The organism is Halobacillus litoralis (assembly GCF_020524025.1).
Lineage (GTDB): Bacteria > Bacillota > Bacilli > Bacillales > Halobacillaceae > Halobacillus > Halobacillus litoralis_D.
Genome location: NZ_JAIVKN010000004.1, coordinates 344304 through 401702 on the forward strand (window position 1 = coordinate 344304; position 57399 = coordinate 401702).

Annotated in this window: 60 protein-coding genes, 1 tRNA gene and 1 other annotated feature (1 of these 62 cut by a window edge); of the genes, 32 read left to right on the top strand and 29 right to left on the bottom strand. The window is 40.4% G+C overall.

The window, feature by feature from the left end; all coding sequences use genetic code 11:
- Window positions 1–19 precede the first annotated feature (19 nt).
- The 7 genes from LC036_RS15860 to LC036_RS15890 all read left to right on the top strand — a co-directional run bounded on the left by LC036_RS15860 (window position 20) and on the right by LC036_RS15890 (window position 7372).
- A complete protein-coding gene (locus tag LC036_RS15860; protein WP_226584952.1) occupies window positions 20–169 on the top strand; it encodes an SE1561 family protein in 150 nt (49 codons plus the stop codon).
- 111 nt (window positions 170–280) lie between these two features.
- Window positions 281–1588, top strand: coding sequence for a Na+/H+ antiporter family protein (locus tag LC036_RS15865; protein WP_226584954.1), 1308 nt, complete (start codon window positions 281–283; stop codon window positions 1586–1588).
- Window positions 1589–1672: 84 nt separating this feature from the next.
- On the top strand, window positions 1673–2452 hold the full coding sequence (pdaA, locus tag LC036_RS15870) for a delta-lactam-biosynthetic de-N-acetylase (RefSeq protein ID WP_226584956.1): 780 nt from the start codon (window positions 1673–1675) through the stop codon (window positions 2450–2452).
- A 209-nt stretch (window positions 2453–2661) separates the two neighbouring features.
- Window positions 2662–3531 carry a DNA-3-methyladenine glycosylase family protein gene (locus LC036_RS15875; RefSeq protein ID WP_226584958.1) on the top strand — a complete coding sequence of 290 codons (870 nt, stop codon included), beginning with the start codon at window positions 2662–2664 and terminating at the stop codon, window positions 3529–3531.
- 211 nt (window positions 3532–3742) lie between these two features.
- Complete coding sequence (locus LC036_RS15880; protein WP_226584960.1) at window positions 3743–5560, top strand: PAS domain-containing sensor histidine kinase; 1818 nt, start codon at window positions 3743–3745, stop codon at window positions 5558–5560.
- A 233-nt stretch (window positions 5561–5793) separates the two neighbouring features.
- Complete coding sequence (locus LC036_RS15885; RefSeq protein WP_226584962.1) at window positions 5794–6642, top strand: YitT family protein; 849 nt, start codon at window positions 5794–5796, stop codon at window positions 6640–6642.
- Between the two features lie 28 nt (window positions 6643–6670).
- Window positions 6671–7372: a GntR family transcriptional regulator gene (locus LC036_RS15890; RefSeq protein ID WP_226584964.1), complete on the top strand. Its 702-nt coding sequence runs from the start codon at window positions 6671–6673 to the stop codon at window positions 7370–7372.
- Here the strand turns inward: LC036_RS15890 and LC036_RS15895 are convergent.
- Window positions 7369–7593 carry a hypothetical protein gene (locus tag LC036_RS15895; RefSeq protein ID WP_226584966.1) on the bottom strand — a complete coding sequence of 75 codons (225 nt, stop codon included), beginning with the start codon at window positions 7591–7593 and terminating at the stop codon, window positions 7369–7371. The genes LC036_RS15890 and LC036_RS15895 overlap by 4 nt on opposite strands.
- A gap of 173 nt (window positions 7594–7766) precedes the next feature.
- Between LC036_RS15895 and mbcS the strand changes: the two genes are divergently transcribed.
- The 3 genes from mbcS to LC036_RS15910 all read left to right on the top strand — a co-directional run bounded on the left by mbcS (window position 7767) and on the right by LC036_RS15910 (window position 10675).
- Window positions 7767–9341: an acyl-CoA synthetase MbcS gene (gene mbcS / locus LC036_RS15900; protein WP_226584968.1), complete on the top strand. Its 1575-nt coding sequence runs from the start codon at window positions 7767–7769 to the stop codon at window positions 9339–9341.
- Between the two features lie 208 nt (window positions 9342–9549).
- Window positions 9550–9975 (top strand): GNAT family N-acetyltransferase, encoded by a 426-nt coding sequence (locus LC036_RS15905; protein ID WP_226584970.1) that lies wholly within the window; start codon window positions 9550–9552, stop codon window positions 9973–9975.
- 40 nt (window positions 9976–10015) lie between these two features.
- Entirely contained in the window at window positions 10016–10675 is a 660-nt protein-coding gene (locus LC036_RS15910) for a reverse transcriptase-like protein (RefSeq protein WP_226584972.1), read from the top strand.
- 186 nt (window positions 10676–10861) lie between these two features.
- On the opposite strand, the gene LC036_RS15915 is transcribed toward LC036_RS15910, so the two are convergent.
- Both LC036_RS15915 and purU read right to left on the bottom strand, forming a co-directional pair.
- Window positions 10862–11356, bottom strand: a complete 495-nt coding sequence (locus LC036_RS15915; protein ID WP_226584981.1) for a L,D-transpeptidase family protein — start codon at window positions 11354–11356, stop codon at window positions 10862–10864.
- Window positions 11357–11461: 105 nt separating this feature from the next.
- Window positions 11462–12358: a formyltetrahydrofolate deformylase gene (gene purU, locus LC036_RS15920; RefSeq protein WP_226584983.1), complete on the bottom strand. Its 897-nt coding sequence runs from the start codon at window positions 12356–12358 to the stop codon at window positions 11462–11464.
- A 326-nt stretch (window positions 12359–12684) separates the two neighbouring features.
- Between purU and LC036_RS15925 the strand changes: the two genes are divergently transcribed.
- Complete coding sequence (locus LC036_RS15925) at window positions 12685–12939, top strand: hypothetical protein (RefSeq protein ID WP_226584985.1); 255 nt, start codon at window positions 12685–12687, stop codon at window positions 12937–12939.
- Window position 12940: 1 nt separating this feature from the next.
- Here the strand turns inward: LC036_RS15925 and LC036_RS15930 are convergent, their stop codons facing one another.
- A complete protein-coding gene (locus LC036_RS15930; protein WP_226584987.1) occupies window positions 12941–13216 on the bottom strand; it encodes a hypothetical protein in 276 nt (91 codons plus the stop codon).
- A gap of 261 nt (window positions 13217–13477) precedes the next feature.
- Between LC036_RS15930 and LC036_RS15935 the strand changes: the two genes are divergently transcribed.
- On the top strand, window positions 13478–15103 hold the full coding sequence (locus LC036_RS15935) for a BCCT family transporter (RefSeq protein ID WP_226584989.1): 1626 nt from the start codon (window positions 13478–13480) through the stop codon (window positions 15101–15103).
- Window positions 15104–15166: 63 nt separating this feature from the next.
- On the opposite strand, the gene LC036_RS15940 is transcribed toward LC036_RS15935, so the two are convergent.
- Both LC036_RS15940 and LC036_RS15945 read right to left on the bottom strand, forming a co-directional pair.
- A complete protein-coding gene (locus tag LC036_RS15940; RefSeq protein ID WP_226584991.1) occupies window positions 15167–15859 on the bottom strand; it encodes a DUF5694 domain-containing protein in 693 nt (230 codons plus the stop codon).
- A gap of 76 nt (window positions 15860–15935) precedes the next feature.
- Window positions 15936–16847 (bottom strand): TIGR03571 family LLM class oxidoreductase, encoded by a 912-nt coding sequence (locus LC036_RS15945; protein WP_226585233.1) that lies wholly within the window; start codon window positions 16845–16847, stop codon window positions 15936–15938.
- 500 nt (window positions 16848–17347) lie between these two features.
- Between LC036_RS15945 and LC036_RS15950 the strand changes: the two genes are divergently transcribed.
- Together LC036_RS15950 and LC036_RS15955 are read left to right on the top strand one after the other, a co-directional pair.
- Window positions 17348–19123: a M3 family oligoendopeptidase gene (locus LC036_RS15950; protein ID WP_226584993.1), complete on the top strand. Its 1776-nt coding sequence runs from the start codon at window positions 17348–17350 to the stop codon at window positions 19121–19123.
- A 15-nt stretch (window positions 19124–19138) separates the two neighbouring features.
- A complete protein-coding gene (locus LC036_RS15955; protein WP_226584995.1) occupies window positions 19139–19444 on the top strand; it encodes a 4a-hydroxytetrahydrobiopterin dehydratase in 306 nt (101 codons plus the stop codon).
- 48 nt (window positions 19445–19492) lie between these two features.
- Here LC036_RS15955 and LC036_RS15960 read toward each other — a convergent pair whose 3' ends face one another.
- Window positions 19493–20419 carry an RluA family pseudouridine synthase gene (locus tag LC036_RS15960; RefSeq protein WP_226584997.1) on the bottom strand — a complete coding sequence of 309 codons (927 nt, stop codon included), beginning with the start codon at window positions 20417–20419 and terminating at the stop codon, window positions 19493–19495.
- A gap of 315 nt (window positions 20420–20734) precedes the next feature.
- Between LC036_RS15960 and typA the strand changes: the two genes are divergently transcribed.
- Window positions 20735–22576, top strand: a complete 1842-nt coding sequence (gene typA / locus LC036_RS15965; RefSeq protein ID WP_226584999.1) for a translational GTPase TypA — start codon at window positions 20735–20737, stop codon at window positions 22574–22576.
- A gap of 39 nt (window positions 22577–22615) precedes the next feature.
- Here typA and LC036_RS15970 read toward each other — a convergent pair whose 3' ends face one another.
- Window positions 22616–23359 (bottom strand): FixH family protein, encoded by a 744-nt coding sequence (locus tag LC036_RS15970; protein WP_226585001.1) that lies wholly within the window; start codon window positions 23357–23359, stop codon window positions 22616–22618.
- Window positions 23360–23503: 144 nt separating this feature from the next.
- On the bottom strand, window positions 23504–24190 hold the full coding sequence (gene bshB2 / locus LC036_RS15975) for a bacillithiol biosynthesis deacetylase BshB2 (protein ID WP_226585003.1): 687 nt from the start codon (window positions 24188–24190) through the stop codon (window positions 23504–23506).
- A gap of 728 nt (window positions 24191–24918) precedes the next feature.
- Here bshB2 and LC036_RS15980 point away from each other — a divergent pair.
- Window positions 24919–26829, top strand: coding sequence for an endonuclease MutS2 (locus tag LC036_RS15980; protein ID WP_226585005.1), 1911 nt, complete (start codon window positions 24919–24921; stop codon window positions 26827–26829).
- Between the two features lie 77 nt (window positions 26830–26906).
- Complete coding sequence (gene msrA, locus LC036_RS15985; RefSeq protein ID WP_226585013.1) at window positions 26907–27593, top strand: peptide-methionine (S)-S-oxide reductase MsrA; 687 nt, start codon at window positions 26907–26909, stop codon at window positions 27591–27593.
- Between the two features lie 93 nt (window positions 27594–27686).
- On the opposite strand, the gene LC036_RS18530 is transcribed toward msrA, so the two are convergent.
- The 4 genes from LC036_RS18530 to LC036_RS16000 all read right to left on the bottom strand — a co-directional run bounded on the left by LC036_RS18530 (window position 27687) and on the right by LC036_RS16000 (window position 29174).
- Entirely contained in the window at window positions 27687–27812 is a 126-nt protein-coding gene (locus LC036_RS18530; RefSeq protein ID WP_264188410.1) for a hypothetical protein, read from the bottom strand.
- A gap of 107 nt (window positions 27813–27919) precedes the next feature.
- Window positions 27920–28234 carry a DMT family transporter gene (locus tag LC036_RS15990; RefSeq protein WP_226585016.1) on the bottom strand — a complete coding sequence of 105 codons (315 nt, stop codon included), beginning with the start codon at window positions 28232–28234 and terminating at the stop codon, window positions 27920–27922.
- Between the two features lies 1 nt (window position 28235).
- The gene (locus LC036_RS15995) at window positions 28236–28580 is read right to left on the bottom strand and encodes a DMT family transporter (protein ID WP_226585018.1); all 345 of its coding nucleotides are present in this window, start codon (window positions 28578–28580) and stop codon (window positions 28236–28238) included.
- A gap of 3 nt (window positions 28581–28583) precedes the next feature.
- Window positions 28584–29174 (bottom strand): TetR/AcrR family transcriptional regulator, encoded by a 591-nt coding sequence (locus LC036_RS16000; RefSeq protein WP_226585020.1) that lies wholly within the window; start codon window positions 29172–29174, stop codon window positions 28584–28586.
- 185 nt (window positions 29175–29359) lie between these two features.
- Here LC036_RS16000 and LC036_RS16005 point away from each other — a divergent pair, with 185 nt between their 5' ends.
- Entirely contained in the window at window positions 29360–29566 is a 207-nt protein-coding gene (locus tag LC036_RS16005; RefSeq protein WP_226585022.1) for a DUF3006 domain-containing protein, read from the top strand.
- 247 nt (window positions 29567–29813) lie between these two features.
- Window positions 29814–30557: a PAS domain-containing protein gene (locus LC036_RS16010; protein ID WP_226585024.1), complete on the top strand. Its 744-nt coding sequence runs from the start codon at window positions 29814–29816 to the stop codon at window positions 30555–30557.
- Between the two features lie 59 nt (window positions 30558–30616).
- On the opposite strand, the gene LC036_RS16015 is transcribed toward LC036_RS16010, so the two are convergent.
- Window positions 30617–31732 (bottom strand): NADH:flavin oxidoreductase, encoded by a 1116-nt coding sequence (locus LC036_RS16015; RefSeq protein WP_226585026.1) that lies wholly within the window; start codon window positions 31730–31732, stop codon window positions 30617–30619.
- 121 nt (window positions 31733–31853) lie between these two features.
- Here LC036_RS16015 and LC036_RS16020 point away from each other — a divergent pair, with 121 nt between their 5' ends.
- The gene (locus LC036_RS16020) at window positions 31854–34007 is read left to right on the top strand and encodes an ATP-dependent helicase (protein ID WP_226585028.1); all 2154 of its coding nucleotides are present in this window, start codon (window positions 31854–31856) and stop codon (window positions 34005–34007) included.
- Window positions 34008–34056: 49 nt separating this feature from the next.
- Here LC036_RS16020 and LC036_RS16025 read toward each other — a convergent pair whose 3' ends face one another.
- Window positions 34057–34527 (bottom strand): hypothetical protein, encoded by a 471-nt coding sequence (locus LC036_RS16025; RefSeq protein ID WP_226585030.1) that lies wholly within the window; start codon window positions 34525–34527, stop codon window positions 34057–34059.
- A 202-nt stretch (window positions 34528–34729) separates the two neighbouring features.
- Between LC036_RS16025 and LC036_RS16030 the strand changes: the two genes are divergently transcribed.
- Window positions 34730–35131: a GNAT family N-acetyltransferase gene (locus LC036_RS16030; RefSeq protein ID WP_226585032.1), complete on the top strand. Its 402-nt coding sequence runs from the start codon at window positions 34730–34732 to the stop codon at window positions 35129–35131.
- Window positions 35132–35156: 25 nt separating this feature from the next.
- Here LC036_RS16030 and LC036_RS16035 read toward each other — a convergent pair whose 3' ends face one another.
- The 9 genes from LC036_RS16035 to sigY form a co-directional block, all read right to left on the bottom strand.
- Window positions 35157–35687, bottom strand: coding sequence for a DUF6241 domain-containing protein (locus tag LC036_RS16035; protein ID WP_226585034.1), 531 nt, complete (start codon window positions 35685–35687; stop codon window positions 35157–35159).
- A gap of 91 nt (window positions 35688–35778) precedes the next feature.
- Window positions 35779–36549 (bottom strand): SDR family NAD(P)-dependent oxidoreductase, encoded by a 771-nt coding sequence (locus tag LC036_RS16040; RefSeq protein ID WP_226585036.1) that lies wholly within the window; start codon window positions 36547–36549, stop codon window positions 35779–35781.
- A gap of 116 nt (window positions 36550–36665) precedes the next feature.
- On the bottom strand, window positions 36666–37439 hold the full coding sequence (locus LC036_RS16045) for an ABC transporter permease (protein ID WP_226585038.1): 774 nt from the start codon (window positions 37437–37439) through the stop codon (window positions 36666–36668).
- A complete protein-coding gene (locus tag LC036_RS16050; protein ID WP_226585235.1) occupies window positions 37417–38337 on the bottom strand; it encodes an ATP-binding cassette domain-containing protein in 921 nt (306 codons plus the stop codon). Before LC036_RS16050 ends, LC036_RS16045 begins: the two co-directional genes overlap by 23 nt.
- Window positions 38334–38555: a PLD nuclease N-terminal domain-containing protein gene (locus tag LC036_RS16055; RefSeq protein ID WP_226585040.1), complete on the bottom strand. Its 222-nt coding sequence runs from the start codon at window positions 38553–38555 to the stop codon at window positions 38334–38336. The genes LC036_RS16050 and LC036_RS16055 overlap by 4 nt, the downstream gene beginning before the upstream one ends.
- 14 nt (window positions 38556–38569) lie before the next feature.
- Window positions 38570–38890 (bottom strand): YbjQ family protein, encoded by a 321-nt coding sequence (locus tag LC036_RS16060; protein WP_226585042.1) that lies wholly within the window; start codon window positions 38888–38890, stop codon window positions 38570–38572.
- Entirely contained in the window at window positions 38871–39158 is a 288-nt protein-coding gene (locus LC036_RS16065; protein ID WP_226585044.1) for a hypothetical protein, read from the bottom strand. Before LC036_RS16065 ends, LC036_RS16060 begins: the two co-directional genes overlap by 20 nt.
- A 121-nt stretch (window positions 39159–39279) precedes the next feature.
- A complete protein-coding gene (locus LC036_RS16070) occupies window positions 39280–39597 on the bottom strand; it encodes a YxlC family protein (protein WP_226585046.1) in 318 nt (105 codons plus the stop codon).
- Window positions 39590–40111 (bottom strand): RNA polymerase sigma factor SigY, encoded by a 522-nt coding sequence (gene sigY / locus LC036_RS16075; protein WP_226585048.1) that lies wholly within the window; start codon window positions 40109–40111, stop codon window positions 39590–39592. Before sigY ends, LC036_RS16070 begins: the two co-directional genes overlap by 8 nt.
- A gap of 368 nt (window positions 40112–40479) precedes the next feature.
- Here sigY and trpE point away from each other — a divergent pair, with 368 nt between their 5' ends.
- The 8 genes from trpE to LC036_RS16115 all read left to right on the top strand — a co-directional run bounded on the left by trpE (window position 40480) and on the right by LC036_RS16115 (window position 48780).
- Window positions 40480–41985, top strand: a complete 1506-nt coding sequence (gene trpE / locus LC036_RS16080) for an anthranilate synthase component I (RefSeq protein ID WP_226585049.1) — start codon at window positions 40480–40482, stop codon at window positions 41983–41985.
- Entirely contained in the window at window positions 41982–43004 is a 1023-nt protein-coding gene (gene trpD / locus LC036_RS16085) for an anthranilate phosphoribosyltransferase (RefSeq protein ID WP_226585051.1), read from the top strand. The genes trpE and trpD overlap by 4 nt, the downstream gene beginning before the upstream one ends.
- Window positions 42997–43758 (top strand): indole-3-glycerol phosphate synthase TrpC, encoded by a 762-nt coding sequence (trpC, locus tag LC036_RS16090; protein ID WP_226585053.1) that lies wholly within the window; start codon window positions 42997–42999, stop codon window positions 43756–43758. Before trpD ends, trpC begins: the two co-directional genes overlap by 8 nt.
- The gene (locus LC036_RS16095) at window positions 43758–44414 is read left to right on the top strand and encodes a phosphoribosylanthranilate isomerase (protein ID WP_226585055.1); all 657 of its coding nucleotides are present in this window, start codon (window positions 43758–43760) and stop codon (window positions 44412–44414) included. Before trpC ends, LC036_RS16095 begins: the two co-directional genes overlap by 1 nt.
- Window positions 44395–45588, top strand: a complete 1194-nt coding sequence (gene trpB / locus LC036_RS16100) for a tryptophan synthase subunit beta (protein WP_226585057.1) — start codon at window positions 44395–44397, stop codon at window positions 45586–45588. Before LC036_RS16095 ends, trpB begins: the two co-directional genes overlap by 20 nt.
- A gap of 1 nt (window position 45589) precedes the next feature.
- A complete protein-coding gene (gene trpA, locus LC036_RS16105) occupies window positions 45590–46390 on the top strand; it encodes a tryptophan synthase subunit alpha (RefSeq protein ID WP_226585059.1) in 801 nt (266 codons plus the stop codon).
- A 32-nt stretch (window positions 46391–46422) separates the two neighbouring features.
- The gene (locus LC036_RS16110) at window positions 46423–47004 is read left to right on the top strand and encodes an anthranilate synthase component II (protein WP_226585061.1); all 582 of its coding nucleotides are present in this window, start codon (window positions 46423–46425) and stop codon (window positions 47002–47004) included.
- Window positions 47005–47364: 360 nt separating this feature from the next.
- Window positions 47365–48780, top strand: a complete 1416-nt coding sequence (locus tag LC036_RS16115) for a sodium:solute symporter family protein (RefSeq protein WP_226585063.1) — start codon at window positions 47365–47367, stop codon at window positions 48778–48780.
- A gap of 49 nt (window positions 48781–48829) precedes the next feature.
- Here the strand turns inward: LC036_RS16115 and LC036_RS16120 are convergent, their stop codons facing one another.
- Together LC036_RS16120 and LC036_RS16125 are read right to left on the bottom strand one after the other, a co-directional pair.
- Entirely contained in the window at window positions 48830–50848 is a 2019-nt protein-coding gene (locus LC036_RS16120; RefSeq protein ID WP_226585064.1) for a methyl-accepting chemotaxis protein, read from the bottom strand.
- Between the two features lie 141 nt (window positions 50849–50989).
- Window positions 50990–51062, bottom strand: a tRNA-Ala gene (locus LC036_RS16125).
- Between the two features lie 238 nt (window positions 51063–51300).
- Here LC036_RS16125 and LC036_RS16130 point away from each other — a divergent pair.
- Window positions 51301–52560 (top strand): OFA family MFS transporter, encoded by a 1260-nt coding sequence (locus LC036_RS16130; protein ID WP_264188412.1) that lies wholly within the window; start codon window positions 51301–51303, stop codon window positions 52558–52560.
- 189 nt (window positions 52561–52749) lie between these two features.
- Here LC036_RS16130 and queE read toward each other — a convergent pair whose 3' ends face one another.
- The 3 genes from queE to queC are packed head-to-tail and all read right to left on the bottom strand — an operon-like array spanning window position 52750 to window position 54603.
- Window positions 52750–53481 (bottom strand): 7-carboxy-7-deazaguanine synthase QueE, encoded by a 732-nt coding sequence (gene queE, locus LC036_RS16135; RefSeq protein WP_413229965.1) that lies wholly within the window; start codon window positions 53479–53481, stop codon window positions 52750–52752.
- Window positions 53471–53938, bottom strand: a complete 468-nt coding sequence (gene queD, locus LC036_RS16140) for a 6-carboxytetrahydropterin synthase QueD (RefSeq protein WP_226585068.1) — start codon at window positions 53936–53938, stop codon at window positions 53471–53473. Before queD ends, queE begins: the two co-directional genes overlap by 11 nt.
- Window positions 53938–54603 carry a 7-cyano-7-deazaguanine synthase QueC gene (queC, locus tag LC036_RS16145; protein ID WP_226585070.1) on the bottom strand — a complete coding sequence of 222 codons (666 nt, stop codon included), beginning with the start codon at window positions 54601–54603 and terminating at the stop codon, window positions 53938–53940. The genes queD and queC overlap by 1 nt, the downstream gene beginning before the upstream one ends.
- A gap of 297 nt (window positions 54604–54900) precedes the next feature.
- On the opposite strand from queC, the gene LC036_RS16150 reads away from it, so the two are divergent.
- Entirely contained in the window at window positions 54901–56553 is a 1653-nt protein-coding gene (locus LC036_RS16150) for an L-lactate permease (protein WP_226585072.1), read from the top strand.
- Window positions 56554–56792: 239 nt separating this feature from the next.
- Window positions 56793–57013: a binding site (T-box leader), on the top strand.
- Window positions 57014–57065: 52 nt separating this feature from the next.
- Window positions 57066–57399: the start of an argininosuccinate synthase gene (locus LC036_RS16155; protein ID WP_226585074.1), read on the top strand. The gene runs 902 nt beyond the window's last position; 334 of the gene's 1236 nt are visible here — the first part of the coding sequence; it begins with the start codon at window positions 57066–57068; its stop codon lies beyond the right edge, outside the window.

A 57399-nucleotide genomic window follows, 5' to 3' on the forward strand; every position in this document is an offset into this window, starting at 1 on the left:
CAAAGGAGTTTGATGAATCATGTCACAACAGGAAAAGATTCAGGATTTAAAAACGCGTTTGGCGGATGTCATGGGGCGTATAGAACGTCTTGATCCTGAAGAAACATCTGTAGAAGATATTGATCGACTGATTTCGATGTTAGAAGAAATGGAAAAAAACATGGACTAAGCATTAATTTCTGAATTGACTCTCTTTTAAGGAGGGGGTTGATTTTTTTACATTCGTGCTTTATCATGATAAATCGCTAATGCATGAAATTATTTGAGAGGAGAATGACCTATGGCATGGGCCGTTGTCGTATCTGTCCTTGTAATGGCTGTTTTAAGTTTATTACGAGTAAATGTTATTATTGCCATTCTTGCTGCCGGCTTGACTGCAGGTTTAATGAACGGAGAAACCTTGAAAGATTCATTAGATCTGCTTATTGCTGGTATGGGAGACCAGGCAAGTGTAGCTTTAAGTTATATATTATTGGGAGCTTTTGCTGTTGCAATCAGCTATTCTGGAATTACATCGCTTCTAGTTGGATATTTATTAAGAGTACTAAAAGATAAACGAACGCTTATCGTCTTTGTAATAGCTTTTGTTGCGAGTTTATCCCAAAATGTAATCCCTGTGCACATTGCATTTATACCAATTTTAATTCCACCTTTATTAAATCTTTTTGACCAAATGAAATTAGACCGAAGAGCAGTGGCTGCAGCCTTGACCTTTGGGCTTAAAGCACCTTATGTTATGATTCCGGTCGGTTTCGGCTATATTTTTCATCAGACGATTCAATCATCAATGGAAACAAACGGCATTGATTTAACTATTGGTACAATTGCGCAGTCTCTTTTAATACCTGGTTCAGGAATGATAGTAGGTTTAATAATTGCGGTATTGGTTACCTATCGAAAGCCTAGAGACTTGATGCAGACACAAACGGGAGAACAAACTCCTGATCTTGATTCGGTTCTGGACAGGCGCTTTAATACCAAGCATTTCCTTACGCTTGTAGCTATTGTTGTAACCTTAGTCATTCAAGCTGTTTGGGCAAATCTTATCCTTGCAGCCCTCGCTGGTCTTATCCTGATGTTTGTCTTCAGAATTGTTCCTTACGTAAAAGGAGACAAAGTGGTTAATGATGGAATAGGAATGATGGGCTTTATTGCATTTGTCTTATTAGTGGCAGCTGGTTATGCCAATGTTCTTACAGAAACAGAGTCTGTTTCTGCACTTGTCGAAATAAGCTCCGATTATCTAGGTGATAATCAGGCTCTCATTGCCTTTATTCTATTACTTGTAGGATTGGTGGTAACGATGGGAATTGGCTCTTCTTTTGCTACGATTCCTATAATAGCGGCTCTATTTGTTCCGATTTGTGTGGCAGCTGGTTTCTCACCAATGGCTACGGCTACCTTAATCGGTACAGCAGGAGCTTTAGGAGATGCAGGCTCTCCAGCTTCAGACAGTACACTTGGGCCAACATCAGGTTTGAATGCAGATGGAAAGCACAATCACATCTGGGACACTTGTGTTCCAACTTTCTTACACTTCAACATCCCATTGTTTATCTTTGGGTGGGCCGCATCATTATTATTATAAAGGTCATGTGGGTAATTTTCCCACATGCCTTTTTTTATATTCATGAAACCTTCACACATACTAAGAAAAAAGTGAGTGGTATGTATGTGCAGGAAGGTCTTTTTAGTAGTAGTAACGTTCTCGTTATGGCTCTCACCGATATTGGCGTCCGCAGAAGGATGGGGGTATAAGAAGAATTCTGATGGGTCCGCACCAGATGTGGGGCGCTATGCCCCTATGCTGGAGAAATACGATGGGTTTTATTTGGATTCTTCCGGTGATCCTGTCGTGTACTTAACCTTCGATAATGGATATGAACAAGGCTACACAGGTAAAGTTCTTGACGTTTTGAAAGAGAAAGAGGTCCCTGCGACATTTTTTGTAACGGGTCACTACATCGAAAGCGCCCCGGAACTATTAAAAAGGATGGCAGATGAAGGGCACTTGATTGGGAATCATTCGTGGAGTCACCCCGATTTTACGAAGATATCAAAAGAAAAGATGCAGAGGGAACTGTCCATGGTAGAGGAATCGGTTAAGAAATTAACAGATCAGGATGTGATGACATTTGTAAGACCCCCGCGCGGTACTTTTAACGACCAAACCCTTAAATGGGCTGGAGAATTTGGGTACACACATGCTTTTTGGTCACTGGCCTTTGTTGATTGGCAGACCGATCGTCAAAAAGGATGGCAGTACGCGTACGATCGTGTGATGGAGCAAATCCATCCGGGAGCTGTCATCCTCCTCCATACGGTTTCGAAAGACAATGCAGAAGCTTTATCTCAACTGATTGATGAATTGAGAAAAAGGGGATATCGGTTCGGAAGTCTTAATGATCTTATGATGAAAAAACTTGTCCCTTCACCTGTATGGGGATTATAGACAATAACAAACCCACCGTTCCTATAGGAACGGTGGGTTTGTTTTCAGCTAAACTATAATAGGTGTAGGGAATGAAGAGGTTGTAGCTTATTGTTGATTTATGTTTAAATGGTTTCTCTTTTGGAAAAAGACAATTAAATTAGGTAGGTCTCCTTTACCAATATGAACAACGACTACAAAATCATCAAGAATTAGGGAGGAAAAAACACTTGTGGACAGAACAGTTTAAAACAGCTACTTTTTATGATTTTGACTATACACTACTTCGGTGGCAGTTTGATCCATTAACTCGGTTAGATCGAAAAGAGCGATGGGTGGATGTTCCTGTGAAATTAGGATCGAACCACCACATCGTGCGCGTTCAGGGACATGGCACGACAGAGTCTCCTCTCTTTTCTGTATCTAGTGACAGCCAGGAAGACAAAGAAGCATTAGTGGCACACATCAGCGATTTATTCCAATGGGATGCTGATTTGGAGAGTGTACATCACCATTTTTTAGGTACAAGTCTGGAGTCAATATTTACAGCTCACCCGGGAACACCAATTGTAAAAGATTTTCACCTTTACGATTGTTTGATGAAAGTAATTATCCATCAGCAATTAAACATGAAATTTGCCTATACATTAAGCACGCGGTTTGTAGAAAAGCTGGGAACAAAGAAAGATGGAGTATGGTTCTATCCATCTCCCGAGGAAGTTGCAGATACTTCATACGATGTCTTAAGGGAACTGCAGTTCAGCCAAAGAAAAGCTGAATATGTTATTGATACCTCACGTTTAATTGCGGAAGGATCATTAAACTTAAAAGAAATCTCATCTGAGTCTAACGATAATATCATGAAAAGGTTAGTAAAGGTCAGGGGAATAGGGCCATGGACGGCGGAGAACTGGATGATGTTTGGTGTGGGCAGGGAGAATCTTTTCCCGGTAGCGGATATTGGAATTCAGAATGCACTTAAAGCACATTTCGAATTAGAGAAAAAGCCAACCGTAGAACAAATGAAAGCCTGGAGCACGGAATGGGAACCTTATTTGAGTTATGCATCCTTAAATCTATGGCGTAGTATTGAGGGGTGAAAAGACAAGAACTGTCATAGTCTTGTCTTCAATCCCGTATTATGGTAAAGATTGAAAAATAAGTGTTAAATCGTTAGAAAATATATAAAATTCATTTCGCTTACGTTATAATGATATCAATACTGGAAAATACTGAACGGATAAAAGGAAAGAGGTCTTAATATTGGTAATAAGAGAGAGGTACTCTGACCAAGTTCATAGCGGCGAGATTTTGGATGTTCTGAGTTTGAATGGTACACCGGCATGTCTGCTTGATTTAAAAATGCAAACGGTTACACTTAATCAAGAAATGCAAGGAGCTCTTCAATTGAAAGAAACCGATATGTCTTTCTCGCAGTGGGTCCGCAGCTTCCGTCATACTGGACAACATCGTCTACAGCAGGCTTTGCATCAGGTTCTAACAGAAGGCCTGAGAGAGTTTGTTGTTCAATTAACCGATAGGGACAACTTTCAGCAGTATAAATGCACAATGGTACACCTGACCAATGGGCAAATTGCTTTCTCTTTAAAAGGAATCAAACAGGAGAGCTTTTCTTTTGAACCTTTACTTCCCTCACAGGAGGATCATCTTCAAGAACTTCCTTCTGAAACACCTAACCGAATCATGGGGAAGTTCAATCTCCTGCATCTGTCTGATTATACGTCTTCTCAAATAAAGCACAGGATGACGCATATTGTAGATAAATTTCCACACGGGCTTGCTGTCATTAATCACAATTGGGAAGTCACCTATGCCAACCCAAAAATGGAAGAGTTGACGAAGGTCCCTTTTTTCAAGAACTATTATAAAAAATTGTGGGAAATTTTTTCGATAGAAGAACACTATGATTTTTTTCAACATTATTTAAGAGCCATGGAGACCCAGGAAACAGTAGAATTTGAGGGCAGTATTAAAGAAACGAACTTGGAAGTTAAAGTGACGGTTCATCCGACAGAGCTTGGTATAACCGTATTCCTCCAGGATATCACCCAATATAATAAGCATCTCCAGGCATTAAAAGATTCAGAAGAACGCTTTGCCCTGCTGGCCAATAACATGACAGATGTTTTCTGGATAAGTCAGCCGGATTATGAAGAAGTTCATTACATCAGTCCTGCATTCCAATCGCTTTTTGGAATTTCCAGACATGAGGTATTTTCTGATCCTAGAATCATTCTTCATTCCATTCATGAGAACGATAGGGATAGTTTTACTGATGCTCTGGACCGTATGAAACAGGAAGAGTGTGAAGTTGACTACCGTATTATTAACCCGGAAGGCACTTACAAGTGGATTAGAACTAAAGGCTTTCCTGTAGATTACCATGGAAAATCCTATATTTTAGGCATTCATGAAGATGTTACAGAATATAAGGAAATGCTTGAACTGAGAGAAAAATCGCAGCAGTTATCAACAATTACACAAATGTCCGCTGGTATTGCTCATGAAATTAAAAATCCTTTAACAGCAATCAAAGGCTTTCTTCAAATTGGTGCGGCTAATCCTGAGTTGAGGGACAACTACCAGGAAATCATTTTAGATGAAGTGAATAGAATTGAAGCCATTGTGCAGGATTTTATGATGCTTTCCAAACCTAAATCTTCTATTCAATTAGAAGAAGTAGACCCTGAGCAGCTTGTTTCGTATGTATTAAGACTGTTAGAACCTGAAGCGAATGAAAAGAAAATCTTGTTGTTGTTTGAGTGTGAAACGGATATGGAAAAGTTTGAAACAGAACCAAAACGTTTAAATCAAATTCTAATAAACCTCGTTAAAAATGCTATCGATGCGGTAGACGTAGGTGGCGAAGTCGGGGTCAATATTAGTATGTCTACTACTCATCTAACGCTTTCCGTTACAGATAATGGCCCAGGACTCAGCGAACAGGAATTAAATAAAATCGGAGAGCCCTTTTTTACTACAAAAGAAAAAGGGACGGGGCTTGGAGTTATGGTGACGAAGAAAATTGTTTCTGATTTAAACGGGGTCATCGATTACGAGAGTCAAATAGGTAAAGGAACGACAGTTTTTGTTCATTTGCCAAGATAAGAGTCGATATAGAACATCACTATAATTATATGGTGATGTTTTTTTATGTTTTTCCTGGCCTTCTCTTCGGGATTAATTTCAGAATCTTTGATCTTCAAACGTTTACAAAAAAAGATTCTATTTTTTACATAGAAAGTTGTTTACAAACGTCTGTATGGGCTCTATAATCCCGATTGTACTACAATTTCGTTCGACATTATTTTTATCTTTTCAACATAAAAGGAGGCTTTCTGATGCTTAGAAAAGTATGGTCATTTCTCTTAATGAATTTAGGTGTACTAGGAGTCGCCATAAACGTACATTTCTTTCTATCTCCCAACGACCTTGCTACCGGTGGAGTAAGTGGTCTATCCATCGTTTTAAATAAAGTGTTTCCCGATCTGTCCCTTGGAATGATTATGATTATTTTAAACGTACTATTATTTATAGTTGGGTTTATTTTCTTAGGTTTTCAATTTGGTTTAAAAACCATATACGCAAGTTTTGCTTTATCATTTATGGTGTGGGGACTTGAGTCGTTTTTCCCTATGCAGGAAGCTTTGAGTAATGACCTATTGATTCAGCTTATTATCGGACAAATCATTGCTGCTTCTGGTATGGCCTTAGTATTTCATCAGGGAGCCTCCACCGGCGGTACTGACATCCTGGCTATGATTCTTAATAAGTTTTTCTCTATCGAGGTTGGGAAAGGGGTTCTTTTCTCGGATATTGCCATTGCAACATCATCGATCTTCCTATTTGGTCCAACCGTTGGTATGTATGCATTCTTTGGCGTCATCTTAAATGGTCTGGTTATTGATTATATGCTCCAGCAGTTTGAGGATAATAAGGAAATTGTTATCATCAGCCGGGAAAGCGAGCTTGTAAGAGGTTTTATCATTAATCAGCTTGGGCGCGGAGCAACCATCCATCAGGCAAAAGGTGCCTTCAATCAAGAAGATAAAGAAGTAATCACAACAATCCTTAATCGCAAAGACTATACACGTTTAAAGAAGTATATGACATCTGTAGATGAGCAGGCATTTATTACCGTTCATTCCATGAATGAAATTCTTGGAGAAAACTTTAAGCGGCTCGCATAAAAGGTGGGATATCATCCAGAATCGGACGGTGAACCAAACGATTAAGGAAAAACAGTCGCGTTCAGATGATGTGTATCATTACTTGAAGAAAAGGATTTTATTTAAAGAAATTGCGCCGGGTAGCCAATTGGTTGAGAATAACATTGGTCAGGAATTGGACGTATCAAGAACTCCAATTAGGAATGCTATTAAGAAGTTAGAAACCGAAGGACTCGTGAAGGTTTATTCAAATAGAGGGGCGTTTGTCGTACAACCGACAATTGAGGAAATACAGCAGGCATTTGATATGAGACGTCATTTGGAAAAAATGACGCTCTGGCGTGTGTATAATCAAATGACCGAGCAGGATTTGGCTCAACTTGAAGAATGGTTGGAGCGTGAAAAAAGATCCTATGCAAAAAAAGACATTTTGGAGTACCTGGATGTAAATAAAAGTTTCCATATGACGTTAGCCTTGAAAACAGATAATCCTTTTCTTATTGATTTTACCGAACGGATTCTAAACCAAATGAATGTCTACCTTATGCTGTATGATGTATTTCTCGATGAAAATCTTGACGAAGATAAGCGTATAAAAGAACACGAACTAATAATAAACGCCTTAAGAAAAAAAGACATTAACCAGCTGCTATCACTGATGAATCAGCACATGGAAGGAAGTCTGGAGAGTTTATGCTTGAATGAAAGTGATAGAAAAACTAAACATATACCAATCAAAAAGAGCCTTTAAGTGGACCGATGTTTCTTAACGGCTCTTTTTTTATGTTGGCGATATTCTTCAGCTAGTACGGTAAGATTTATAATGATTACACTCAGCATAGAGGCAGTGAAATAATTATAATTATCGGTGAGAAAAGACAATGCAAAGAAAGACAGAAGCATGGAAGCAGATATGATTAGGACACAAGCATTAGGTTGAACCTTCTGCTTTTTTACAGGGCGGGCTTCCATTCAATATCACTCCTAACATATAGTTACTGTTAGTATATGAGAAGTGATAATTATCTGTCAATTCAAACATTTATCCGTGATTAAGATCCCTGAATAAAATTGAAATGTTCAGAAAAGTTGGTATAATATAAATAGCAAACTGAACAGTCGCTCAACAATTGAGGAGGGGAAATATGAAAAGAGAAGAATTAATTGCTCCAATGCAGTATAACGTAGTTTCAGAAGTTGAAAAGTATGCGAAGGATCCCAATCGTAAAGCATTGTTATGGCTGAATGAAGAAGGGGAGAAGAATGAAGTTACATATAGTGAATTAGTAAAAAAAGCGAATAAAATTGGAAACGCTTTCTTGGATGCCGGTCTGCAGCGAGGGGATAAAATTCTTGTTATGATTCCGCGTCTAATTGAAGCTTATCAAGTATACCTGGCAGCTCTAAAAGCTGGACTTGTCGTTATTCCAAGTTCAGAAATGCTTCGTACAAAAGACTTGCAATACCGTATCTCACATGGAGAAGTTCGTGGTGTGGTCAGCTATCACCCTTATACAGATCAATTCCAGGGTATTCAAGAGTTTAATCAAGTCCTGCCTTTTTCAGTGGGTGGAGGAAAAGAGGGATGGAGGGACCTGGACTCATTAATGGAAGATTATAGTGATCAGATGGCTTTGGCGGATACTTCTAAAGACGACATGGCCTTTTTATCTTACACATCAGGGACAACAGGAAATCCTAAGGGTGTTGTTCATACTCATGGATGGGGGTATGCCCATTTGAAAACCGCAGCAGACAAATGGCTGGCCATTCAGGATGGAGATACTGTATGGGCAACCGCAGGTCCGGGATGGCAGAAGTGGATCTGGAGTCCTTTTTTATCTGTCCTTTGTACAGGAGCGAAAGGGCTTATTTACCAAGGGAAATTTGATCCTAAGAAATACCTTGGAATAATGGACGATTATAATGTGAACGTCCTTTGCTGTACACCTACTGAATACCGATTGATGGCTAAAGTAGACAATTTAAGTGACTACAAGCTTAAGGGACTGCATAGTGCAGTTTCTGCAGGAGAGCCACTAAATCGGGAAGTTATTGAAACGTTCAGGAATTACTTTAATGTTACTGTCAGAGATGGGTATGGACAGACGGAAAATACACTATTGGTTGGTATTATGAAGGATATGGAGGTACGTCCCGGATCTATGGGAAGACCGACACCGGGAAATCGTGTAGAGATCATTAATGAAATGGGCGAACCGGTTAAAGATGGGGAAGTAGGTGACATCGCTGTACACCTTGATACACCTGCATTGTTTAAAGAGTATTATAAGGATACGGAGCGTACAAAGATGTCCCAGCGCGGAGATTACTATATAACCGGGGATCAAGCGAAAAAAGATGAGGATGGCTATTTTTGGTTTGAAGGGCGGAGTGATGATATTATCATAAGTTCCGGCTATACCATCGGTCCCTTTGAAGTAGAAGATGCGTTGGTTAAACATCCTGCTGTTCGTGAATGTGCAGTCGTAGCAAGCCCTGATGAAGTTCGGGGGAATGTAGTGAAGGCTTATATTGTTCTTCAGGATGGTTATGAAGGAAGTGAATCCTTAACTAAAAAATTACAGGAGCATGTAAAAAATCTGACTGCACCGTATAAGTATCCTAGAAAAATAGAGTTTATCAAGGAGCTTCCGAAAACCACTTCCGGGAAAATCAGACGAGTCGAACTACGACAAAAGGAACAAATCGTAAAATAAGGAAGAAGACCTGAAGATATATCCTCTTCAGGTCTTTTTTATTCTTGAACCTGGAAAACGTAATTGTTGATTCCAAGTCAGTCTCCTTATCTCAATTGCATAGTTTTCAGGGGTTTTGGGAAATTAGGTGGGTCCCAATGATAAGAGTAAAATAGGTATGAAATTGAGGGGCTTTGTGTTAATTTCATAAAAAAAAGGAAGGATAAGCATGATACGAACGATTGGTTATGAAGACGCGGCTGCTATAGTACCATTGATGGAGGAATTAGGCTACCCAACCACAAAAGAGCAGATGAAATTTCGTTTAGAAGGAATCCTTAATCGATCAGAATATCAAACTTTTGTATGGGAACACGACGATTATTTAAAAGGAATGATTGGAATGACACTAAGTTACGCCTATCACTCCGATGATCTTCATGTCAGAGTTATTGCGTTTGTTGTAAAAGAAGAATATCAAGGAGAAGGTATAGGTCGAAGCTTAATGGATGCTGCTGAAAAGTGGGGAAGAGATAAGCGGGCAAAGATGATTATGTTGAACAGTGGAAATCGCGACGAAAGGCAGACTGCGCATCAAATTTATCGTCACTATGGATTTCAAGGGAAAGCTACGGGTTTTTACAAATCATTGTAACAAGGTAAAAAAACGCTAAGAGCGAAAGGTTGAGGTGCGGTTGAAAATCTATATTGAATTTACATATAAGACACCAAAAAAGACAGAAGCCTTCTTTAAGTCTGAAGAAATGACAGTTGGGCAGGCTTTGTTGATTGCGCAGGATTTAGAAAAGACAGGCAGGGCAGTCCATATGACATTCGTAGACAACTATGATACGACCTGGAAGCTTAAAGACCTGAAAAAATATCTCGAGGACATGGAAACAGAACCTCATAATATTCGTGTGTATTTTGACGGAGGTTTTGATATAGAAAACCGAAAGTCTGGCTTAGGTTGTGTCATTTATTATGACCAGAACGGAAAATCCATGCGCTTACGTAAAAACACCCTCGTTGATGAACTTGAAACAAACAATGAAGCAGAGTATGCAGCCTTGCATCTGGCTATTAAAGAACTCCATCTATTAGGCGTCGGTCACCTTCCTGTGACATTTATTGGAGATTCTCAAGTTGTTATTAATCAATTAAATGATGAGTGGCCCACAATGGAAGAATCACTTTTGAAATGGGCGGACAGAGTAGAAAATGGACTGACTGATATGGGAATTACACCAACATTTTCCCTTGTATCAAGAAAGAACAACAGAGAAGCGGACCGCCTCGCTTCCCAAGCTTTAAATGGTGTTGAAGTGACAAGTACAAAAGAAGTGGGAGAGTAGGGAGATGTTCTTTATTCTTTCCCTTGGCTCAGTTCAAGGTGATTGTAAACCTAAAAAAGGGTGTAAGTTAGACCGCTTGCTTGAATGAGGGAGAAAGGAGACTGTGGAATTCTCTCATTGCTTCACGACAATTGCCGGGAGTTTTTTATAGATACGCCGGGTTTAAAAATAATAACGTCTGTCTATCTATAAGTGAATAGAAACTGGAGTGCCTATCGGGATGGTTTTGGCGAGAGCTTCTACATCTCTGTTGTACATCCGTATACAGCCCTTGGAAACTGCTTTGCCTATTGAACCAGGATTATTTGTTCCATGTATGCCGTAATGTTCTTTAGACAAACTCATCCACATTGTTCCAAACGGTCCACCGGGATTAGGCGCTTTATTTATTATGATAAAGTTTCCTGTGGGAGTTGTGTATAACATTCGACCTACAGCGATGGGGTATTGTTTTTGAATTTGTCCATTTTTGTATAATCTTAACCTCCGTTCATTGATTGAAACATCTATTTTATAAGCCATTGTCTCTGTGGGTGGGAAACCTGGGATTTTAATCTTTTGCCCAGGGTATATCAGGTTTGGGTTCGGGATGATATTGACAGCAAGGATATTACTTAAGGGAGTTCGATAATCTCTTGAGACTTGGTAAAGATTTTCTCCAGGTTGGACCGTATGAATCATAATGATACCTCCAGATTAGAGTCTATATCATCCTATGTGTCCTGTATTAAAAATTTCATGAAAAAGAGATAAAACCATGCTCCTGGAGCATGGTTTTATCTCTTTTTATAAGACTATGGTTTTGTTTTCATGAACAATAACCCTGTCCTCTAAATCCCATTTTACAGCACGATTGAGCACGCGTCGTTCAATTAAGCGACCCTTCCTTTTTAAATCCTCCACATCATTACGATGATCCACACGCATGACATCCTGTTCAATAATTGGACCTTCGTCCAAGTCTTCCGTTACGTAGTGAGAGGTTGCACCAATTAATTTAACTCCACGCTTATGAGCTCTTTTATGGGGGTTGGCTCCAATAAAGGCTGGTAAGAAAGAATGGTGGATATTAATGATTTTTGATGGATGTGTACGGACGAAATGGGGTGTCAGTATCTGCATATATCTCGCTAAAACGATTAAATCAATTGAATATTGCTCCATCAGCTCCAATTGTTCAGCTTCTACCTCTTCTCGAATCTCTTTATTCGCCGGGATGTAATAAAAAGGAATGCCGAATGATTCCACCAACCCTCTCGCTGACTCATGATTGCTGATTACAAGAGGGATTTCTGTCATGAGATCCCCGTTTTCCCATTCATAAAGCAGCTCCCTTAAACAATGAAGTTCTTTTGAAACGTAAATGGCGGTTCTTTTTAATTCATGTAGAAAGGTTAAGCGCCATTTCATATGGAATTGATCAGCAATCTCCTTGAAATTATGTTTCAACTTTTCTTCTTTCTTTTTTATATCAGAAGCTGAGAACACAATTCGGAGAAAAAAAGTGCCTTTTTCATGATGTGTGGTGTATTGTGTTGATTCTACGATATTTGCTCCATGTTCATATAAAAATGTAGAAATACTCGAAACGATCCCGGGTTGATCAGGACAGCTTACGAGCAGTCGGGCCTTGTTTTTATTCTTATCCATGTGTTTCTGCATCTGTTCATTAATGTTAGACATGCTGCTCACCTTTCTTTTTAAAAATTGAATGCTGTAAGTTTGTTTACAAAGGAGTGTATAAGTACTTATTTAAACAAGTATACAGAGTTTTTGCAATCTTTTAAATATCGTTTTTTCACGGTTGCTCCTTATCATAAGGTGTACTTATATATTTCTTATCAGAGGATATAATATTCCTTTCAAAACGATTCGAAAAACAGGGAAGAGGTGATATCTTTCGTTTTCATTTCTCGTAAATGTATACTTCCGGACAATTCTTCCTAAACGAATGAGTATGTACTATACTTGGGAAGAATGTGAACATAGATTTATTAGGAGGAGCACTTATGAATAAATGGTTTACCCATATCTTTAATCCCCTCGTCGGTATATTGCTCGTCGTTGAAGGCGGTGTATATATTTTTATGAATAATAAGGATGGAGACCTTCACCTAAGAAGCATCGTTATGACAGTATTGCTTCTTTTAGCATGGGCAATGTCCTATCGTAAACAAGTTACTAGTGATGATTCAAGTGCCTGGCTGATCGTAACAATTATCATTACTATTCCGATGATATTCCCCTGGCTGTTTTTTATCTAAGTTAGATCAGCCAGCGGTATAATCCGATCGTTCCGAATAAAAGTCCGCCCAAAAGATAGAGATAGCCGAATAATTTATTCTTTTTTTCTTCTTCACTGCCTGTTTCAACAAAACCAGAAAAAAACAAAAATAAAATGCCGAGTATATATAAACTGATCTCTGCCCTGGTAAAGGGAGGAGTTTTAACCAATAACCAACTCTCAATAGGGACAGCACTCAATAGCGGTACATACAAAGGGTCCCAGTGATCGATCCACGTTCTTTTCACCTTCTTCATCCACTCACCTCCCCATGTTTTCTTATGAATATTTTTCTTACGAATGAATCCTTAATATGCGTAACATCCTATTCATTAAGGATTACTTCCTATATATATAGGGTATATGTGTCTCATTGACATTTGAATTGTGTCTTTACACTTGTTAAAATGAAAAACGTGTGTTTTTCCTGCGTATTAATTCCTCTCCTCTCCCCCTGCATGGGTTTGCCTGTTGCAGAACAAACTACATAATGAAAATCTAGAAAGGATGTATGTCATTTGAAGACGAAATTGATTGATTGGCCTACGTTTATTGGTGCACTAATTTTACTGTTGGGCGTTACTATTCCGCTTATTCTTTTCCCTGAAGGGGGTAAAGAAGTGGTGAGTCAAGCGAATACATTCATGACAGAGAACTTCGGTGTTCTTTACATGATTCTTGGATTCGTGATATTCGCTTTTCTTATCTATGTAGCATTTAGTAAAAACGGATCGATTAAACTTGGTGACGAAGGTGAAAAACCAGAGTTTAGTACTTTCTCCTGGGCAGCTATGCTTTTCGCTGCTGGTATCGGTTCCAGTATATTGTATTGGGCTGTCATAGAATGGGTTTATTATTACCAAGGGCCTCCATTCGGTGTGGAACCGCAGTCCAAAGAAGCAATTCAGTGGGCTTCTACTTATGGAATATTCCACTGGGGGCCAATAGCCTGGGCTATTTACACACTGCCTGCACTGCCAATTGCTTACTTTTATTATGTACGAAAGAAACCAGTTCTTAAAGTTAGTGAAGCGGTTCGACCTGTATTAGGAGATAGAGTTGATGGACCTATTGGAACAATTATTGATGTTCTATTTATGTTCGGATTGTTAGGAGGAGCGGGTACCACCCTTGCTCTTGGAACGCCTATGATTGCTCAAGGTGTGAACAACCTTACCGGTATTCCAGCAAATTTAGGGATGAAAACAGTAATCATGCTTCTGTGTACCCTCATATTTGCAATCAGTGCCTATTCAGGGTTAAAACGTGGAATCAAAGTCCTGAGTGATGTGAATCTGTGGTTGTCACTATTCTTACTAGCATTTGTCTTCATCTTTGGACCAACCCGCTTCATTAGTGAAACGACATTTACATCTCTTGGTATGCTTGCGAATAATTTCTTCCGTATGGCAACATGGATGGAGCCATTTGGAAACCTGGGACAATTTGAAAAGACAAGTTTCCCTGAATACTGGACAGTGTTCTATTGGGCCTGGTGGCTTGTTTATGCACCATTTGTCGGACTCTTTGTAGCGAGGATTTCCAGAGGGCGTACCATTCGCCAAATGGTTCTTGGAACCATGATCTATGGTACGATTGGATGTATTCTGTTCTTTGGAATCATGGGGAACTTCGGTTTATACATGCAGCTTACAGGACAGTTTGATGCGATTACCTTTATGAATGAAAATGGAGCACCGGCGACAATCGTGGAGATTATTAATCAATTGCCATTAGCCAAGTTTATGGTGCTAATCTTTACCGTTCTTGCCATTATTTTCCTTGCAACAACATTTGATTCTTCTTCCTATATTCTTGCATCTGTTGTTCAGAAGAATGTAGAAGGAGAACCTTTGCGTTGGAACCGTCTGTTCTGGGCTTTTGCTTTATGTTTAATGCCATTAGCTCTTATGTTCCTGGGTGGTCTGGATACACTTCAGACAGCGAGTATTGTGGGTGGTTTCCCGCTGATTATCATCATGTTCCTGCTCGCCTGGTCATTTATGAAAGCATCCAATACGGACATACGCGAGTCGGATGACTATGAACCAAGTACAATTCATATTAAACGCTGGAAAAATCGCAAGAAAAAGAAAAAGCGCTCCGCTTTGGAAGCACTGGAAGATAAAAGAGACGATGATTAATGCGAAATGAATAAAAAAGCCTCTCTCATTGGCAAGAGCAATGAGGGAGGCTTTTTATTTATTCTAAAGATAGGGTTGGACAGATTGAATATGGAAGTCATCGCTATCTAAGATGAACTGCTCAAGCAAATGCAGATGGTCTCCCCCGATAAGGACAAGGATCCGATCTTCTTGTTCAGCGATTCTTGATATATTGGCGGCTATTGCCAAATCCCGGTGATACCACTGTTTCAACCAATTCACACCCACTTGATGTTGTTGATTGCCGACACGAGTAAGTTTCATGTAGATTTTTTTTAATTCCTGTATATAGAGCGGGTCATTGACGTAACGAAGTATGTCTTGTACTCGGTTTCCTTTTTCCATTTTTTTTAACCGACTTTGAATCGTGAGAATTTCCCTGAATAGTCCGGGCTGGTATTCCTTGGCCCATTCAAAGACCTGGTTTAATGAAGGGGAAGACATGTCTACTATTTCATCTATAGGATAAACGCCTGATAAGCCCAGCTCTTTGGCTATAGGAAAGGCCAGCTGTTCTACCTCATCGTAAGTTGGAACAAGCCTTCCGTTAAGGTATTCTTTATATTTTCGATCCAGTTCTTTTTGAATAAGAAAGGATTTTTCCACTGCAATCTTCGTTGGATGGTATTTATTAAGAGATTGAACGACAGTTTGAATCGCGTCTTGTTGATTATTGATCACATTAGGGTGCATGGCCATGTTGAATGTTCCGACGAGCATAATTTCGGGTTTCATTGTAAACCTCTTTCTGTTCAAAAATATTTATACATCTGGGAGAGGTGGAGTTTATCTCCTTTTTCTAACAAGTCATCTATGAGAAGAAAGGAATGACTTCTTCACCAAGCTCCTGCATGATTTCTCCAACGGGCCGTTTATTTTTGGATAGACCAAACATCAGATGGTTCACACCTATGGATCGATATTGTTCCAGCAGGTCTATCAGTCCTTTTCTTCCAACTCGATAACCGGCAGGGATTTTCTGAGGTTCCGTAGAAGGGTCTTCGGTTAATTCTAATGGAAGCGGCATAAAGAAAGGACGAAAAACATCTCCATGATGCTCTTTTACTTTGTTTTGAAACTGCTGGATGGTCTGCTTCTGCTGTTCTGGCCGCTGCGGATAAAACATCCACCCATCCCCATATTTTGCAATCCAATCCAATGTCTGCTGGCAATATCCCGTCATGAATGTGGGAATACGATTGGATGGTTTAGGCACTACATTCGATTTATTCAATGTACCAAAAGAAGATTTTAATTGTGGGAATTCGTGATATAGAGCATCTTCAAAAAAGTGAAAAGCCTCTCGGAACCATTCTCCCCTTTCCATAATCGGAATGTTGAGTCCTTCAAAATCCTTCCGTCGATCTCCAGAAGATATTCCAAGCATTAGACGTTCAGGGAAGAGCCTTTCTATGCTTGCAACTTCCTTAGCGGTACGGAGAGGGTGTCGTAAAGGCATAACTAAAGCAGCTGTTCCCAGATGAATTGAGGTTGTCTGGGATGCTAAATAAGTAAGGTAGATCAAGCTGTCAAAAATCTGCCCGGTTGCAGGGTCCTCAAAGGTCGGGTCTTCCAATAAGACATCCTGGAACCATAAACATTGGAATCCCAATTGTTCGGCCTGTTGGGCTTTGTAAACTTGGTCAACCATCTGTGGAGGGTTTTGATCATAGTTTTCCATAGGAACAGTAAGTCCGAATGAAATCTTATCTTTTTGCAACATGGTCTGATAGCCGGAATGATGCTTTAACAAATCCTTTCCTCCTCTATTAAATAGACTATGTTCTATTATAATGAGGAAGGATATGGACTTCTAATCAAAACCATCTGGAAGAAGAAAGATCCGCCCCGATTAAAGGGCAGGAGCTTTTTATTTATAGTATAGAAATTGCTAGATAAAGGAAGAGGGTTAGAACGACTGAACCACCTGCAACGCTCGCAATTTCTGTCCTGTTATAGTCAATCTTTTTCTTCATTTTGAAAGCTCCTTTCTATTCAACAGCTATAAATGGATAGGATTTTTAAGTAATAATTTTTTCTCTAATATATAGGACGTATAAATTTGCAGAAAAGTTTCATTTTCATTACAATTTAGTGTCTTTTATATTACTTCTTAATTGTCCGGGGTCTATCTCGAAACGATCCAGCCGGTGCAGTGAAAAGGAACTTTGATATAATGAGGACGGTAACCTGGCAGCTTTTACATTTAGAAAGGGGAATTTTATGTCTAACTACTCTAATACCTGGGACTTGGATTCAATATTCCAAGGGGGGAGTGATTCTGAAGAATTAAAAGCCTATGTACAGAAAACAGAAGAGCATTTACGTGAATTGGAAGACCTCGTCGAATCATTCACAACGCCGAGGAATACAGACCAGACAGAAGAGCTTGCTTCTATTTTAGAACTTGTGCAGCTCGCAACTAAGGAATTGGGCGAATTTGGTGCTTTTGTAAGTTGTTTGAGCGCACAGGATATACACGATAAGAAAGCGGGAGCATGGCAGTCAAAAAGAAGTGAATTAGGGGCTCGTTTAGAGAATGCTCTGACAACACTTGATCAGGTGCTGGTCCAGGTAGATGAGGACTTATGGCACTCCATGATAAATCAAAAACCATTTCAACAGCTTACTTTCGTTCTTAATGAACGGAGGCAGATGGCTAAGGATAAATTAGATGTGAGTCGGGAATCTCTAATCAATGATCTCGGGGTAGACGGTTATCACGCCTGGGGACACATGTACGATCGTCTTGTTTCCAAACTTTCAATCACTATGGATGGGGAAAACTTATCTGTCGGGCAGGCAGCAAATAAACTGGATTCACAGAGTCGTGAAGTTAGAAAGGAGGCCTTTGAGAAGCTTCAAGAAACGTGGGGAGAGCAATCCGATCTTTTTGGTGAGACTTTAAACCATCTGTCAGGCTTTCGTCTGCAGGCTTACAAACATAGAGGCTGGAAAAATACTCTTAAAGAACCGCTTGATTATAATCGTATGAGTGAGAAAACGTTACAAGTGATGTGGCAGTCGATTACCGATTATAAAAAGTATTATATTCCCTACATAAAAAGGAAAGCCGGACTGCTGGGAATTAATCAATTGAGCTTTTACGATGTGGAAGCGCCTATAAGTCAAACGGAAAATAAAATGAGCTTCCAAGAAGGTGCAGAATTTATTATTAAGCAGTTCGGAAAGTTCAGTTCAAAAATGGCAGATTTTGCTGAGATGGCTTTTGAACAAAGCTGGATTGAAGCTGAAGACCGCCCTGGAAAGCAGCCAGGAGGTTTCTGCACGAGTTTTCCAGATAGCGGGGAAACAAGAATCTTTATGACTTATTCTGGAAGCCCATCGAGTGTTGCTACATTAGCTCATGAACTTGGTCACGCTTACCATCAGCATGTGATGAATGATTTACATGTCCTCAATCAAGGGTATGCAATGAATGTAGCGGAAACAGCTTCAACTTTTGCAGAAATGATCGTTGCCGATGCAGCTGTTAAAGAGGCAGTTAGTCAAGCAGAAAAAATCACGTTGTTGGAAGACAAAGTACAACGGAGTGTAGCTTTCTTTATGAATATCCATGCACGGTTTTTATTTGAGTCAAGGTTTTATGAAGAACGGAGAAAAGGCGTTGTATCCGTTCAGAGACTCAATGAACTGATGACCGAGGCACAAAGAGAAGCGTATGTTGAAACTTTAGAGGAATATGATCCAACATTTTGGGCTTCAAAACTCCATTTCCACATTACTGATGTACCGTTCTACAATTTCCCTTATACATTTGGATACTTGTTCAGCATGGGCATTTATGCTAAAGCGTTAGAAGTAGGACCTGAATTTGAAGACAAGTATATCGCATTACTTCAGGATACAGGTAGAATGACAGTAGAAGAGTTAGCGAAGAAACATCTTGGAGTTGATTTAGAAGAAAGTAAGTTCTGGGAACACGCCCTGGACTTATGCTTAGCGGACCTTACAGAGTTTATGGAATTAAGTAAATAAAAGGGGGAGAGAAGAATGGAAGAAAAAAGAATACCGGAAGATGAGAAAGAGTCACGCGTCTCCCAGTTAGCTGATTGGAAATTAACAGAGGGTAAATTCATTACCAAGCGCTACCGTTTCACAGAATTTCTGACAGGGGTTCAATTTGTTAACCATGTGGCCGAATATTCCGAAGAGATTCAGCATCACCCCTTTATCAGTATTGATTATAAGATGGTAACCTTGAAACTTACTTCTTGGAACGCGAAGGGTCTTACAGAATTAGACCTGCAGTGCGCTGAGAAATATGATGTTCTGTATCAATCAATTCAGGGTGAATAATTATTTAGGGAAAGCCGCTCTAATCTGAAGCGGCTTTTCCTTATACTTCTATTCTAAAGATTCCACATGTTCTGGAGTAAACAAAGGCGAATCAGATGCAGGCATAGCTAAGCAGTGAATTTCATTTTCTGTAAAAGGGTGAATGAAGGTTAAACGGGCAGCATGAAGGGCTTGTTTATAATGATAATTCCCTGTACCTCCGTACATCATATCCCCCACAAGAGGATGACCGACATGACTTAAGTGAACTCGGATTTGATGGGTACGTCCTGTTTGAAGCTGCAGTTTAACAAGAGAGATTTTCTTCTTTTTATCATACGTAAGCACTTCATAGTGAGTCTCAGCGTGTTGTCCACCTTTCGATACACGACGACGTACAGGATGATGGCGGTCTTTTCCGATAGGTTCTACTATGCTTCCTTTTGAAGGGGTCAGCTTACCGTGTGCCCACGCAAGGTAGGTACGCTTGATTTTCCTCTCCTGCAGATCTTTGCCCAGCATAGCAATGGCTAAGTCATGTTTAGCAAATAGAATGGCGCCGGATGTGTCCCGGTCCAATCTGTGTACATATTTGGGGGTCGCCTCTATTCCGTTCATTTGGAAATAGAAAGCCACACCATTAACAAGCGTGTCATCTTCTCCAGGCTTGTTTGGATGTGTAAACACACCTGCGGGTTTATTTACAACGAGTAGATGATCGTCTTCATAGATGACTTCAAGATCCATATACGTTGGCGTAACCTCAAGAGGTTGAGCGCGGAACAGCCGGATACGAAGCACATCCCCGGTCTTTGCTTCTGCTGTTTTCCAATGCGGATTTTCGTTATTCAGGGTTACCTCACGGTTAGAACGAAAACTGTGCATTAACTTTCGAGGGACATTCCATTCTTTTTTTAATATCCGTTCAATGGTGTAACCATCCCATTTAGCAGGGATTATGACTTCCAGCCAATCCCCTGTTCGTTTTGTTTTCATTTTTACACCCAATTTCACTAGAATACTGAATACCTGGACCCGGAAAAGGTAATATTGATACCAGGTATGAACTGTTGTTTATTTTACTCGTAATGGTACCAGGTACGCAATGAGCCATCAGGACTTTCACCAAATCTATGATTGGGCAGGTTTCAAATCAACCATCATCTTACTTCATACAGGAAGAGGACATGCTGAGGGATGGACGCTTGGAACATATAAGTTAAGTCTGAGTAAATCAGGTATCGACACTAATCGAACTATGTTATAATAGAACGGTTGAATAATTTGTGATACGAAAGAGGTGTGTGCTTCATGCAACACAGAGATGATATTCGTAATATAGCGATCATCGCACACGTTGACCACGGAAAAACTACGTTGGTTGACCAAATGCTTCACTATTCCGGGACTTTCCGTGATAACGAGCATGTCGATGAGCGCGCCATGGACTCTAATGATTTGGAAAAAGAACGCGGCATTACAATCCTAGCGAAAAATACCGCGATCAATTATAACGATACACGCATCAACATTTTAGATACACCTGGTCACGCAGACTTCGGTGGTGAAGTTGAGCGGATTCTTAAGATGGTTGACGGTGTGCTTTTAGTTGTAGATGCATATGAAGGATGTATGCCTCAAACTCGCTTTGTATTGAAAAAAGCGCTTGAACAGAAATTGACGCCAGTTGTCGTGTTAAACAAAATAGACCGTCCAAATGCTCGTCCTAATGAAGTAATAGATGAGGTTCTTGACCTCTTTATTGAACTCGGTGCTGACGATGAGCAGTTGGAGTTCCCGGTAGTTTATGCTTCTGCATTGAACGGAACTTCAAGTGATGAACCAGACACTCAGCAGGAAACAATGGACCCGATCTTCCAATTGATTATGAATAATATTCCTGCACCTGTCGATACGAAAGAAGATCCACTGCAATTCCAGGTTACATTACTTGATTATAATGATTACCTGGGCCGTATAGGTATTGGGCGTGTCTTCAATGGTACGATTAAGGTAGGACAGCAGGTTTCTCTTATGAAGAAAGACGGTTCAGTGAAAAACTTCCGTGTTTCTAAGCTGTTTGGCTTTATCGGCTTAAAACGTGTCGAGATCGAAGAAGCAAAAGCAGGAGACATTATAGCTCTTGCAGGTATGGAAGACATTAACGTAGGAGAAACTGTCTGCTTACCTGAACATCAGAACGCAATGGAAATTCCACGTATTGATGAGCCGACGCTTCAAATGACATTCCTTGTTAACAACAGTCCTTTTGCCGGACGCGAAGGAAAGTATGTAACTTCTCGTCAAATCGAAGAACGCTTGATGACTCAACTGGAAACAGATGTAAGTTTGCGTGTAGATCCAACAGATTCTCCTGATGCCTTTACTGTATCTGGTCGTGGAGAGCTTCACCTTTCTATTCTTGTGGAAAACATGAGACGTGAAGGATACGAATTGCAGCTTTCTAAACCAAAAGTTATCTTGAAGGAAATCGACGGGGTTACTTGTGAGCCAGTTGAACGTGTGCAGATTGACACTCCTGAAGAGTATCAAGGAGCCGTTATGGAATCCATTGGCTACCGTAAGGGTGAAATGCAGGACATGGTTAACGATGGAAATGGTCAAGTCCGACTTGAGTTCCTCGTACCTTCCCGTGGTTTAATCGGCTACTCGACTGAATTTATGACACAAACACGTGGTTATGGTATTCTTAACCACACGTTTGATGGGTATGCACCCCTTGCAAAAGGCCAGGTTGGTGGTCGTCGCGAAGGAGTTCTTGTGTCACTTGATAAAGGTAAAGCTTCTACGTACGGGATTATGAACTTGGAAGATCGCGGGACGATCTTTGTAGAACCTGGTACAGAAGTTTATGAAGGAATGATTGTTGGTGAGCATAATCGTGAGAACGATCTTACTGTCAACATTACCAAAGAAAAACACTTAACGAATATTCGTTCTGCTAACAAAGATACGACCAACACTATTAAGAAAACCCGTCAGATGACGTTAGAGCAGGCGATTGAATATCTTGATGACGATGAGTATTGTGAAGTAACTCCAGAAAGTGTAAGACTTCGCAAGAAATATCTAAACAAGAATGAACGTGAGAAAATGGCTAAGAAGAAGAAACTTCAAAATACAGACGTTTAATTTTAAAAAAGCCGCCTCTTATATAAGAGGCGGCTTTTTTTATTTCGTTACTTCAACTGTCTGTTCCTGATGTCCATGAATTTCTTCTGCTGGCTTTTCGTAGTGGATGTTGATTGTATACTGCCCCGCTTGAGGGAATGTATAAGTACTCTCATATTCGCCTAATTCGTTCTCTTCAGCATCTATAAAGATATGTTTGTCCAGATTATCAGAGCTGATTTCGAATCGGACTTCAGCTTCAGTAAAAGGGTCTTCCATGTGATTGATATGGGTAATAAGCGTAGATTCTTCTCCTGCTTTAAACACTTGGTCTGTCATTAGGTTTACCATAAATCTGCCATTGGTATCCTCATGATGTTCAACACTGGATTGCGTTTGTTTTCCTACAGTCACTTCTTTTTGAGGCATGACATGAAGATCATCCACTTGTGTGTGGGCAATGATTTGATATGTTCCTTCCTCATTGAAGGTTTGCTTAATTTTATAAATTCCACTTGCTTCATGCTGCGCTTCTATCGTCTCAGAGGAATCCTGTCCTTTAGAATTCTTCCAAATCTCAAATTTCACATAAGAGGCTTCTGTAACAGGCTCTCCTCCTTGAGTTACTTTAGCTTTTATCGTTGTCTCTTTATTAACCGGAAGAGGCGTCTGTTCAAACGTCACTTCAACTTCTGGTATTTCCGCTGTATTTTCATCTTCAGATGAAGGCGTTTTTTCTTCAGAGGAACAAGCTGTAATAAATAGGCAGATAAGCGCACATGCCAGGAATATGAATTTTTTCATTGCTCTCTCTCCTTTCCTTTACCTATATTCTAGAATATCATCTTCATCATAGACAGAGGGGAGTGATTTTAGACAGTCTTGTGACAAGACTTTCACAGCACTACCTTAAAAAAGAAAAGAGGCCAGGCTCTTAAGAGCCGACCTCTATTGGACATGATCGTTCTGCCAATCATATGTGTAAAACCTTTCGTTCGTTACCCACTTTAAGGCTTCCGGGTCCTTTGCCTTAATGCCTTCTTCCAACATTTCAAGCATTCTTGCTGTCTGGGAAATGTGCGCTCGCATAGCGTTTAATTTCTGTTCCTGCACGCTTCTGATGTCATGTACGACATCTGGTTTTCCGAGGTTTTCCTCGGTATCGTTAGCGAATGCCACGGCATGGAATTTCGGACGTTTATTCTCGTCAATCTCACGTAACGCTCTTACCACAGCGCGCGCAGTCGCTTCATGATCAGGGTGAACGGCATATCCTGGATAGAAACTTATGACTAAAGAAGGATTAAGTTCCTCCACTAAATCCCGAACCATATTTTTCATTTGTGTATCATCTTCAAATTCAAGGGTTTTATCACGCAGGCCCATCATTCTCAAATCATCAATTCCCATAGCCTCGGCTGCTTTATTTAATTCCTTACGTCTTATTTCAGGTAGAGACTCTCTGGTTGCAAATGTGGGTTTTCCTAAATTTCTTCCCATTTCTCCTAATGTCAAACAAGCATAGGTGAGCGGTGTTCCCTGGTTTATATAAGATGCAATTGTTCCCGATACACCAAAGGCTTCATCGTCAGGATGTGGGAATATAACAAGTACATGTTGTTCTTTTTCTATCATATCTTTCACTCCTTCAAGAGGATAGCTAATGTCCATTATTGCCTAAACAAACGAAAATGAAAAGTCATTTGTTTATTATGATAAAAAAGTTCAGGAAATCTGAAGAAGGAGGGGTATACAAAAAACAATAGCAGAAAAGGTGTCACTTACTTTGAATAAAGGGAGCGGGTTTGATTTACAGGAAATGCACACCCAAAAAAAGGATAGCTAAAATCAAATAGAGGATAATGAAAAATACTTTAACAATTATCCGGCGATCCGCGGGTCGGAAGAAGGAGTCCAAGATGTAGATCAAGTTGACAAGTGAAAGCAATTCGTCTATATTGTTAGTGAATGAATAAAAGTCTGTTCCACCCAATGTAATCTCTTGTGAAAAAAAGGAGAAATGATTTATGAGTGTGGTTGTTCTTAACTAATCCAAGAACTGGATATGTTTCTGATAACATAAAAAATGCGTACGTATAGTATGCTTATTTTGTCATGATGTTTTCAGAAACAGTTAAGAACAAGCATAAGCATAGCACGGACAGATGCGATCCTATTTAGCTATGACTGGCTTTTTCAGTCATAGCTTTTTTTCGTACATTAGTGGTGGGACAGAAGTATTTTTGTTCACTTAAAGTCCGCGATGAGCTATTGAAGCTTATTGCGGACTTTTTTTGACCTTATTGGATTTTCAGAAGCTAAATCCAATAAGAGTCGACAGAAAAATCGAGGAGGAAATTCAATTGAACGAACGAACATTTGATATATTGGAATTCAATGAGATATTAGACCGGATCAGTACTTTTGCTCTTACCGATCAAGGAAAGGAATCCATTTTACAATTAAAGCCAATGCGTAATCAGCGCGTGTTAGAAAGACAACACGAAGAACTAGTAGAAGCCCGGGCAATATTAGAGATTAACAGCCATATTCCCATTCACTCCCTTGGGGATATAAAGTCTATGATAGATCAAGGAAAAAAAGGGATATATATACGCCCACAGCAATTTGGAGTACTTCAATCTTTCCTGGATCATTGCAATAAAATGAAACGGTTTATGAAAGATAAACAACTTCTGGCGCCCTCTGTTGCGCTTTATGTAGAGTCAATAGCAGACTTGAGTAAACTTGAGAATATCATTCAGGCGACAATCAGGCATGGGCAAGTGGATGATTATGCCTCCAAAAGGTTAACTAAAGTCCGCCGTAAGATTGAAAAGAAGAACAGCGACATAAAGACACGTATAGAAAGTTTAGTGAAAAAATATTCATCTTACATGCAGGAATCCAGAGCTGTTGATAAGGGGGAACGTAAAACGCTTCCGATAAAACGGGAGAACCGTTCCAAAATTAAAGGAACGATTATTGACCAGTCATCTTCGGGAGCCACTTTATTTATTGAACCGAAAGAACTAACCGATCTACAGGAAGAACGACATTTGCTGCAAATGACAGAAGAACAAGAGGTGGAACAAATTCTCTATGCATTGACAGCAGATGTTCTTGAAAAAGAGCATGAATTAAACGTTGCTATGGAAACAATGCATCAATACGACATTATCTTTGCTAAAGCCAAATATAGTCGTGTCACTGGTGGGCATTCCCCCCAGTTCTCTGAAGGAGAAATAAATATTCAAGGAGGTCGTCACCCTTTGTTAGGCGAGGCAGCTATTCCACTCACGATCTACATGGGGCGTGATGACCAGGCTCTGTTGATTACAGGACCGAATACAGGCGGGAAGACAGTAACCTTGAAAACGGTAGGCCTTTTTTGTCTGATGGCTCAAGCAGGTTTGCACATCCCTGCTGATCAAGGAAGTCAACTGCCGATTTTTCAACACATATTAGTTGATATTGGAGATGGTCAAAGCATAGAAGAGAACTTGAGTACGTTTAGTTCCAGATTGACGAATGTAATCAGCATTCTACAAGAAGCCAACGATCATAGTCTGCTTTTACTCGATGAGATCGGTTCTGGAACAGACCCTGGAGAGGGGATGGGATTAGCAACCGCAATATTGGATCAACTAGCGAGTAAAGGTTCCACCATTTTAGCAACGACCCATTATAGCGAGATGAAGACCTATGCGATGAAAAAGGAGGGCTTTCTTAATGGGGCAATGACTTTTAATTTGGAGACATTGCAGCCTACCTACCAGCTTCAATTAGGGACAGCAGGAGAGAGTCAGGCTTTTGATATCGCTTATAAGCTTGGGCTTCACCCTGATATTTTGAATCATGCACACGAAATTACGTATAAGAAAAAGTCTGAGTTTCAAGTGGACCAAAATCAAAGAAAGCAAAAATCGTATGCCAGTCAAATAGCTGTTAATCGATATAGTACAAAGAAAAAAACAAGTAAGACAGCGGAGAAACCCTTATTCAAAATGGGAGACAACGTTTGGATTCCGTCCTCGGAAGAAATGGGAATCGTTTACAAAGGTCCTGACGATCGTGGCCAATACATTGTTCAGGTCAAAGGAGAAAAAGTCCCTTATAATCACAAACGATTAAAGCTGTATATACCTGCAGAGGATTTATATCCGGAAGATTATGATTTTGATATTATCTTTAAATCCAAGGAATATCGTAAAATCGACAAGATGATGGACAAAAAGCATGTGGAAGGACTGTCATTGGACGATGAAGATTAAGCCCGCATATCTTTAGAGAATATTGTGTCCTCATGCTATCCTGGAGATGAAGAAAAATTTCAAGTGAGGTGGTCATCATGACAAAAGGCTTGAAATGGATCATTGGATTAATCGTTGCAGCTATAGTGGGTATTCTCGTTATACCGGAAGCTTACTCTTATCTGACGAAGAGAAATTATAGCAGCGAAGAAGTGTCAGCCTCGGATATTCCAGAGGGTTATGATGTCGCGACCTTTGCTGGTGGATGCTTCTGGTGTATGGAACCCCCGTTTGAAAAATTAGAAGGTGTCCACAGTGTCATCTCGGGTTATACAGGAGGCGATTTAGAAAATCCCTCTTACGAAGAAGTATCTGCAGGAGGAACCGGACACATTGAGTCTGTTCAAGTGTATTACAATCCAGATGTCATTCATTATGAAGAGTTGTTAGATGTGTTTTGGAGACAAATCAATCCGACAGATGACGGTGGGCAGTTTGTCGATCGAGGGTATCAGTATACAACGGCTGTTTTCTATCATACAGAAGAACAAAAAGAGGTGGCTGAACAATCCAAGAAGGAGCTCATCGACTCTGGTAGATTTAAAGAAGAAATTGTTACTCCTATTGCACAAGCGGAAGCATTCTATCGTGCAGAAGAATACCATCAAGACTATTATAAAAAGAATAAAGTAAGATATGACTATTATCGCGGGAATTCCGGAAGAGATCAATATTTAGAAAAAATATGGGGAAGCGATCTAAAACTTGATCTTCCGCAAAAATAGGGGCAGTGTAGACCTACTCCTGTCCCATGATATGACTATTATATAATTATGCAGAACAAAAGCCCCTTTTGAAAAAAGGGGCTTAAAATTTGGTTAATATTGTTTTGTTTCTTTTGGAATGGAAGGATTTGCATCGACACCCGTATCCATATTAGTGAAACCAATATAACTAAAACCAACAACGATTAACATAAGAATAGCTACTAAAATTTGTCTCATTTTTCTTCCTCCATCACTGCAAAAGCTGGACAATGTCTTCTTTTGCAGTTTGTTGCCGTTTTCTATTTTAATCATTCATACGATAGATTACAAGTTTGTATTTGTTATTAGGAAACCATCTTTAACCCTATCACACCAGCTACAATACATGTGATGAAGGCTATACGTGTCACATCTGCTTTTTCATTAAAGAATAGGATTCCCAATAAAACAGTTCCCACTGATCCTATCCCTGTCCATATCCCGTATGCTGTACCGATAGGGAGTTCTTTTAATGAAAGGGAGAGGAAGTAGAAACTTATGCTCATTGCCACTAAGGCAGAAGCAGAAGGAGCCAGTTTTTTAAATCCGTTCGATAATTTCAAAAAAAACATAGATGTCATTTCTCCAACACCTGCTATAAAAAGAAATACCCATGCCATATTATCCCTCCTGCTGCATTTGTTCTGCCGGTTTTTCAGACATTTTGAGCCCTATAATACCTGTAATTAAAAGCCCAATAAAAAAGACTTTCCCAGCTCCACCTTCGTCGCCAAGAAAGATCATTCCGATTAAAGCCGTTCCTGCTGCACCGATTCCTGTAAAGACCGCATATCCTGTCCCCACATCAATCACTTTTAAGGATTTCGTGAAGAACGCAAAGCTGATAACGATACAAATGACGGTGATAGTAGAATAGATAGGTTGTGTGAATCCATCCGAAAGCTTCAACCCAATGGCCCACCCGATTTCAAATAAAGCACCAATCAACAAATAAATCCATGCCATGAGTCATTCCTCCTTTTCAGACGCTTGTATACCTAACCAAAAAATTTCCCAGCTTGCTTTTTGTCTTTGCTCAAAAACATCATAATCATAAAAGTTTTCTTCGAGAAATAAACCATCCATTAAGGTATAAAATGCTGATGTCAGCGTATCTGTAGAAAAAGGGCGGATAACTTCATGTTTCTTCCCCTGCTCAAGAACAGGACGGATTACTTCTGTCATTTGATCTTCCATGAAGAGAAAAGCTTTCTTAACTTCTGAGATAAATTCTTCAGGAGGAAAAAAGGTCACCCGTTTAAAAAACATCCCCTCCGTTGTATGTGCCATACGATCCAAATAAGAGCGGTAAATGTGGTGTAACTGTTCTTGAATGGTCTTCTCTTCAAGTTGTTGAGGATACGAATGCCAATATTCTTTTTCACGATCGGTTACAAGTGATAAAACATGTAGAAAAATAGATTCTTTATTCTTAAAATGGTTGTATAAAGAAGGCTTTTTAATGCCTACTGCTTCTGCAATATTGGCCAGGGATGTGTTCTCATAACCATGACTTGCGAAGAGTTTTAAACTTTCAGTAAGGATTATTTCTTTAGTCATACAATCACCCCTTCTGCTAACTAACGGTTGTTAGTCTATTCTAGCATGTGATTCTGAAGATGTCCAACATCTGCTTATTTCGACATGTTTAGTCAATTGGTGTTAAGGGGATGGTAATATAGAGGCATTCAAGCTGAAGTGGAACCTTGGGGTTTGGAAACTACGCTCGGAAGGGGATTGAATCGGTGAATCAATACAGACTCGATCGATACGAAGGTGCTTATGCTATTTTAGTGGAAGTATCTGAATTTGAAAACGAGCTTTCCGTCTTTAAAGAACGTTTAATTGGTTTTGTAAAACCAGGTGACTACTTAGAAGTAGAGTTTGATACAATAGGAAACTTTAAACATGTGGCTATCATTTCTAAGCTGGATAAAATGGAAAAAGCATAAGGAGAGGTGCGTCAGTGGCTCAAGCATTGAACCGGTGACGCACCTCTTCTTTTTTTAATTATTTCACGACTTGATGATTGGAAAAAATACCAAGTAGAGAGCTTGTTTATTTGATGAAAATCCCATATATGGATACAAGAGGTTGATGTGTGATAAAATTCTGAAAATTAAAGTCGAATAGCCTTGATTTTATAAAGGATACCCTCATAATTAAGGTAAGGTAAGAACCGCGCAGGGGGGATGGCTGATGATACTTAAGAGTGCGATGGATTTATTGGATGAGGGCGTCTTGGTTTCTGATGAGAGCTATAAAATTACTTATGTCAACCCGGCCTATATAGAAATGTTTCGACTAAAAGAAGAACGTATTATCGGCAGTTATCTACATGACTTATATCCGGATATCGATCATGATAAGAGGATTGTTACAAAAACCATTGAACAAAAGGAAGAGTTTTTTATAGATGATTATCATTTTCATTGGCGGGGAAAAGACTTGGTTCTTCAAATTTATACAAAACGCTTTAGTTATGAGGGGGGAGATTATGTCCTCACGCGAATTTTTAATATTACTGAACAATATCATAGAGAACAACAATTAATTCGTATGATTGAAGAAATGACAGCGAACATCGTGACAATCGCCAAAGGTTATGCCCTTCTGCCCTTACAGCCAATATTAAGAGAAGAGCAGCGTCATGTTCTGCTCGAGAGAGTCCCAATCCTCTGTCAGAAGCAGAATGTAAGCCGTCTTGCCATCCAATTTTCTGGGATTATTTCCATTGATGAGGAATGGGCCGGCCTTTTGAGAGATCTTATATTGAGTTTGAAACTTTTAGGCATTGAAGTGGTACTGGCAGGCATGCGGCCCGAAGTTGTCATACAGTTCACTCAAAATAATATTCATTTGGATGGGGTGCGCACTTTTATGAACATTCAACAAGCTACCAAGTACTTTCTTGAAACGGGTCTGACACCTCGTTTTGAGTAATCTCCTTATCCTGTACCTCCAAATTCCTTTGGGAAAATGGAGGCTTTACACTCATACTCTTATCGCTTTACTTCTTTTTTTAATTCATGATCCTTAATATCCGCAATAGGAAGCATAATGGAATGGAAGTCAAACTCCTCTAATCGTTCTCCGTTTCGTATTTTATTTGGAGCATCTGGGTTTTGTAAAGCGCTTGTGCCGAGACTGACAAAGTCAGCTTCTTCTTCCTCCAACAGCAGAGAAGCTTTAGAAGGATCTTGTAATTGTCCATTAGCAATTACCGGGAGGCCGCTGAATTGCCTGGCTGCTGCTGTCATGGATAATGATCCTTCTCCAAAACCCGGCTGGGTTCCATCCTTATCCGTAACGTGGATGAAATCAAGAGGCAGGTTCCCTAATGACTCAAAAATCGTACGAGCATCTGTTTCCCCTAGAGCCCAACGGTGTTCTCCATCCGATGCTTTTCCTTGAGAAATCCGTATTCCTAATAAATACTCTTTGCCTACAGCTCTTCTTACTTCTTTTACTACTTCTTTTATATATCGAACCCTGTTCATTGTGACTCCACCATATTCATCTTCTCTCTGATTAAAATAATCCGTCAGAAACTGATCGAGAAGATAACCGTTGGCTCCATGGATTTCCACACCGTCAAATCCTGCTTCTTTTGCTCGATGTGCAGCATTAGCAAAACCCTGTTTTACTTGTTCCATATCTTCATGAGCCATTTTTTTAGGAATGGGGAATTTTCCTTCTCCTCCATAAAAAGAAAGCTGGTCATTCTTAGGTGCTTCTACAGAGGGGGCTATATTGCAGTCTTTATGAGGGTTCCCTTGAGACTGGGCCCCTGCATGCATAATCTGGGCTATAAAAAGTGATCCGTGTTTATGAACAGAACGAACAATAGGTTTCCAGGCATCCTTTTGGGCTTCATTGGCGATCCCTGGTTGATTATAATATCCTTGTGAATATTCCTCATCCGGATAGATTCCTTCGCTGATAATGGCAGCGAATCCTCCCTTTGCATAACGTTCATAATATTGTTTCATCCGCTCGGTAGCAATACCGTTGTTAACAGCACTCACACGCGTCATCGGAGCAACGATGTAACGATTTTTAAACCTATATTCTTGAATGATTTTTTCTTTAAAGAGAAGATCAATATTCTGTGCCATCCAACACATCTCCTTTTTTTCTTCCATTTCCATTCCGCCAAAATTTCAAACAGTCAAACTCGTTTTCCACGCTCTTCAATATGCTATAATACAAACAAATGTTCTTGAAAGGTGAATTTGTATGGAAGAACTATTGGACGGTCTCAATCACTCGCAGCAGGAAGCGGTGGTTTCAACAGAAGGATACGTGCGCGTTATTGCGGGGGCAGGTTCCGGCAAAACCCGGGCCTTAACTCACCGCTATGCATTTATTGTTAATGAATTAGGAATAGATCCCTCTAACATCCTTTCTGTAACCTTTACCAATAAAGCGGCTCATGAAATGAGAAAAAGGGTGAAGAAGCTGATTGGAGGCGAAAAGGATACAGGGTTTATTACGACTTACCATGGATTTTGTGTCCGGGTTTTGAGAGAGGACATCAGCCGTCTCTTTTATCCTAAGAATTTTGTCATCCTGGACGTCGAGGATCAGAAACTCCTATTGCGCGAGATCTTTGAAGACATGGGGTTGAAAATGAATGACAAAACGTTCAAGCGGATATTAGATAAGATTGGAATCTTAAAAGGAAATACACATTATGTTCAACAGATGATTTTAAGAGGAGAAATGCCATCTTTCCAGGATTCAGGAGACATAGACAGCCAAGTAATCCAGCTTTATTTGAAGAAGCAGAAGAGAGTGTATGGATTGGACTTCGATGATCTCCTTAATTTTGTCTTTGTTCTGTTTGATCAATATCCAGATGTTTTGGATAAATGGCAGAACCGTCTGTTTTACATTCAAGTCGATGAATTTCAGGATAGCAGCTTTAAACAATATGAACTTGTCCGAATGCTTGCAGACAAGCACAAAAACCTCTTTGTTGTCGGCGATCCCGACCAGACTATTTATGAGTGGCGGGGAGCAGACCCTAAGTATATGGTCGAATTTGAGCAGTACTTTCCAGATGCCCAGACCATCTTCCTTAAAGAAAATTATCGTTCTACACCAGAAATCCTTTCTGTAGGAAATTCTTTAATAAAGAACAATTACTTTCGTGTTGATAAAGATATGCTTCCGGTCAATCCATCAGGTGTGAGAGTAACTCATTATCACGGAAAAGATGAAGGTCAGGAAGCAAAATGGATTGTACAGAGAATGAAGGAGATAGTAGAACATAAAAAGGCCCGGTGGAGTGATATTGCTGTTTTGTACAGAGCCAATTATTTATCGCGCTTTGTAGAACAGGAGATGATTGCGGAGAACGTGGAATATACGATTTACGGTGGTTTTAAATTTTTTGACCGCATGGAAGTTAAGGACGCTTTAGCTCATCTAAGAATGATCGCTGCAGGCGATGATTTATCATTTAGTCGAATTATAAATGTTCCAAGGCGTCAAATCGGTAAAAAGCGAATGAGCTTTATTAGACAAAAAGCAGAGGAAGAGCAATTGTCTCTTTATGAGACGTTAAAGAAATATGTAAACCATGAAAGGCTGCAACGTACAGGGGCCGGGGAATTTATTAATGCCATTGAAACTATGCGTAAGAAGCGCAAAAGTTTAAAAGTATCGGAACTATTGCAGGAGTCCATGCAGGCCACCGGATATGAAGCGTACAGAAGAGAAGATGGAGATCAGGAGCGTCTAGACAATCTTGCGGAGTTATTAAGTTCTATTGTTCAATATGAACAGACATTAGGAGAAGAGATCGACTTGGAAGAGTATCTACAGATGGTCTCTTTATACACTGATGATGACCGGCAGGATCAGGCAGATTCAGTTAAGCTTATGACGATCCATACAGCCAAGGGACTGGAGTTTTCCTATGTTTTCGTCATAGGGATGACAGAAGGTGTTCTTCCAAATGTAAGGGCCATAAGACAGCGGAAAGAACGAGGCCTGGAAGAAGAGCGGCGACTTGCTTATGTGGCAGTAACCAGAGCGGAAAAGGAGCTGTATGTAACGGAATCAGAAGGATTTCAAAGCGGAGATTTAAAGAAATATCCTTCTCGATTTATTTTTGAGGTTGCAGATCATCTTTATAACCGCATTGGAGAGATGGATCAATCATTAATTGATGAGACGAAAGAATATATTCAAGCGTCTTATCCTGTTCCTTCAGCCCCTCATGTAGAAACCTACGAAAAGGGATGTCGTGTTAAACACCCCGTGTTTGGAGAAGGAATCATCGAAGAAGTGGATGAGAAAAAGAATCAATACCTCATCTTTTTTGATCGTCTGAAAGCACCAAGACCAATAAGCCGTAACTTTAAGAAACTGGAAAAGTTGTAGCGTAGGATTAACAGAGCCAAAAATAAAGCCGTCACAACATGTGACGGCTTTATATGGCATTAGCAATAGTAAGCGCTCGTTCGGAGCGTTCTTCTTTAGGGCCATAGTATTTCACCTGGTAAATAACATCCTGATCCCCATCGTACCATTCTACAAAAACGTAATTATCTTTTTCTTGAACTCCAGCAACAGCTCCAGTGTTGAGGGGGACTTGCAATTCAGATTGCTGCAATATATTCCCTGGTTGATAAATAGTTGTTACTTCAGCCTTTTCTGAAGAATTGGCTGAATAAAGAACTTCAACCTTGTTCTCACCTGCCGATGTTTTAACCGTTGAGGGTTCAAATGGGAGTTCATCGGGGAGGCCGATTTTATTCTTTTTGGTTTCTTTCATATCCTCTAAAGGTTTGGCGAACGTATCGGGATAAGCCGTTTTTAAATCTTCAAAATCCAGATTTTGGGATGAACAAGCTGTCAGTACTAAGAAAGTGGCTGTTAGAAATAGTGTTCGTTTTATCATAATCTTCACTCCTTGCATCATTTGAAGCACTTCCGTAGATATTTTACCACACTTTTTTTGTTTGATTGGCTGAAAGTACCCACATAATATGAAACAATAAAGGGAATAGATCGTAGTGTACTAGAGAGAGTATAGAGAATAATACTGGCTGGGTAACGGTGCAGAGGGAAAATTCATTTTAAGTAGAAAGGTAGAGGATGTCATGGAAGCCATTCAGATCCGCTCATTTCACAAGAATGATTTTGACAGTATTCAGCACCTAAATAAAGAAGAGGGGTGGGACGGGCTGGTTCAGCGAGGAGAAGAGACCCTGTGTTCTCTTCTAAATTCAGAACCTGCGCTGGTTGCTGTTTCCGAAGATGGTGAGGTTATCGGGTATTTAAGAGGCTTAACCGATGGAGCTTTAACATTGTATGTATGTGAACTGTTAGTTAAAGAAGGCGAACGGAGTCAGGGAATCGCTAAACGTCTGATCAGTACCGCTCATGAATGCTACCCGGACACGCGTGTCGAAATGCTGGCCAACCAACAATCAGAAAGCTATTACTCAAATCATGGATATCGCGCTTTCTATGGTTTTCGCAAATCATCAGAAGAAATGTAAAAAAACAAATGACCCCGGGTGAGGGTCATTTGTTTTTTGTTCTTTCGATATATTCAGCTTCTTCAGTGATCGATAAGAGTCCGGTAGCTTTCCCAACAGTTCCATTTTCAAGATTCCAAATCTGGTTATGATCGTTGTCGGCTGTTGAGAAATCCCCGTTCTGCCATTTGGTTAAGATATTTTTATAGACATCTTCATGGCGGAGTTCTACTTGATCTAAACCGGACAGCAGCCAATTAATACGGTCAGGATGGATTTCTATAAATCCCCACTTTTTGTCAGCCTTCACTTTTTGATGAGACATAAAGTGAATATAATCTTTATACTTCCCATCAGTCAGGCTGCTTTGCTCGTCTTTATCTCCGAATGGATTCTTTCCCTCTTTTTTATATCCTTCGAGTTGCTCTTCACTGACTACCTCATTAATGGATTTTGTTATTTCTTTCGCTTCTGCCTCTGTTAACTCTTCTTCCCCCTGAGTGAGAAAGTAATAAGTTCCACCACCGCCAAGGACTGCAATCAGCGTTATGGCTGTGATAATCATCCATTTTTTCATAAAGCTCCCCCTGTTCTCCTAAGCATTTCCTACTATATCTAGTATAAAGCGGGAGCGCGTAGGAAAAAAGAGGGAATTTTATAATGCTTTATCAGCTGTCAACGTAATGGGCTGCTTTTGCAGCGAGAGACCTTGGAAGAAGTTTGGACGCATAGGCCATTCCTTGATTCATTGCGCCAGGAACGACGACTCGTTTTCCTTTCACAAAACCTAAGAAACCTGATTTAGCCACGGATTCCGGTGACATTGTCTGTTTAACGAGTTTTGTATTTTCCGCCTGAGCTGCTTTGAAGAAATTGGTATCTGTAGCTCCTGGACATAAGGTGGAGATTGTAACACTTGTTTCTTTTAATTCTTCCACAAGGGCTTCCGAAAAGGAAAGAACATAAGCTTTAGAAGCATAATATACCGCCATTTTTGGTCCGGGTAGAAAAGCTGCTGTACTGGCAACATTTAAGACGCCTTTCGGGATGGAACGAAAACGTGCGGCTTTAATTTCTGGTAAGAAAAGGTGAGTGAGTTCAGTCAGTGCGTTCACATTGACCTGAAGCATTTTCTGCTGATCCAGCAGCGGTAATTCTTCAAAAGATCCATTCAAGCCGAATCCGGCATTATTGACTAGCACTGTGATCGTCAAACCAAGTTCTTTCACTTTATCAAAAACTACTTGAGCAGCTCCAGGCTCTGATAAATCTTGAGGTATAATCGTAACTGGGTGTCCATTCAATTCATTCTTCAATTCCAAAAGCTTATCCTCAGATCTGGCAACGACAATTAAATCATACCCAGCCTTCGAAAAGAGGAGGGATAGTTCGTATCCTATTCCACCTGAGGCTCCGGTAATGAGTGCTGTTGGCTTCATCAAATCTCTCCTTTATCTATTTCGTGTTATGTGATGATAATAGTCTATACCCTATTAGGAAGGAGTACAAATTAAGACCCTCATCCTGGCATGTGTATGTCGATCTGAGGAAGGATTTATACCATTTCCCTACGTTTTAAGAGGAGTGTAGCACCAAAAATGAATAATGCTGAAAGTATGGCGGCACCGAAGCTTGAAAACCATAAATCCTCAGGTACATATCCATTATTTAATAAAACAGGGAGATAAGAAACAATCTTAGAAGGACTCCATTCAAGATAAGTAGAGAAAATCGTCGTTCCCAGATTCATAGCAATCAAAGTTCCAAGTGTAAGAAATAATACAATGCCGGGAAGTTTTGACGAAGTATTCATAAAGATACTGATACTTACAACGAACATTAACCAAATCCCAAAAAATAAAAAAGTGAGTAGAATATTTGTAAAAGAAAGGTCACCAAACAAAAGTTCTATATAGTACCAGCTCGCCAGGAAACCTATGAAAGTTGAACTTAGAATTAGTGTCATGTAAGCCGTCCACTTCGCTGTAATGTAGGAAAAATAAGAGACGGGCTTGACGAGTATCAGTTCAGCAACCCCATCTTTTCTTTCACCTGATATAGTCCCCATCGTAATCAGGGCAATGACTAAAATGCCAAGTAGATTCAACTGCGATATACTCATCATAAATACCTCAAAGGGAAGGGGGGTGGGAATTTCAATGACCGCGCCTTCCGGCAGACCTCCTGTAGACTCCAGGATGAGAGGGAGATAATAAGTAGATAGAGGATCTGTGATGCAGAGTAAAATGAAGACGAGAGGAACCCAGATCCACTTGAAATTCCGTGCAGATTCTAAACATTCTTTTTTATATAGGGTCAGCCACTGCATGTTCATTCACCACTTTCATAAATAAGTCCTCAAGTGTAGTACGGCCAACTTCAAAATGAAGAAGAGGCCATTTTTCACTCACAGCTAGTGATAGAACTTCATCTTTCGCTATCACAGGGTCTGTTACATACACCTGAAGGGTCTGCTTTTTGTATTCCGTTTTAATTACGGAAGATAGATTCTCAAGAATGTTTTGATACTTTTTTGTATCTTTAGCAAAACGAAGGGTTATCTTATCAACGTTATGCCTTTGCTTAACCTTGTCAAGTGACCCGGATTCAACAACAGCCCCTTTATGCATAAGGAGTATTTCATCGCTTACTTCCTCTGCATCCCCTAATATATGAGTAGAATAAAGGAGGGTCGTTTCTTTTTTTAACTGTTCCATTAAGTTTAATATGGTTCGACGTCCTATTGGATCTAAAGCAGAAACGGGTTCATCCAGTAACAGAACTTTCGGGCTGTGAATGATCGCCTGCGCAATTCCAAGCCGCTGCTTCATTCCTCCTGAATATTTTTTGATCTTACGGTTTTTCATCTCCTGCAATTCAAAGCGGTTAAGTAAGGAGTCCGCCTTTTGTGCCGCCTCTTTTTTAGGGAGATGGGATAGCTGTGCAGCATAAATGAGAAATTCACGCCCTGTCATCCAGCTGTGGAACTGAGGGTGCTGAGGTAAATAGCCAATGTGTTTTCTTATGTCATTTTCTTTATAATCGTCAAGACTCACATGACCTTCTGTTGGCTTGATGAGACCTGCCAGCATTCGCAGCGTTGTCGTTTTCCCAGCTCCATTAGGACCGATTAATGCAGCACACTTCCCGGGTGATAAATGAAAAGAAATGTTTTGGACAACCTTCTTCTTATCATAGATTTTTGTTAAATCATTGACACGAATTATAAGTCATCCCTTCTTCCAATAATGAAATAGACAATGGGACCAATCGTATTTAGAAATAGAATAATGATAATCCACATCCATTTAGGCCCTCTTGTTGATGTTGCACGAATTAAACTGACAAGTGCTGTAATCATGAGAAGAAGCTGAATTATAAATAAAGGGAGAAGAACGGGCAGATTCTCTTCAATGGTTTGAATGACGGTTTGAGTCAACAACATGTTATGCCTCCTCTTTAGGATTCTTTTAGTTTTACTGCAGTCCCATAAGCGATGATTTCAGAGGCGGCATTCGTAATAGCTGAAGTTTCCAGCCGCACAGCAATGATGGCATCAGCCTCTTTTTCTTCTGCATGCTTAACCATCCGTCCGATCGCCTGCTGCCTTGCTGCATCCATCATATTCGTATAATCGGTTATCTCTCCACCTACAATATTCTTCAGCCCTGCTAATAAATCACGACCAATATGTTTTGATTGAACAGTACTTCCTCGTACAAACCCTTTTAAATCTTGGATTTCTCTTCCTGGTATATAATCAGTAGTCACGATAATCATGCCAATTCTCCTCCTGTTTTTCTTTTCTTTTTTCTTGTGCTGACAAAAATAAGATGAGGCTCAAAAGAATATACGAAATAAGTAACAAAGAAATGCCGGCTGTGATGTGATAAAACATTACTACATAAGCCGTAATTTGAATGAAGATCGTTGACAAAATAAGTGTCATTTTCATCCGTTTCTTTTCTCTCTTTTCCATGCGGTTTTCGTTAATAATAAAAATGCCAGGCTTGGAAATGGAAATTGTATCAACCCTAAGATTCCCCACAGCCAAGGCGTTTTCCCTCTTTTTTTTGCTTGAATAAATAAGATAGAGCTTTGAGTCAAAAGAAGAAGTACAATGAGGATAAGTCCCCATATGGGTATCTCTTCTGGTCCGTAATGTTTCATCAATGCAACAACACCGTTTCTTTATTTTCTTTATAAAAGTAGCTGATTAAGATAACGAAAGAAAGAACTTGAATGGCGATAAACAAAATAGGAATATAGAAAGCACTGATTGTAAGTATTCCAATGAGAACGAAAGAAACGGCCCACAAACAAATGAGTTCAAACCAAAGTTTACGATACCAAATCTCTGTCTGCTCCTCGATGATTGCTTCGAAGAAAGATAGAGGGGGTTCCTGGAAATCCAACTGGTCTTCCGTTTCTTCTGCTGCTTTTACTAATAATGCCTCTAAATCATCTCTGTTTTTATGATCAGTCATCGTGGTTAAGCTCCTTTCGTAACTTTTCCAAACCATAATGCACACGGGATTTTAACGTACCCGTTTTGACCTTTATCAAGCTTGAAATCTCATCATATTCATATCCATAATAATGTTTCAGTACAATGGGAATACGATACTGATCCTCCAGCTTCCATAAAGCTTCTTGGACGTCATACCATTCTTCATGGGTGATGGAAGAGTGGGAACCCTGCTTCATTCTGTCTTTTTCTAACTGTTGAAGTTTTGTTGTTCTTTTTTGTTTTCGATTCATATCTAAATAGGTATGGGTGGCAATTTGGATGAGCCATGTTGAAAAACTTGATTTTTCTTTGTACTGCTGAATTTTCTGTACCGCTTTAATGAGTGTTTCCTGAGTGACATCGTAGGCGGTTTGTTCATTCCCGCACATTTTCCAAACATATTTTAGGATGAATGTGTAATTCTCTTTCAACAATTTTGCCAAACTTTCTTTATCGCCCTGCTTAGCCTTGGTAATATCCGATAAATCCATCATCATTCCTCATTTCCGACTTAACTATAAGACGATGGCTGAAGACCATTCGTTCAAAAGAATGTAAAATTTTTTAGAATATGTAACCTCTTTTTCCCGTGTGATTCTTAAAAAGAAATTCCCCAGCAGACTTGTTGACTTTATTATCTGAATTTTATAGACTATTAGAAAGTGTTTTGATAAATATATAGATACAGTTGAGAATGAGCTGAGTTGAGGAATAGGATGAGCAGAGCAGAGTTGAGTGAGCGAGGAATCGACAGACCGAGGGAGCTGTAGGATTGCCTGGCCGAACTTCCCCTTATTATCCACTCTTTTTCATTCCTCAACGTCTCATTCTCCATAAACTTTTATGGAGAGGTGAGCACATGACCACTTATGAAACATTTCTTAACGATGCCAGGAAGTATCGTACAATTCCAATGACCCAATCTTTTTATACGGATACGTTAACCCCCATTCATATGTTTCATGCTTTAAGAGATGAAGCTGTGTTTATGCTGGAAAGCCAGGATCCTGAATCTCCTTGGTCCAATTATTCATTTATTGGACTGGATCCGATGGTCCAGATCAAAGAACAGAATCAGTACTTTTCAATTAGAGACTTCTATACCGATAAAACGATTCGTGCCCATGACTTTAAATCCGCTTTTGAAAAAGTGGTGGAAGACTTAGAAGTGAAGCAGGCGGATATTGACCTCCCTTTTAAAGGGGGAGGGGTCGGTTATATTAGTTATGATGCCATCTCAGATTATGAACCTGTGGATCAAGCAAAAACGGATGACTTGAATTTATCCAGGTATCACTTGTTATTTTGCCAGACGTTAATTGCTTACCATCATAAAACAAAAGAAACAACCATTCTATCTTATGCAAGAATCAATCAGGAAACTTCTCTGGCTGATGTTTATGAAGGTCGGAAGAGTCGTATTAAGCAAATCACCGCACAGCTCGGCAAAGCCAGTGATATAACAGATTTAATGTTACCTGGAAACATGAGTCAAGAAGTAGAATTAACACTTGAAAGTAATTATGAACCAGGACAATTTAAGAAAGATGTTGAAAAAATTAAAGAATATATCCGGGCCGGTGATGTATTTCAAGCTGTTCTTTCTCAACGTTTTCATACAGTTACAGACCGTAGTGGATTTGAGTTGTATAGAGTTCTTAGAAAAGTGAACCCTTCTCCCTATATGTTTTATCTAAAAATGGATGAAGTCGAGGTGATTGGAAGCTCGCCGGAAAGACTGTTGGAAGTACAAAACGGCAGTCTTGAAATCCATCCCATAGCCGGTACGAGGAAACGTGGACAGACAAAAGAAGAAGATGATCGACTAGCCGAAGATTTACTGTCCGATGAAAAAGAACTAGCCGAACACCGGATGCTCGTTGACTTAGCCAGAAATGATATCGGGCGGGTGGCTGAGTATGGATCGGTTGACGTACGGGAGTATATGACGATTGGACGTTTTTCCAAGGTCATGCACATCATTAGTAAAGTGACAGGAGTCTTAAAAGAGGGTGTTTCGCCAATTGATGCGCTGATCTCCTCTTTTCCTGCCGGTACTTTATCAGGTGCACCAAAAGTCCGTGCCATGCAGATCCTGCGTGAACTTGAGCCAACCCCAAGGAACCTTTATGGCGGAGGAATTTTGTACCTGGGTTTTGATGGGAATATTGATTCCTGCATTACCATTCGTACAATGACGCTGGTAGGAAAAGATTTGTATATCCAGGCAGGAGCCGGTGTTGTAGCTGATTCTGATCCAGAAGCAGAGTATCAGGAAACATTAAATAAAGCCAGTGCTTTGAAGAGAACGATCCAATTAGCCGAGCAGACATTTAAGAGCAGAGAAGGAGTGGAGACGAGATGAAAGAGGTATTGAGTAGAGTCGTATCAGGTGAAGTGTTGAGTGAACAGGATGCTTTTACAGCAATGGATGCAATCATGAAGGGCGAAGCCACCACTGGACAACTGATGAGTATGTTAAGCGTAATGCGCTACCGTGGTGAAACAGTAGAAGAGATGACAGGTTTTGTGCGGGCCATGCGACAGAATATGACGAAGCTCGCTGTTGAGGACTCCTCTATTGTAGATACGTGCGGCACTGGTGGAGATGGTTCATCCACATTTAATATTTCTACCGCTGTATCAATTGTTCTCGCGAGTCTTGGAGTGAAAGTGGCTAAGCACGGAAACCGAAAAGTATCATCGAAAAGCGGCAGTGCGGATGTTCTTGAAACCCTGGGTGTACCTATTGATACAACTCCTGATAAAGGGGCGAAAGCTTTACAGGAAAAAGGCATGACGTTTATGTATGCCCCTCTGTACCATCAAGCAATGAAACATGCAGGGCCGGCCAGACAGGAGCTTGGCTTCCGAACCGTTTTTAATCTTCTTGGTCCGATGTCTAATCCCGCTAATGCTAAGCGCCAGCTGATCGGTATTTATGACACAGCGTATGCAGAAAAAATGGCAGAAACCCTCCATAAACTTGGCTCTACACATGTCCTTTTAGTGACAGGAAGAGATGGTTTAGACGAAATTACGATTACAGGTAAAACGGACATGGTTGAGTTGAAAGATGGAGAGATAAGAAGATTTACCATTGCCCCTGAGGATTATGGGCTTTCCAGAGGTCCAATCGAAGATATACGTATTACGAGAACAGAAGACAGCGCTGCTATCATTAGAGATGTCCTTTATGGAAAAGCAAACGAAAGCGCTGCTTCCATTGTGACGTTGAATGCTGCAGCTGGTCTTTATGTAGCTGACAAAGTAAAAGATATACAAGAAGGTGTGGAAGCGGTGCAGGAAGCCATACGTAGCGGGATGGCCAGTGAATACTTTGAATCTATTGTAACGGAAAAGGAGAAACGCCAGTATGCTTGAAACCATTTTAGCAGTAAAACAGCAAGAGATTGAAAAGTTATATATGCCGGAGGAGCAGTCCTTCACTCATTACTCTCTCTATGATTCTTTGAAGGCTTCCCCATATGCGGCAGGCCTGATTGCTGAGGTGAAAAAAGCCTCTCCTTCCAAAGGGATCATCCGGGAAGATTTTAATCCTGTACGTATTGCTCATGATTATGAACAAGCCGGTGCCCAGGCCATTTCGGTCTTAACCGACCAACATTTTTTCCAGGGCCATCGTGATTATTTAACAGAGATTAAGAAAATCGTAGAGATACCAGTGATGAGAAAGGACTTTATTATAGACTCTCTTCAGGTTGCTGAGAGTGCCCAGATTGGTGCGGACGCTATCCTGCTGATTGGAGAAGCAATGGAGGCTCAGAAGCTTCACGAACTGTACCTGCAGGCCCATGACCTTGGTATGGAAGTCCTGGTAGAGGTGCATAGTGAGGAAACATTAGGCAGACTATTAAATCAATTCACACCAAAGATATTAGGCATTAATAACAGAAATCTTCATACATTCGAGACTAAGTTATCTCAAACAGAAAGAATGGCAAAGCTTGCCCCTAAAGAGTCTCTGCTTGTATCTGAAAGTGGTATTTTCACTAATAAAGATTTACAAGAAGTGGCCGGATATGGAGCGGAAGGTATTCTGGTTGGTGAGTCTCTGATGCGCCAAACAAATATTAAAGAAGCAGTTAAATTACTCGTCGAAGGAGGGAACGTTTGATGAAAGAACCAATCGTCAAACTATGTGGAAATCAATCGTTATCAGATGTAGCCAAAACGACTTCTTCAGACGCCTCCCACCTTGGATTTATCTTTGTCAGAAGGACAAAACGATATGTTCGACCTGAGCACGTTGGCCGTTGGTTAAGAAAAATCCGTCCTAAACAGAAATTAGTTGGTGTCTTTATTGATCCTACTATAGAGGAACTGGAAGAAGTTTTGCATTTCGTTCCATTGGATGTCATTCAATTACACGGAAATGAAACAGTTTCCCAACTTTTAAGAATAAAAGAAGCGTTTGGACTTCCAGTCTGGAAGGTTATTCATCACCAGAAAGAAGGGATCCAGCGGATGGAAGTCTTCAGAGGAGTAGCGGATGGCTATATCATTGATAGTAAAGTAGAAGGGGCCTCAGGAGGAACAGGGGTCCAGTTTGACTGGGAGGCTGTTCCGACGTATCGCGACACGGCTTATGGACAAGGGGTACCGTGTTTAATTGCAGGGGGGATCCGTCCTGAAAATGTTTATGATCTATTATCCCACCAGCCGGAAGGTATAGACATTTCAAGTGGGATTGAAATGGATGGCAGAAAAGATATAGGAAAAATACAATCAATTATGAAAGAGGTGGAGCGAAATGTTGCAAGTATTTCCTGATATAAAAGGTAGATTTGGTGACTTTGGCGGCAAGTATGTCCCTGAAACTTTAATGGGGCCTTTGCAGGAATTAGAGGAGTCTCTCGATAAGGCTATGGCAGACCCTTCCTTTATTGAGGAGTACCACCATGTACTAAAAGAATATGCAGGACGCCCTACTTCTTTATCTTATGCTGATAAGGTAAGTGAGCACCTCGGAGGTGCGAAGATATACTTGAAACGGGAAGATTTGAACCACACAGGTGCGCACAAACTTAATAACGCGGTCGGCCAGGCGCTACTGGCCAAGCGGATGGGGAAAGAAAAAATCATTGCTGAGACCGGGGCCGGACAGCATGGTGTTGCATCTGCAACCGTTGCAGCCAAATTCGGTCTTAAGTGTAAGGTGTTTATGGGAGAAGAAGATATCCGCAGGCAGGAATTAAATGTGTTCCGTATGAAGCTTCTAGGTGCTGAAGTTGTTTCTGTGTCCAGCGGAAATGGAACTCTTAAAGATGCCACCAATGAAGCGATCCGATATTGGGTGGCAAACTGTGAAGATCATTTCTATTTGATTGGTTCAGTGGTTGGTCCACATCCGTATCCCCGGATGGTTCGTGACTTTCAGCGGGTTATAGGAGATGAATCGAAGCGGCAATTTTTAGAAGTCGAAGAGCGGTTACCAAATCGGATTTTCGCCTGCGTAGGAGGCGGCAGTAATGCAATGGGAATGTTCTATCCATTTTTAGAAGACAATAGTGAATTAATAGGTGTAGAAGCTGCTGGCAAAGGTATTGATACACCTGAGCATGCGGCTACATTATCTAAAGGAACGCCAGGTGTAATCCATGGGTCTATGACATACTTGATGCAGGATGAAAATGGTCAGATTACAGAACCGTATTCCATCTCAGCAGGTTTGGATTATCCAGGAATCGGACCGGAACATGCGCATCTCTTCCAAACGAAAAAAGTCCGTTATGAATCGATTACGGATAATGAAGCTCTCAGCGCTTTAAAATTACTGACTCAGACAGAAGGAATCATACCTGCGATAGAAAGTGCCCATGCACTTGCTCAAGCCTTCAAGGAAGCAGGCAGTATGGCAGAAGATGAAACGATCCTGATTAACCTTTCTGGTCGTGGGGATAAGGATATGGCGACATTAATGGAACATTTCCAGGAGGAGGTTTAACATGCTGACAAAGACGTTCTTTCAAGGGAAACTGACAAAAACAGAAAACTTGTTTATTCCATTTGTCGTTGCGGGAGATCCGACCCCTGAGCATACTATTGAGTTTGCTTTAAAACTTCAAGAGGAAGGGGCGGATGTGTTGGAACTGGGGGTTCCCTACTCTGATCCATTAGCGGACGGTCCAACGATCCAGCGAGCAGCCCAGCGTGCTTTACAAGCAGGGATGTCGTTACGGAAGGCTGTTCAATTAGTTCCCGAACTAAGAAAACGGGGACTTGAAATTCCGGTCGTTATTTTCACCTATTACAATCCTGTCTTACAAATTGGTCATGATGACTTCTTTGGTTTATTAGAAGATAATGGTGTAGAAGGTTTACTCATTCCTGATCTTCCTTATGAAGAGAGTAGTGAGATACGTCAACAGGCAGAAGAGAAAGATATTGAATTTATATCCCTGGTGGCGCCCAACTCAGATAAACGGATTCAACAGATCGCTGAACACGCAAGAGGGTTTCTCTATTGTGTATCTTCTCTTGGTGTAACGGGGGAACGGAATGATATGTCAGCAGATGCTCTATCTTTTATCAAAAAGGTAAAAGAACACAGCAGCGTCCCCGTAGCGGTTGGATTTGGTATTTCAACGAATGACCACGTAAAGCTGGTCAGAGAGCATGCGGATGGTGTAATTATCGGGAGTAAAATCATCCGTTTAATTGAAGGCGAGCTTGAGAATATTGATAAAGGTCAAACATCACTTGCTTTAGAGAACTTTTCAAAAGGGATACGTGAACTTATTCAATAGGAAGTGATGCGAGCAGAGAGGAGTGGAGCAGAGTGATTTACATGATTGATCATTATGATTCTTTTACCTATAACCTTGTTCAATATTTAGGAGAACTGGGGCAAGAGGTGGTTGTAAGAAGAAATGATGAAGTTGAGATAGCTGAGATTGAGCACTTAGACCCGGAGCTGATATTTTTGTCACCAGGGCCTTGTTCTCCCAATGAGACAGGGATGACTCTTGAGGTCATTAACTATTTTAAGGACAAAAAACCTATCTTTGGAGTGTGCCTCGGGCAGCAAGCAATTGCCCAGGTGTTCGGAGGAAATGTCATTCGTGCTGAAAGATTGATGCACGGTAAGTCTTCCCGTGTCTTCCATGATGGAAAAGGGATTTATCAAGGTTTGAACAATCCAATGGAGGCCATGCGTTACCACTCTCTTATTGTGGAACTTGAATCTCTTCCTGAATGTTTTGAGGTAACAGCTTCCACTGTTGAAGGTGAACTGATGGGGATCCGACACACCGACTACCCCATTGAAGGTGTTCAATTTCATCCGGAATCTATAGGTACAGACGATGGGAAACAGCTCTTGGCTAATGTAGTGAAAAAACGTGTACAAGCACTAATCTAGAACGATTTGAAAGCTGATATCTATGTAGATATCAGCTTATTTTTTAGGTCTTTGGAACTATTTTAAACATTACGTCCGCCAGAGGAATCGGTATCTTATTTGATTTTTCTTAACAAATAGACAATTTTGTGAACCATTGAGGTTAACGGTTTCATATGACTTTGTGAAAATATACCAATCCTAAAAACCTTGATAAAATAGTAGTTTATATGTGTTTGAACCTGATTTTCACAAATTATGAATCTATGTTAGGTTAATTATTGTTGAGTTCGAACGGGCAATGACATCGGCCGGTGTTTTCATATGTATCGCTCACCTAGAACTAGCTAACAAAAAACATCAGGAGATGATTTAGTAGATATGGAACTGCAACAAGATCCAACTTTGTTATGGTTTATAGTCATTTATGGAATTATTATGGTCGGCATCGGCGTATTTATGTCGAAGAAAGTGGCCGGTAGTGAGGACTTCGTGCTAGCCGGGAAAAGCTTAGGTCCTTTTGTATTAATGGGAACGCTTCTTGCTACCTGGACAGGCAGCGGTAGTATTTCTGGCGGTGAAACGTCTATGGCGTTCTCATATGGTATTCTTCCATCATTGATGATGATGCTCCCAACGTTAGTCGGTATCATTGTTCTTTATGTAGTTGCACCAAAAATTCGTGAATACGGGAAATTTACCGTTTCTGGAATTCTGGAAGCAAAATATGGACGCACATCCCGTAACCTTGCGAGTGTTATTATCATTTTAGCTTACGTAGGAATTGTATCTTATCAGATGAAAGGCTTTGGATTTATTCTTAATCTTACGACAGGCATGAGTGTCCAAACAGGTACGATGATCGGTGCAGGTATGATTATATTCCTTGCCATGATCGGAGGTCTCCGCTCTGTATCTCAAACAGATGCAATCAGTGGATTTCTTATGGTCGGTGGATTAATTATAACGGTACCAACAATTTTCATTGTTGCAGGTGGCTGGAGTGAAATTGTAGCAAACGTACCTGAATCTCACATGAGTACTACTGGCGGGTTAACCACTGTTCAAATGATTGGTTACTTGCTTCCGTCCTTGTTCTTGCTGCTCGGTGATCAGAATATGTATCAGCGGTTGGCTTCATCTAAAGGAAATAAATCAGCAAAGCGTGCTCAAATGGGTTGGTTAATTGCGATGATTGTTATTTCCCCATCCATTTCATTAATTGCCTTTGCATCCCGTTCCTTGTTCCCTGATATTGATCCAGGTATGGCTTTGATGGCCACAACGGTTGCAATGCCGGTTGCGATTGGCGGGATTTTATTAGCGGCAGCAGCTTCTTTCATTATTACGACAGGAAACTCTTACTTGTTGTCTGCGGCTACGAATTTAACCTACGACTTGTATGGGAAATATGTGAATAAAGAAGCCTCAGATAAGAAATTATTATCCATGACACGTATCTTTATCGTAGCACTTGGGCTGCTTGCGTTCGTTATCATCAGTTATTTCCCTACCGTGTTAAGCGTTCAAATGTATGCTTATACCGTTTATGGAGCAGGTATAACGCCTGCAGTACTTGCTGTTTTCTTCTGGAAGCGTGTAAATGCCATTGGCGGGGTATCTTCCATGATTGCAGGTGTTGTAGCGACATTGACCTGGGAAATTCTATTGCAGAAACCTTTTGAAGTAAATAGTGTAGTTATTGCTGTTCCAGTAGCTGTGATAGTATTAATCTCAATGACACTATTGACTACGAATAATAATAAAGATAAACAATCTACAGCAAAAGCTTCTTAAAATGAAAGAAGGCCCTTTTACTCTCAGGTAAAAGGGCCTTCTTTTTCTTTTATACTTTGAACTGTTTCATCTGTTCATTGAGTTTTTCTGAAAGCGAGGATAGTTCATCAGCACTTAGAGAAACTTCTTCTACAGAACTATTGGACTGCTGGGCTGCGGCTGTTACCTGCTCGACACCTGCAGCTGATTCTTGAGAAACAGAGGCCACTTCTTCAATCGAAGCGTTTATTTCGTAACTGTCGTTTGAGATTTTATCCAGTTTATCAGCGATGTCCCTGCTTTTAGTAACCATTTGTGTCACAGCTTGTTCAATCCGAGTGAACGTCTCTCCTGTAGTTTCCATTTGTTTCGTACCTTGGTCTACCTCATGGTAACCATTTTGTAATGTATCTACGACCATGCTTGATTCGGTCTGTATACCAGAGACAATGGTTGTAATATCTCCAACAGAATTTGTCACCTGTTCAGCTAGTTTTCGTACCTCATCAGCAACTACAGCAAACCCTTTTCCATGTTCACCAGCGCGGGCTGCTTCTATGGCGGCATTTAGTGATAGAAGGTTGGTTTGTTCAGCAATGTCCTGAATGACCTGGACAAGTTTTGAGATTTCCTTAGACTGCTGGTCCAAACCCTGCACTTTTTCAACAGATTCTTTAACAATAGAATCTATGTTCTGCATTTGTTTTACCGAATGACGCATCATTTCACTTCCATCCCCCGTCATGGCAAGGACATCAGAGGATGTATTGGATACGTCTTTTCCGTTTAAATGAGCCTGCTGTATTTCCTTGGCGAATGTCTCCATCATTTCTGAGATTCGTGAGGAGCTGTGAGCTTGTGATTCAGAACCGGCGGACAGCTCTTCCATTGTTGAAGCAATTTGTTCACTGCCCTCACGCACTTCTTCCGCTGCCTGCTTTAAACCAGTACTTTGATTGGTCACAGATTCGGTTACTGTCTGTAATTGCTGAATCATTTGTTTAATACTTTCTTTCATTTCGTTAGCCGAATTGGACAATTGCCCAATTTCATCTTCTCGGTTTTGAAGGAGATTTACAGTCAAATCTCCTTCTTCCACACTTTTCATTTTCTTCTGAAGTGTTGTTATAGGTCTGCGAATTCTCTTAGCAATAATGAAAGATACAATGATAGATAAAACAAGAATAATCAGAACCGTTGTTGCTATAGGGAGAAGGATAGCGGCTCCTTTCTGTTCGAGTTCCGATTTATTTACAGTTCCTACGATAATCCAGTCTGTTTTATCATTGACTGCATAGGCAAGGATTTTGTCATTTCCTTCAAACTGATAGTTAATAACCCCTTTGGTCTGATTTTGTTCAAGAATTTTCTTGTAATAACTTTCATCTGATACATCTGTTCCAATAAGTTCTGGTGTCGGGTGGGAGAGGAAGGTCCCACTCTTAGAAAAGATAGCCGCGTATCCAGAATCGGCTATCTGTACTCCTTCAATCAGTTGAAGAAGAGACTCCATATTTAAGTCGATTGAAAAGACTCCAATGAGGTCTTCTCCATCAAATACGGCTTTTGCGACACTCATAATGGTTTCCCCTGTATTTTCGTCTATATAGGGCTCTGTCCAAATCGCTTTTTCGCCCTGATCTACCGCCTGTTTATACCAAGGGCGGTCTCTGGGGTCAAATCCATCAGGAATGGATAAGGAAGAGTCCGTAATGGTTTCTCCTGTCTCCTCTATCCCTATATAGGCGTTTGTTATGGTGCTGCTGGAAGAGCGTAGATCATCGAGCGTATCAACAAGGTTATCTGTATCAGAAGAAACATCTAATAGATTTGGTTGAGTAACGTAATAATTAACGATATCTTCTTGAGTTCTAAAGAAAATATCGAATGAATGACTCAGTGTTGACGTCTGTTCTTTAATATTGTCAGTCAGTTCATCAGTCGTAATTTTGACGCTGAAGGAATAGCTTGCATACCCAATGATGAAGCCTGCAGCAACAATTAATGTCAAAAACGGAATTAAAATCTGTCTTTGAAGTGTACGTTTAAAAAATGATCCTTTTTGGTTTCTTTGTTTTTTCTTGAACATTCTGTACCCCCGGATTTTTTAGTAGGTCTAGTGTTTGATGGTATTAACTAGTCACGCTACATTTATCGGACGGTCAGGGGGATTTTTTAATAAGTAAAGCAAAAAAACACCATCTCTAATGAGATGGTGTTTTTTCTAGAGTGGAGCATAGCGGGCTTGAACCGCTGACCTCTACACTGCCAGTGTAGCGCTCTCCCAGCTGAGCTAATGCCCCATGAATTTTTCGACAATTTTAATTATATAAGGGAGGACATAAAAAATCAAGGGGGAAATTAAGTGAGATGTTCGGATGAAAAAGCATGGAATCTATATTTTATCTGATTAAATCATTGCATTTGTACTTATCCTTCCACTATATGAAGTGGGAAATTTGTCGTCCTCTAACAAAAATTGTTTAAAAAGTAAGATTTCAGGTTAAGAGAGAATTATTCTATAGTTTGAGAGGTGACGAAATGGCGGAAAGAAAAGTGAAAAACAGATGGCTTATTGCTTTATGCGCTGTGGGGATTCATATATCCATCGGGTCCGTATACGCATGGAGTAACTTTACAGGGCCACTGAGTGATCAATTTGGATGGTCTGCAAGTCAAGTTCAATTTACGTTTAGTATGGCTATTTTATTTTTAGGTTTATCAGCCGCTTTTTTAGGATGGTTTGTTGAGAAATATGGTCCACGGGTGGCGGGTATAACCGCAGCTGTATTCTTTGGAATAGGTGTGGCGGGTTCTGGTATCGCTGTTCAGGCAGGTTCGTTATGGCTGTTATATATTTCTTATGGCGTTTTAGGTGGAATTGGTCTTGGCGTAGGTTATATTGCTCCTGTATCCACCTTAGTGAAATGGTTCCCTGACAGAAGAGGACTGGCGACAGGGATGGCGATTATGGGATTTGGATTTGCAGCTGCAATTGCCAGTCCATTGATGAATTTTTTGATTAACACGGTAGGGATTTCTGCTACTTTTTATATTTTAGGAATTAGTTATTTTGTCATCATGATTGCATCTTCTCTTTATTTATCACGTCCTCCTGAAGGATGGACACCTGAAGGGTATAATCCTGAAAGCGAAGATGATGTAAATAAACAAGATCTTGCTAATTTAAAAGCTAAAGAGTCTTTAAAAACAAAACGCTTTTATTATTTGTGGACGATGCTGTTTATTAACGTCACATGTGGAATTGCGGTAATCTCTGCTGCTAAGCCATTATTGGAAGAAAGTGTGGGAGTGTCAACGGGAGTTGCTGCAACCCTTGTTGGTGTCATGGGGATATTTAATGGACTTGGCAGAATTGGATGGGCCAGTGCTTCTGATTATATTGGACGAGGCAATACGTACTTAACCTTCTTTGTTCTCCAAATCGGTCTATTCCTAATCGTTCCTTGGACATCTGTTACTTGGATCTTCGTAGTAGCATTTTCTATTATTTACACCTGCTATGGCGGAGGGTTTGCGACCATGCCGGCATTTATCGGGGATTTATTTGGGACAAAAGAACTTGGGGCCATCCATGGATATATTCTAACGGCATGGGCAGCGGCCGGTTTAGTCGGTCCGATTTTTGCCGCATGGATGAAAGATACTACTGGCAGTTATGAGAGTAGTTTAATTTACTTTGCTGGACTATTTGTGGTGGCATTGATCGTTTCGATTTTGACAAAAGTCGATGAGAAGCAAAAGCGTAAAGAAATGAGAGCGAATCAAAAAACTGCGTAAAGACTGGAAACCTTTATACTCCTGATAAATGGAACTCTAACGTCCGGATTTTCTATATAAGAACATAGATAGGTCCTTTTCTAATCAGGATATGAATCGCCTTTTATTTCATTAAAGTTATAAATACAGAAGAAAGGGGATCCATCGTTATAACGATGGATCCCCTTTCCTTGTTTATCATTCCTATAGTTAAACGCCTCGTTTGTTTCCCCATACGAGAGCATGAACTTGAGGAAGTACACGTACATGATTCAATTTAGGTGAATCAACGACCTGATCAATCAACCACTCATATTGATTAAGGAGGTGACTGGCGAGTGTGCCGGATTCATTTTCTTCAAGATCATCGTTTCCTACTTGAAGGAAGAAGGGAACGTCAGGATAGCGTTCATGAACGTCTTCAGCATAGGCTAAATCTTCTTTATTAAAGATGACGACTTTGAGGCTTAGATGGGAAGCACGACCACCCTCTTGAAGCTGGTGAATAATGCGGTCGAGAATCTCCCAGTTTGTCTCCATCTTTGAGCTTGGCGGTTTAGGTGAAATAGTTAAATCATCAATATTCATAAACCAATCCTGCCAACGGCTTCCTTGTGTCTCAAGAGCTACTTCGATTCCTTTCTCATGCAGAGGATCGATTAGTTCGTGAAGGTGCTTAAGTAGAGCGGGATTTCCCCCGGATATAGTTACGTGATCAAACCGATCTCCTCCGGTCTCAATTAAACGATCAATGATTTCCTCTGCTGTGAGGCGCTCAATATCTTCTTTCGCACTACCGTCCCACGTGAAGGCTGAATCGCACCATGCACAGCTGTAATCACAGCCGGCAGTTCGCACAAACATGGTTTTTCTTCCAACGACCATGCCTTCTCCTTGAATGGTTGGACCGAATATTTCAAGTACTGGAAATTTATTCATCATTCATCCACTCCCGACGCACTTCGGCATAGCTGGTTGGAGTTTCATAGAGTTTAACAAACTCTACACGGCATTGTTGGGAATGATTCTTTAATGCGTGTTCCATTTTCTCATAAATCCATACCACCATATTTTCAGCGGTTGTGTTCATATTGGGAAGGGTATCATTTAGATAACGGTGATCCAAATGAACCTCAATCTGCTCTTTCCATATTTCCTTGATGTCACCAAAGTCCATCACAATTCCAATATCATCTACAAAACCACTAATACCGAAAATTACTTTATACGTATGTCCATGGAGGTTTTTGCATTTTCCTTCATAACAATGCAGATGGTGAGCAGCATCGAAAGTAAACTCCTTGCTGACCATGACACGCTTTTGGTGGTACTTCAGCTCATGTCGTTTAATGTCCTGATCAATCTTTTGTAAGTTTTCAACAATCGTAAATCCAAACATTATTTTGTCACCTCTTTTTGAGCCAGGTAGGTTTCTAATCCATTTTTACGCAGGTGACATGCTGGACATTCCCCGCATCCATCTCCTCGAACACCGTTGTAACAAGTTAATGTCTTCTCACGAACATAGTCAAAAGCGTCCAGTTGATCGGCCATCTGCCATGTTTGGGCTTTGTCCAGCCACATAAGTGGTGTGTGTAGAACAAATTCATCATCCATGGAAAGATTTAATGTAACGTTCAAAGATTTAATAAAAACATCACGACAATCAGGGTAACCACTGAAGTCCGTTTCACATACCCCTGTGACGATATGCTTTGCACCGATTTGACGTGCAAGAATTGTTGCAAAGGATAGAAATAACAAGTTTCGTCCTGGTACAAACGTGGATGGAAGTTCACCATCTTCACCATCTTTAACTTCTATATCATCTCTTGTAAGGGCATTAGGAGCTAATTGATTAAGAAGAGACATATCGAGCACGTGATGACGTACGTCCATGTCACCAGCAATTTCTTTTGCAACTTCAATCTCTTCATTGTGACGTTGATTATAATCAAAGGTAACCACTTCGACGTGATCAAATTTATTCAAAGCCCAGAATAAACAAGTCGTACTGTCCTGGCCGCCGCTGAATACAACGACGGCTTTATTATTTGATTTCATAAAAAAATTCTCCTTTCATAAATGAAAAAGAGAATTCTATACACCCAAAAACCACAAAAAACCGCACCTAAGGTAAGGTACAGTTCCATCCTTAGTTTTTTATAGAGGGTGTCGCTAGAACCTCTCCTGCATAAAGCAGATTTTATTTAATTAACTTTCATAATCTTAACACGAGGACAAACCATAAGGGAACCCTGAATATCTCTTATTTTTATTTTGTGAAATGATTCACAAAAAGTACACCATTTTATGCCATTTATCTAGGTATAATAGAAGTATAAGAGGGGGGGAGGAGTCATGGGTTTTTTTGAAGCAATTACGGCATTAATGCCTGTCATAGCTGTTTTTATTCTATTGGTTCTCTTTCGTTTACCAGCCATAAAGGCTATGCCTGTAAGTCTGGGAATTGTCGCTGCACTTTCCATCTCTGTATGGAAGATACATCCTATTAGGGTAGTAGCAGCTTCTTTGGAAGGAAGTATCATAGCCGTTTCTATTCTCTGGATTGTGTTCGGTGCTATCCTGCTTTTAAATACGTTAAGGAATAGTGGGGCAATGGAAACGATTAGGTACGGTTTTTCTGGAATTACATCTGATCGAAGGGTACAGGTTATCATCATTGCCTGGCTGTTTGGTTCATTTATTGAAGGAGCAGCTGGTTTTGGAACGCCTGCTGCTATTGCTGCTCCCCTTCTATTAACCCTGGGGTTCCCGCCTCTTGCTGCTGTTTCTTTAGCTTTAATAGCAGATAGCAGTGCTGTCTCATTTGGTGCTGTTGGAACTCCTTTGATAGTTGGTGTGGACCAGGGATTAAAGCAAGGAGATAACGTGGCAGATCAAGTGCAGCAAGTGCTTGGGTCTCAATCGATAGGTGAATTTATTCACGGAGTGGCTCAATACGCTGTTCTGATGGACATATTTATCGGAAGCCTCATCCCACTAATTTTAGTAGTCATGCTTACGAGATTATTTGGAGAGAACCGCTCATTTAAAGAAGGGTTCGACATATGGCCGTTCGCCCTGTTTGCTGGTGTCAGCTTTACAATTCCCGCCTTTGTAGTAGCTGCATTTCTTGGTCCTGAGTTTCCATCCATCATTGGAGGGCTTGTCGGTTTATGTATTGTAATTCCTGCAGCTATGAAAGGGTTTCTTCTTCCTGAGGAACCCTGGGACTTTGGTAAAGAGGATAGACAGGAGGCATCCGATGAAGCAAGTGCTGCTGTTAAGCGCATGCCTTTATATAAAGCCTGGCTGCCCTATGTTATTGTAGCTGTGCTCCTTGTTTTAACACGGATCAATGCTCTACCGTTTAAAACCTTGTTATCCTCTGTCAAAGTCAGATGGGAAGACATTTTAGGAACCGGCATTTCCACGGAATTTGCACCTTTTTACTTACCAGGCACTATATTTGTGGCTGCTGTTATTATTACAATCATTTATCACCGGATGAATAGAGAAGAGGTCATTCGTACGGTGGGAACTTCTGTGAATTCTATGACCGGGAGCTTAATTGCTCTTGGAACAGCTGTTCCAATGGTACGAATTTTCATCAATTCTGGTATAAACGAAGCAGACCTTATGAGTATGCCGATGGAATTAGCTGTCTGGGTATCTGAAGCAGTTGGAGGATCCTGGCCGTTCGTTGCTCCGGTTATTGGTGCTCTTGGTTCCTTCATATCCGGGAGTGCAACTTTCAGCAACATGATGTTTTCATTGTTTCAATTTAGTGTAGCGGATCAAATAGGTATACAGGGACAGCAGGTGGTGGCCCTGCAGGTACTTGGATCCAACGCAGGGAACATGATCTGTATTTTGAACGTAGTGGCAGCAGCTTCTGTAGTCAATATGGTTGGTGAAGAGGGGACAATTATACGTATAACCCTAGTGCCTATGTTGTTTTACGTTGGGCTGGCAGGGGTCTTCGGGTCTGTTATGATCTACCTTTTATAAAAGCGGTAGAAATTATTGGTGGATACTCATTTTAAACGTTGATATGGCAGCATCACAAAATCCATTCATTCAGATAAGAGGACTTTTATGTAATCACTATAGGCGCTTCGCGGAGATTTTTTGTTAAAGAATGACACATGGTCCATGCATGCTTAATATAAATAAATTACAAGATTTCCAGATTTATAGGTTGACTTCCATTGTATGTTTTGTATAATTATAAACAATATATAATAAAAATACATTCAAAGACGAAGAAAGTACGTATGAACTTAGATCTCACAGCGAATCAGGGGTGGTGGAAGCCTGATAGTCATTCATACAGAAAACGCACTTCTGAGAAGTTTGGTGAATGCTAGTAGCCAGAACCGGGAACACCCGTTATCAGTTTCGAGTTGGTCTAATTATGTAGACAATGAGAGTGGCACCGCGGGTAATAACTGTAGAACCCGTCTCTTACTGAGGTAAGAGACGGGTTTTTTTATGGACAAAATTTTAGGAGGTATCATGTTATGACAAAACCAAAAGTAGTATTAGCTTATTCAGGCGGTTTAGATACATCTATTTCAATAAAGTGGATTCAAGAGAAGTATGATTATGATGTCATAGCCCTTGGCATTGATGTAGGAGAAGGGAAGGACTTGGAAACGATCCGCCAGAAAGCTCTTGATGTTGGAGCAGTTAAAGCCATTATGATTAATGGAAAAGAACTTTTGGCTGAGGAATACCTTATGCCTGCTTTAAAAGGGAATGCATTATATGAAGGAAAGTATCCTTTATCTTCCGCATTGTCCCGGCCTCTAATTTCAAAGCTTCTCGTTGAGGTTGCAGAGAAGGAGGGAGCGG

What these genes read in the sequence shown, in the direction of transcription:
- LC036_RS15860 (WP_226584952.1), top strand. Translation starts at nt 20, where the DNA reads ATGTCACAACAGGAAAAGATTCAGGATTTAAAAACGCGTTTGGCGGAT.
- LC036_RS15865 (WP_226584954.1), top strand. Translation starts at nt 281, where the DNA reads ATGGCATGGGCCGTTGTCGTATCTGTCCTTGTAATGGCTGTTTTAAGT.
- pdaA (WP_226584956.1), top strand. Translation starts at nt 1,673, where the DNA reads ATGTGCAGGAAGGTCTTTTTAGTAGTAGTAACGTTCTCGTTATGGCTC.
- LC036_RS15885 (WP_226584962.1), top strand. Translation starts at nt 5,794, where the DNA reads ATGCTTAGAAAAGTATGGTCATTTCTCTTAATGAATTTAGGTGTACTA.
- LC036_RS15895 (WP_226584966.1), bottom strand. Translation starts at nt 7,593, where the DNA reads ATGGAAGCCCGCCCTGTAAAAAAGCAGAAGGTTCAACCTAATGCTTGT.
- mbcS (WP_226584968.1), top strand. Translation starts at nt 7,767, where the DNA reads ATGAAAAGAGAAGAATTAATTGCTCCAATGCAGTATAACGTAGTTTCA.
- LC036_RS15905 (WP_226584970.1), top strand. Translation starts at nt 9,550, where the DNA reads ATGATACGAACGATTGGTTATGAAGACGCGGCTGCTATAGTACCATTG.
- LC036_RS15915 (WP_226584981.1), bottom strand. Translation starts at nt 11,356, where the DNA reads ATGATTCATACGGTCCAACCTGGAGAAAATCTTTACCAAGTCTCAAGA.
- purU (WP_226584983.1), bottom strand. Translation starts at nt 12,358, where the DNA reads ATGTCTAACATTAATGAACAGATGCAGAAACACATGGATAAGAATAAA.
- LC036_RS15925 (WP_226584985.1), top strand. Translation starts at nt 12,685, where the DNA reads ATGAATAAATGGTTTACCCATATCTTTAATCCCCTCGTCGGTATATTG.
- LC036_RS15930 (WP_226584987.1), bottom strand. Translation starts at nt 13,216, where the DNA reads ATGAAGAAGGTGAAAAGAACGTGGATCGATCACTGGGACCCTTTGTAT.
- LC036_RS15940 (WP_226584991.1), bottom strand. Translation starts at nt 15,859, where the DNA reads ATGAAACCCGAAATTATGCTCGTCGGAACATTCAACATGGCCATGCAC.
- LC036_RS15945 (WP_226585233.1), bottom strand. Translation starts at nt 16,847, where the DNA reads ATGTTGCAAAAAGATAAGATTTCATTCGGACTTACTGTTCCTATGGAA.
- LC036_RS15950 (WP_226584993.1), top strand. Translation starts at nt 17,348, where the DNA reads ATGTCTAACTACTCTAATACCTGGGACTTGGATTCAATATTCCAAGGG.
- LC036_RS15955 (WP_226584995.1), top strand. Translation starts at nt 19,139, where the DNA reads ATGGAAGAAAAAAGAATACCGGAAGATGAGAAAGAGTCACGCGTCTCC.
- LC036_RS15960 (WP_226584997.1), bottom strand. Translation starts at nt 20,419, where the DNA reads ATGAAAACAAAACGAACAGGGGATTGGCTGGAAGTCATAATCCCTGCT.
- typA (WP_226584999.1), top strand. Translation starts at nt 20,735, where the DNA reads ATGCAACACAGAGATGATATTCGTAATATAGCGATCATCGCACACGTT.
- LC036_RS15970 (WP_226585001.1), bottom strand. Translation starts at nt 23,359, where the DNA reads ATGAAAAAATTCATATTCCTGGCATGTGCGCTTATCTGCCTATTTATT.
- bshB2 (WP_226585003.1), bottom strand. Translation starts at nt 24,190, where the DNA reads ATGATAGAAAAAGAACAACATGTACTTGTTATATTCCCACATCCTGAC.
- msrA (WP_226585013.1), top strand. Translation starts at nt 26,907, where the DNA reads ATGACAAAAGGCTTGAAATGGATCATTGGATTAATCGTTGCAGCTATA.
- LC036_RS18530 (WP_264188410.1), bottom strand. Translation starts at nt 27,812, where the DNA reads ATGAGACAAATTTTAGTAGCTATTCTTATGTTAATCGTTGTTGGTTTT.
- LC036_RS15990 (WP_226585016.1), bottom strand. Translation starts at nt 28,234, where the DNA reads ATGGCATGGGTATTTCTTTTTATAGCAGGTGTTGGAGAAATGACATCT.
- LC036_RS15995 (WP_226585018.1), bottom strand. Translation starts at nt 28,580, where the DNA reads ATGGCATGGATTTATTTGTTGATTGGTGCTTTATTTGAAATCGGGTGG.
- LC036_RS16000 (WP_226585020.1), bottom strand. Translation starts at nt 29,174, where the DNA reads ATGACTAAAGAAATAATCCTTACTGAAAGTTTAAAACTCTTCGCAAGT.
- LC036_RS16010 (WP_226585024.1), top strand. Translation starts at nt 29,814, where the DNA reads ATGATACTTAAGAGTGCGATGGATTTATTGGATGAGGGCGTCTTGGTT.
- LC036_RS16015 (WP_226585026.1), bottom strand. Translation starts at nt 31,732, where the DNA reads ATGGCACAGAATATTGATCTTCTCTTTAAAGAAAAAATCATTCAAGAA.
- LC036_RS16020 (WP_226585028.1), top strand. Translation starts at nt 31,854, where the DNA reads ATGGAAGAACTATTGGACGGTCTCAATCACTCGCAGCAGGAAGCGGTG.
- LC036_RS16025 (WP_226585030.1), bottom strand. Translation starts at nt 34,527, where the DNA reads ATGATAAAACGAACACTATTTCTAACAGCCACTTTCTTAGTACTGACA.
- LC036_RS16030 (WP_226585032.1), top strand. Translation starts at nt 34,730, where the DNA reads ATGGAAGCCATTCAGATCCGCTCATTTCACAAGAATGATTTTGACAGT.
- LC036_RS16035 (WP_226585034.1), bottom strand. Translation starts at nt 35,687, where the DNA reads ATGAAAAAATGGATGATTATCACAGCCATAACGCTGATTGCAGTCCTT.
- LC036_RS16040 (WP_226585036.1), bottom strand. Translation starts at nt 36,549, where the DNA reads ATGAAGCCAACAGCACTCATTACCGGAGCCTCAGGTGGAATAGGATAC.
- LC036_RS16045 (WP_226585038.1), bottom strand. Translation starts at nt 37,439, where the DNA reads ATGCAGTGGCTGACCCTATATAAAAAAGAATGTTTAGAATCTGCACGG.
- LC036_RS16055 (WP_226585040.1), bottom strand. Translation starts at nt 38,555, where the DNA reads ATGTTGTTGACTCAAACCGTCATTCAAACCATTGAAGAGAATCTGCCC.
- LC036_RS16060 (WP_226585042.1), bottom strand. Translation starts at nt 38,890, where the DNA reads ATGATTATCGTGACTACTGATTATATACCAGGAAGAGAAATCCAAGAT.
- LC036_RS16070 (WP_226585046.1), bottom strand. Translation starts at nt 39,597, where the DNA reads ATGACTGATCATAAAAACAGAGATGATTTAGAGGCATTATTAGTAAAA.
- sigY (WP_226585048.1), bottom strand. Translation starts at nt 40,111, where the DNA reads ATGGATTTATCGGATATTACCAAGGCTAAGCAGGGCGATAAAGAAAGT.
- trpE (WP_226585049.1), top strand. Translation starts at nt 40,480, where the DNA reads ATGACCACTTATGAAACATTTCTTAACGATGCCAGGAAGTATCGTACA.
- trpD (WP_226585051.1), top strand. Translation starts at nt 41,982, where the DNA reads ATGAAAGAGGTATTGAGTAGAGTCGTATCAGGTGAAGTGTTGAGTGAA.
- trpC (WP_226585053.1), top strand. Translation starts at nt 42,997, where the DNA reads ATGCTTGAAACCATTTTAGCAGTAAAACAGCAAGAGATTGAAAAGTTA.
- LC036_RS16095 (WP_226585055.1), top strand. Translation starts at nt 43,758, where the DNA reads ATGAAAGAACCAATCGTCAAACTATGTGGAAATCAATCGTTATCAGAT.
- trpB (WP_226585057.1), top strand. Translation starts at nt 44,395, where the DNA reads ATGTTGCAAGTATTTCCTGATATAAAAGGTAGATTTGGTGACTTTGGC.
- trpA (WP_226585059.1), top strand. Translation starts at nt 45,590, where the DNA reads ATGCTGACAAAGACGTTCTTTCAAGGGAAACTGACAAAAACAGAAAAC.
- LC036_RS16115 (WP_226585063.1), top strand. Translation starts at nt 47,365, where the DNA reads ATGGAACTGCAACAAGATCCAACTTTGTTATGGTTTATAGTCATTTAT.
- LC036_RS16120 (WP_226585064.1), bottom strand. Translation starts at nt 50,848, where the DNA reads ATGTTCAAGAAAAAACAAAGAAACCAAAAAGGATCATTTTTTAAACGT.
- LC036_RS16130 (WP_264188412.1), top strand. Translation starts at nt 51,301, where the DNA reads ATGGCGGAAAGAAAAGTGAAAAACAGATGGCTTATTGCTTTATGCGCT.
- queE (WP_413229965.1), bottom strand. Translation starts at nt 53,481, where the DNA reads ATGATGAATAAATTTCCAGTACTTGAAATATTCGGTCCAACCATTCAA.
- queD (WP_226585068.1), bottom strand. Translation starts at nt 53,938, where the DNA reads ATGTTTGGATTTACGATTGTTGAAAACTTACAAAAGATTGATCAGGAC.
- queC (WP_226585070.1), bottom strand. Translation starts at nt 54,603, where the DNA reads ATGAAATCAAATAATAAAGCCGTCGTTGTATTCAGCGGCGGCCAGGAC.
- LC036_RS16150 (WP_226585072.1), top strand. Translation starts at nt 54,901, where the DNA reads ATGGGTTTTTTTGAAGCAATTACGGCATTAATGCCTGTCATAGCTGTT.